The sequence below is a fragment of the uncultured Alteromonas sp. genome (assembly GCF_963976965.1).
Classification (GTDB): Bacteria; Pseudomonadota; Gammaproteobacteria; order Enterobacterales; family Alteromonadaceae; genus Alteromonas; species Alteromonas naphthalenivorans.
Genome location: NZ_CAXBMP010000019.1, coordinates 1 through 57,671, shown reverse-complemented (window position 1 = coordinate 57,671; position 57,671 = coordinate 1). Strand labels below are relative to the sequence as shown.

The 57,671-nt window shown below is 44.1% G+C and carries 51 protein-coding genes and 1 pseudogene (1 of these 52 running past the window's edge); 21 read left to right on the top strand and 31 right to left on the bottom strand.

Going from position 1 to position 57,671, the window contains the following annotated elements:
• On the bottom strand, positions 1–171 hold the 5' end (the start) of the coding sequence (fghA, locus tag AAC006_RS14485; RefSeq protein WP_288388677.1) for an S-formylglutathione hydrolase. The gene continues 672 nt to the left of window position 1, outside the view; 171 of the gene's 843 nt are visible here — the first part of the coding sequence; it begins with the start codon at positions 169–171; its stop codon lies beyond the left edge, outside the window.
• 124 nt (positions 172–295) lie between these two features.
• Here fghA and AAC006_RS14480 point away from each other — a divergent pair, with 124 nt between their 5' ends.
• The 3 genes from AAC006_RS14480 to AAC006_RS14470 are packed head-to-tail and all read left to right on the top strand — an operon-like array spanning position 296 to position 3,389.
• Positions 296–1,210: an acyltransferase gene (locus AAC006_RS14480; RefSeq protein ID WP_339891745.1), complete on the top strand. Its 915-nt coding sequence runs from the start codon at positions 296–298 to the stop codon at positions 1,208–1,210.
• Positions 1,207–2,100, top strand: a complete 894-nt coding sequence (locus tag AAC006_RS14475; RefSeq protein WP_339891744.1) for an acyltransferase — start codon at positions 1,207–1,209, stop codon at positions 2,098–2,100. The genes AAC006_RS14480 and AAC006_RS14475 overlap by 4 nt, the downstream gene beginning before the upstream one ends.
• Positions 2,101–2,102: 2 nt before the next feature.
• On the top strand, positions 2,103–3,389 hold the full coding sequence (locus tag AAC006_RS14470; protein WP_126872820.1) for a mechanosensitive ion channel domain-containing protein: 1,287 nt from the start codon (positions 2,103–2,105) through the stop codon (positions 3,387–3,389).
• 77 nt (positions 3,390–3,466) lie between these two features.
• Here the strand turns inward: AAC006_RS14470 and AAC006_RS14465 are convergent, their stop codons facing one another.
• A complete protein-coding gene (locus AAC006_RS14465) occupies positions 3,467–3,658 on the bottom strand; it encodes a hypothetical protein (protein ID WP_013782633.1) in 192 nt (63 codons plus the stop codon).
• 346 nt (positions 3,659–4,004) lie between these two features.
• Here AAC006_RS14465 and AAC006_RS14460 point away from each other — a divergent pair, with 346 nt between their 5' ends.
• Positions 4,005–4,805, top strand: a complete 801-nt coding sequence (locus AAC006_RS14460) for a DUF2884 family protein (protein ID WP_339891743.1) — start codon at positions 4,005–4,007, stop codon at positions 4,803–4,805.
• Positions 4,806–5,106: 301 nt separating this feature from the next.
• Positions 5,107–5,967, top strand: a complete 861-nt coding sequence (locus AAC006_RS14455) for an NAD-dependent epimerase/dehydratase family protein (RefSeq protein ID WP_126872822.1) — start codon at positions 5,107–5,109, stop codon at positions 5,965–5,967.
• A 133-nt stretch (positions 5,968–6,100) separates the two neighbouring features.
• Here AAC006_RS14455 and AAC006_RS14450 read toward each other — a convergent pair whose 3' ends face one another.
• From AAC006_RS14450 to AAC006_RS14440, 3 genes and pseudogenes are all read right to left on the bottom strand, one after another.
• Positions 6,101–7,522, bottom strand: a complete 1,422-nt coding sequence (locus tag AAC006_RS14450) for a sodium-dependent transporter (protein ID WP_013782630.1) — start codon at positions 7,520–7,522, stop codon at positions 6,101–6,103.
• A 207-nt stretch (positions 7,523–7,729) separates the two neighbouring features.
• Complete coding sequence (locus tag AAC006_RS14445) at positions 7,730–8,539, bottom strand: SDR family NAD(P)-dependent oxidoreductase (RefSeq protein WP_338456319.1); 810 nt, start codon at positions 8,537–8,539, stop codon at positions 7,730–7,732.
• A 94-nt stretch (positions 8,540–8,633) separates the two neighbouring features.
• Positions 8,634–9,026 (bottom strand): annotated as a pseudogene (locus tag AAC006_RS14440) (DUF393 domain-containing protein); the annotation flags it as partial.
• A 216-nt stretch (positions 9,027–9,242) separates the two neighbouring features.
• Between AAC006_RS14440 and msrA the strand changes: the two are divergent.
• A complete protein-coding gene (gene msrA / locus AAC006_RS14435) occupies positions 9,243–9,788 on the top strand; it encodes a peptide-methionine (S)-S-oxide reductase MsrA (RefSeq protein WP_339349923.1) in 546 nt (181 codons plus the stop codon).
• Between the two features lie 201 nt (positions 9,789–9,989).
• Here the strand turns inward: msrA and AAC006_RS14430 are convergent, their stop codons facing one another.
• On the bottom strand, positions 9,990–11,135 hold the full coding sequence (locus AAC006_RS14430; protein ID WP_339891742.1) for a hypothetical protein: 1,146 nt from the start codon (positions 11,133–11,135) through the stop codon (positions 9,990–9,992).
• Between the two features lie 273 nt (positions 11,136–11,408).
• On the opposite strand from AAC006_RS14430, the gene AAC006_RS14425 reads away from it, so the two are divergent.
• The 4 genes from AAC006_RS14425 to AAC006_RS14410 all read left to right on the top strand — a co-directional run bounded on the left by AAC006_RS14425 (position 11,409) and on the right by AAC006_RS14410 (position 15,161).
• Positions 11,409–13,265: an alkaline phosphatase family protein gene (locus AAC006_RS14425; protein ID WP_339891740.1), complete on the top strand. Its 1,857-nt coding sequence runs from the start codon at positions 11,409–11,411 to the stop codon at positions 13,263–13,265.
• A 20-nt stretch (positions 13,266–13,285) separates the two neighbouring features.
• Positions 13,286–13,825, top strand: coding sequence for a flavodoxin FldB (fldB, locus tag AAC006_RS14420; RefSeq protein WP_057789361.1), 540 nt, complete (start codon positions 13,286–13,288; stop codon positions 13,823–13,825).
• 2 nt (positions 13,826–13,827) lie between these two features.
• Entirely contained in the window at positions 13,828–14,613 is a 786-nt protein-coding gene (locus AAC006_RS14415; RefSeq protein WP_339891737.1) for a CLCA_X family protein, read from the top strand.
• A gap of 140 nt (positions 14,614–14,753) precedes the next feature.
• On the top strand, positions 14,754–15,161 hold the full coding sequence (locus tag AAC006_RS14410) for a biopolymer transporter ExbD (RefSeq protein WP_211071803.1): 408 nt from the start codon (positions 14,754–14,756) through the stop codon (positions 15,159–15,161).
• A 97-nt stretch (positions 15,162–15,258) separates the two neighbouring features.
• Here AAC006_RS14410 and AAC006_RS14405 read toward each other — a convergent pair whose 3' ends face one another.
• The 3 genes from AAC006_RS14405 to AAC006_RS14395 are packed head-to-tail and all read right to left on the bottom strand — an operon-like array spanning position 15,259 to position 17,183.
• A complete protein-coding gene (locus tag AAC006_RS14405; RefSeq protein WP_339891736.1) occupies positions 15,259–15,783 on the bottom strand; it encodes a YgjV family protein in 525 nt (174 codons plus the stop codon).
• Positions 15,784–15,798: 15 nt separating this feature from the next.
• Positions 15,799–16,515 carry a methyltransferase gene (locus AAC006_RS14400; protein ID WP_339891735.1) on the bottom strand — a complete coding sequence of 239 codons (717 nt, stop codon included), beginning with the start codon at positions 16,513–16,515 and terminating at the stop codon, positions 15,799–15,801.
• A gap of 47 nt (positions 16,516–16,562) precedes the next feature.
• The gene (locus AAC006_RS14395; protein ID WP_339891734.1) at positions 16,563–17,183 is read right to left on the bottom strand and encodes an NAD(P)H-binding protein; all 621 of its coding nucleotides are present in this window, start codon (positions 17,181–17,183) and stop codon (positions 16,563–16,565) included.
• 72 nt (positions 17,184–17,255) lie between these two features.
• Between AAC006_RS14395 and AAC006_RS14390 the strand changes: the two genes are divergently transcribed.
• Positions 17,256–19,463 carry a S9 family peptidase gene (locus AAC006_RS14390; protein ID WP_339891732.1) on the top strand — a complete coding sequence of 736 codons (2,208 nt, stop codon included), beginning with the start codon at positions 17,256–17,258 and terminating at the stop codon, positions 19,461–19,463.
• Between the two features lie 137 nt (positions 19,464–19,600).
• Here AAC006_RS14390 and AAC006_RS14385 read toward each other — a convergent pair whose 3' ends face one another.
• Entirely contained in the window at positions 19,601–19,975 is a 375-nt protein-coding gene (locus AAC006_RS14385) for a PH domain-containing protein (protein ID WP_013782610.1), read from the bottom strand.
• Between the two features lie 9 nt (positions 19,976–19,984).
• Positions 19,985–22,957 (bottom strand): bifunctional diguanylate cyclase/phosphodiesterase, encoded by a 2,973-nt coding sequence (locus AAC006_RS14380; RefSeq protein WP_126872838.1) that lies wholly within the window; start codon positions 22,955–22,957, stop codon positions 19,985–19,987.
• A 157-nt stretch (positions 22,958–23,114) separates the two neighbouring features.
• On the opposite strand from AAC006_RS14380, the gene AAC006_RS14375 reads away from it, so the two are divergent.
• Genes AAC006_RS14375 through AAC006_RS14365 form a run of 3 tightly spaced genes read left to right on the top strand, consistent with a single transcriptional unit; the run spans position 23,115 to position 26,530 of the window.
• Complete coding sequence (locus AAC006_RS14375) at positions 23,115–24,128, top strand: serine/threonine dehydratase (RefSeq protein WP_126872839.1); 1,014 nt, start codon at positions 23,115–23,117, stop codon at positions 24,126–24,128.
• A 2-nt stretch (positions 24,129–24,130) separates the two neighbouring features.
• Positions 24,131–25,867, top strand: coding sequence for an amidohydrolase (locus AAC006_RS14370; RefSeq protein ID WP_126872840.1), 1,737 nt, complete (start codon positions 24,131–24,133; stop codon positions 25,865–25,867).
• Positions 25,868–25,888: 21 nt separating this feature from the next.
• Positions 25,889–26,530, top strand: a complete 642-nt coding sequence (locus tag AAC006_RS14365) for an MBL fold metallo-hydrolase (RefSeq protein WP_126872841.1) — start codon at positions 25,889–25,891, stop codon at positions 26,528–26,530.
• A 171-nt stretch (positions 26,531–26,701) separates the two neighbouring features.
• Here the strand turns inward: AAC006_RS14365 and AAC006_RS14360 are convergent, their stop codons facing one another.
• Complete coding sequence (locus AAC006_RS14360) at positions 26,702–27,217, bottom strand: lactoylglutathione lyase family protein (protein ID WP_013782605.1); 516 nt, start codon at positions 27,215–27,217, stop codon at positions 26,702–26,704.
• A gap of 99 nt (positions 27,218–27,316) precedes the next feature.
• Between AAC006_RS14360 and AAC006_RS14355 the strand changes: the two genes are divergently transcribed.
• The gene (locus AAC006_RS14355; protein ID WP_126872842.1) at positions 27,317–28,255 is read left to right on the top strand and encodes a LysR family transcriptional regulator; all 939 of its coding nucleotides are present in this window, start codon (positions 27,317–27,319) and stop codon (positions 28,253–28,255) included.
• Positions 28,256–28,289: 34 nt separating this feature from the next.
• On the opposite strand, the gene AAC006_RS14350 is transcribed toward AAC006_RS14355, so the two are convergent.
• The 3 genes from AAC006_RS14350 to AAC006_RS14340 form a co-directional block, all read right to left on the bottom strand.
• The gene (locus AAC006_RS14350) at positions 28,290–29,123 is read right to left on the bottom strand and encodes a class II glutamine amidotransferase (RefSeq protein WP_126872843.1); all 834 of its coding nucleotides are present in this window, start codon (positions 29,121–29,123) and stop codon (positions 28,290–28,292) included.
• A 91-nt stretch (positions 29,124–29,214) separates the two neighbouring features.
• Complete coding sequence (locus tag AAC006_RS14345; RefSeq protein WP_126872844.1) at positions 29,215–30,342, bottom strand: DUF917 domain-containing protein; 1,128 nt, start codon at positions 30,340–30,342, stop codon at positions 29,215–29,217.
• Positions 30,339–31,694 carry a cytosine permease gene (locus AAC006_RS14340; protein WP_126872845.1) on the bottom strand — a complete coding sequence of 452 codons (1,356 nt, stop codon included), beginning with the start codon at positions 31,692–31,694 and terminating at the stop codon, positions 30,339–30,341. Before AAC006_RS14340 ends, AAC006_RS14345 begins: the two co-directional genes overlap by 4 nt.
• Before the next feature lie 387 nt (positions 31,695–32,081).
• On the opposite strand from AAC006_RS14340, the gene AAC006_RS14335 reads away from it, so the two are divergent.
• The gene (locus AAC006_RS14335) at positions 32,082–32,615 is read left to right on the top strand and encodes an Lrp/AsnC family transcriptional regulator (RefSeq protein WP_126872846.1); all 534 of its coding nucleotides are present in this window, start codon (positions 32,082–32,084) and stop codon (positions 32,613–32,615) included.
• On the opposite strand, the gene AAC006_RS14330 is transcribed toward AAC006_RS14335, so the two are convergent.
• Positions 32,604–33,275 (bottom strand): Crp/Fnr family transcriptional regulator, encoded by a 672-nt coding sequence (locus AAC006_RS14330; protein WP_126872847.1) that lies wholly within the window; start codon positions 33,273–33,275, stop codon positions 32,604–32,606. The two genes, AAC006_RS14335 and AAC006_RS14330, sit on opposite strands and share 12 nt — an antisense overlap.
• A 78-nt stretch (positions 33,276–33,353) precedes the next feature.
• Here AAC006_RS14330 and AAC006_RS14325 point away from each other — a divergent pair, with 78 nt between their 5' ends.
• Positions 33,354–34,280: a sterol desaturase family protein gene (locus tag AAC006_RS14325; protein WP_126872848.1), complete on the top strand. Its 927-nt coding sequence runs from the start codon at positions 33,354–33,356 to the stop codon at positions 34,278–34,280.
• Between the two features lie 97 nt (positions 34,281–34,377).
• On the opposite strand, the gene AAC006_RS14320 is transcribed toward AAC006_RS14325, so the two are convergent.
• The 13 genes from AAC006_RS14320 to AAC006_RS14260 all read right to left on the bottom strand — a co-directional run bounded on the left by AAC006_RS14320 (position 34,378) and on the right by AAC006_RS14260 (position 47,015).
• Positions 34,378–35,253 carry an MBL fold metallo-hydrolase gene (locus AAC006_RS14320; RefSeq protein ID WP_126872849.1) on the bottom strand — a complete coding sequence of 292 codons (876 nt, stop codon included), beginning with the start codon at positions 35,251–35,253 and terminating at the stop codon, positions 34,378–34,380.
• A gap of 65 nt (positions 35,254–35,318) precedes the next feature.
• Complete coding sequence (locus AAC006_RS14315; protein ID WP_126872850.1) at positions 35,319–35,582, bottom strand: DUF1653 domain-containing protein; 264 nt, start codon at positions 35,580–35,582, stop codon at positions 35,319–35,321.
• A gap of 176 nt (positions 35,583–35,758) precedes the next feature.
• The gene (gene dinB / locus AAC006_RS14310; protein WP_208806171.1) at positions 35,759–36,832 is read right to left on the bottom strand and encodes a DNA polymerase IV; all 1,074 of its coding nucleotides are present in this window, start codon (positions 36,830–36,832) and stop codon (positions 35,759–35,761) included.
• Positions 36,833–37,176: 344 nt separating this feature from the next.
• Complete coding sequence (gene nqrM / locus AAC006_RS14305; protein ID WP_126872852.1) at positions 37,177–37,410, bottom strand: (Na+)-NQR maturation NqrM; 234 nt, start codon at positions 37,408–37,410, stop codon at positions 37,177–37,179.
• A gap of 10 nt (positions 37,411–37,420) precedes the next feature.
• A complete protein-coding gene (locus AAC006_RS14300) occupies positions 37,421–38,452 on the bottom strand; it encodes an FAD:protein FMN transferase (RefSeq protein ID WP_126872853.1) in 1,032 nt (343 codons plus the stop codon).
• 66 nt (positions 38,453–38,518) lie between these two features.
• A complete protein-coding gene (nqrF, locus tag AAC006_RS14295) occupies positions 38,519–39,751 on the bottom strand; it encodes an NADH:ubiquinone reductase (Na(+)-transporting) subunit F (RefSeq protein WP_339891728.1) in 1,233 nt (410 codons plus the stop codon).
• A 20-nt stretch (positions 39,752–39,771) separates the two neighbouring features.
• The gene (gene nqrE, locus AAC006_RS14290; RefSeq protein ID WP_013782594.1) at positions 39,772–40,380 is read right to left on the bottom strand and encodes an NADH:ubiquinone reductase (Na(+)-transporting) subunit E; all 609 of its coding nucleotides are present in this window, start codon (positions 40,378–40,380) and stop codon (positions 39,772–39,774) included.
• A 3-nt stretch (positions 40,381–40,383) separates the two neighbouring features.
• Entirely contained in the window at positions 40,384–41,016 is a 633-nt protein-coding gene (locus tag AAC006_RS14285; protein WP_126872855.1) for an NADH:ubiquinone reductase (Na(+)-transporting) subunit D, read from the bottom strand.
• 10 nt (positions 41,017–41,026) lie between these two features.
• On the bottom strand, positions 41,027–41,791 hold the full coding sequence (locus AAC006_RS14280; RefSeq protein WP_126872856.1) for a Na(+)-translocating NADH-quinone reductase subunit C: 765 nt from the start codon (positions 41,789–41,791) through the stop codon (positions 41,027–41,029).
• The gene (locus tag AAC006_RS14275) at positions 41,781–42,983 is read right to left on the bottom strand and encodes an NADH:ubiquinone reductase (Na(+)-transporting) subunit B (RefSeq protein WP_126872857.1); all 1,203 of its coding nucleotides are present in this window, start codon (positions 42,981–42,983) and stop codon (positions 41,781–41,783) included. The genes AAC006_RS14280 and AAC006_RS14275 overlap by 11 nt, the downstream gene beginning before the upstream one ends.
• A gap of 2 nt (positions 42,984–42,985) precedes the next feature.
• A complete protein-coding gene (locus AAC006_RS14270) occupies positions 42,986–44,326 on the bottom strand; it encodes a Na(+)-translocating NADH-quinone reductase subunit A (protein ID WP_013782590.1) in 1,341 nt (446 codons plus the stop codon).
• A 475-nt stretch (positions 44,327–44,801) separates the two neighbouring features.
• The gene (gene fabV, locus AAC006_RS14265) at positions 44,802–45,980 is read right to left on the bottom strand and encodes an enoyl-ACP reductase FabV (RefSeq protein WP_013782589.1); all 1,179 of its coding nucleotides are present in this window, start codon (positions 45,978–45,980) and stop codon (positions 44,802–44,804) included.
• A 414-nt stretch (positions 45,981–46,394) separates the two neighbouring features.
• Positions 46,395–47,015: an FKBP-type peptidyl-prolyl cis-trans isomerase gene (locus AAC006_RS14260; RefSeq protein ID WP_339891725.1), complete on the bottom strand. Its 621-nt coding sequence runs from the start codon at positions 47,013–47,015 to the stop codon at positions 46,395–46,397.
• 233 nt (positions 47,016–47,248) lie between these two features.
• Between AAC006_RS14260 and ppc the strand changes: the two genes are divergently transcribed.
• On the top strand, positions 47,249–49,870 hold the full coding sequence (ppc, locus tag AAC006_RS14255; protein ID WP_338455921.1) for a phosphoenolpyruvate carboxylase: 2,622 nt from the start codon (positions 47,249–47,251) through the stop codon (positions 49,868–49,870).
• 105 nt (positions 49,871–49,975) lie between these two features.
• Here ppc and katG read toward each other — a convergent pair whose 3' ends face one another.
• Positions 49,976–52,165 (bottom strand): catalase/peroxidase HPI, encoded by a 2,190-nt coding sequence (gene katG / locus AAC006_RS14250; protein ID WP_339891724.1) that lies wholly within the window; start codon positions 52,163–52,165, stop codon positions 49,976–49,978.
• Between the two features lie 336 nt (positions 52,166–52,501).
• Between katG and AAC006_RS14245 the strand changes: the two genes are divergently transcribed.
• On the top strand, positions 52,502–53,302 hold the full coding sequence (locus tag AAC006_RS14245; protein WP_339891723.1) for a methionine sulfoxide reductase: 801 nt from the start codon (positions 52,502–52,504) through the stop codon (positions 53,300–53,302).
• Between the two features lie 767 nt (positions 53,303–54,069).
• Here the strand turns inward: AAC006_RS14245 and mdh are convergent.
• Positions 54,070–55,008 carry a malate dehydrogenase gene (mdh, locus tag AAC006_RS14240; RefSeq protein WP_129740136.1) on the bottom strand — a complete coding sequence of 313 codons (939 nt, stop codon included), beginning with the start codon at positions 55,006–55,008 and terminating at the stop codon, positions 54,070–54,072.
• A 239-nt stretch (positions 55,009–55,247) separates the two neighbouring features.
• Here mdh and argR point away from each other — a divergent pair, with 239 nt between their 5' ends.
• Both argR and AAC006_RS14230 read left to right on the top strand, forming a co-directional pair.
• Positions 55,248–55,712 (top strand): transcriptional regulator ArgR, encoded by a 465-nt coding sequence (argR, locus tag AAC006_RS14235; RefSeq protein WP_013782583.1) that lies wholly within the window; start codon positions 55,248–55,250, stop codon positions 55,710–55,712.
• Between the two features lie 764 nt (positions 55,713–56,476).
• Positions 56,477–57,649: a TonB-dependent receptor plug domain-containing protein gene (locus AAC006_RS14230; protein WP_339891721.1), complete on the top strand. Its 1,173-nt coding sequence runs from the start codon at positions 56,477–56,479 to the stop codon at positions 57,647–57,649.
• The last annotated feature ends 22 nt before the right edge of the window (positions 57,650–57,671 follow it).

Genomic DNA, 57,671 nt, shown 5'->3' with positions numbered 1-57,671 from the left:
GTCGTTACAGGTAAGCCCTGACAGCCAATATAAAACCGGTACTGGCTTTTCAGCGGAGGCAAACGGTGGTAGATAAATTGCAAATGTCATACTGCAATTGGTGCTCTTTGCATCGTGACTGTAGCGTAAATGCCTACCGCCAAACGCACGATTTTCACTAATAAGCTCCATAATGACTCCTGTACAATAATAAATTTAGAAAAATAACCACTTTGCTGTAGCAAACAGTAAAGGGTCTATCGGATTTTAAATCAAGTTCGTTTACACTAAGTGCCTAATTTTTGAGGTAAGCACGATGATAAGAGACCTAATGCATCACCTGGTTGGCACCATTTCAGTGATTTTTTATTTTTTAAATACGGTTTTATGGGCAACGCCCATCATTATTTTGTCTTTTTTCAAACTTATACCGCTTGCGCCTTGGAGACGATTCATATCGTATATCTTGGACGCTTGCGCAACCGCATGGATTACGATTAACAATCTTAATCAGCGAGTGAGTAGTAGAACAAAGTGGGATGTTACCGGCCTTGATCAACTTACCCGTAATGACTGGTACTTAGTGATTGCCAACCATCAATCTTGGGTCGATATCTTAGTTTTACAACGCGTATTCAATCGTAAAATCCCATTTTTAAAGTTTTTCCTTAAAAAAGAACTGATTTACGTCCCTATCTTAGGCCTAACCTGGTGGGCCCTTGATTTTCCTTTTATGCGTCGATACTCAAAATCCTTCTTGGCCAAAAACCCGCATTTAAAAGGCAAAGACATGGAGACTACCCGCAAAGCATGCGAAAAGTTTCAAACCAAGCCGGTAAGTATCATGAATTTTGTGGAAGGCACCCGCTTTACCCAAGAAAAACATGACCGACAGAACTCACCATTTAGCCACCTGCTTAAGCCTAAAGCGGGCGGCGTAGCGTTTGTTCTTTCTGCCATGGGGTCTCAGTTACACAAGCTAATTGACGTAACGATTGATTACCCTGGCGGCGTTCCCTCATTTTGGGATTTCGTCAGCGGCAAAGTACGTGATATTCGCGTGAGTATTAAAGTAACCCCCATCACGGATATTACCGAAAATGGCTACTTTAATGATAATTACTTTGAAGACCCGCAGGTAAGAAGCCAATTTCAGCGTTGGTTAAATAGCCGCTGGCAAGATAAAAACGACCAATTAGAATCAATTAACGCAACTCAGAAGCCACTATGATCCGTACCTTGTTTTCCCCTGTAACTTTCGTTGTTCACACTGCGCTTCAAATAGCTAACCTTGCGCTGTGGGGAGGGCTGATCATCTTGTTCGGCGTGGTTAAACTAATACTCCCATCAGGTAAAGTTACCGAGGCGTGGAATAGCGTCATGCACGCTTGCTTGTTTAGTTTTGGCCGCGTTAGTGTATTGCTTATTCGCCTCTTCAATAACGTAAACATTGAGTGTGCGGTTCATGGCGAATTGTCAAAAGACAGATGGTATTTAATTATCGCCAATCATCTTAGTTACCTTGATATTGTGTTACTAATTGAATTTGCCACTCATCGCATACCGGCTCCAAAATTCTTTCTTAAAAAAGAGTTAATTTGGCTTCCATTTGTAGGGCTAGGAGCTTGGGCCTTAGATATGCCTTTTATGCACAGATACACCAAGGCCTACTTAGAAAAGTACCCTGAGAAAAAGGGTAAAGATCTAGAGACAACACGAGCATCTTGTGAAAAGTTTCGTACGGTGCCCACCACTGTTATTAATTTTGTTGAAGGCACCCGCTTTACCACGCAAAAACATCATCAAAAGCGAAGCCCTTATGAAACCTTACTGCCGCCTAAAGCGGGAGGCGTCTCTTTCACATTGGCAGCAATGGGTGAATTATTTACTAATGTGCTCGATATTTCATTGTTGTATCCAGAGAATAAGCGCCACCCAATGATGGCTATGCTAAGTGGCACCATGACCAAAATCATAATCAATGTTAATGTGATGCCTGTGCCCGCGCTTCAGCAACACTCCACATTGAGTGAACCTGAGTTTCGCACCACTTTTCAAGATTGGCTTAATGCCATGTGGAAAAATAAAGATAGCCGTATCAAACGTCTTTTGGAGTCGTAATTGTGGAAGTAAGCTCAACTGTACGTGATAACTTCATGCATCTAGTGAAGGATTTTTTTCCATCACTGACCATGCACGACCCGCTATATAATGCGCTAGCATTGGGCACCATATTGACGATAGCGATTGTCATTTATGTCTTTGCAAGGTTGATTGTTCGCCCTGAAATAGCAAGATGGGTGTCAAAAACCACCAACATTTGGGATAACGCATTACAAGAGCATGGCTTCTTCCGCCGTCTTATGCATTTATTCCCCGCTCTTTTTATATTTCTTGCCACTCCTGTACTTATTGAAGAAGCCTCTGTGTTGTATGGCTTATTAATAAAAAGTGCGTTGTTGTATATGCTTTACAGTGGGCTGCTGGGTATTTACGCCATTTTGAGTACGGTGGAAGATGTTTACAACGCCTCTGCGCTGTCTAAACGTGCACCTATTACTGGCTTTATTCAAGTCACCAAACTCGGCTTTGCCATTCTTACCATTTTGTTCAGCATCTCGTTAATTGTTGATAAAAGCCCCTTACTCTTAGTGTCTGGCTTAACCGCTATTGCCGCAGTTCTATTACTCATTTTTCGCGATACGATATTAGGTTTTGTGGCGGGTATTCAAATTGCTGCTAACCGCATGTTTAACACTGGTGACTGGATCACCATGCAAAAATACGAAGTCGATGGTGAAATTAAAGAAATAGGTTTAACCAACGTAAAAGTGCAGAACTGGGATAAAACCATTTCAACGCTGCCTACCTATAATTTGACCACCGAAGCGGTTAAAAACTGGCGCGGCATGCAAGAATCTGGTGGACGCAGGATAAAGCGCTCTGTGTATATCGATGTTCATTCTATTAAATTATGTGACAACGAGATGCTAGAACGCTTCTCTAAAATTCGTTATATCAGCGAGTATATCGAGAAGAAAACAAATGAACTGCGTGCTTACCATAGAGACTATTCTATTGATGAGTCTGATTTATTGAATAGCCGAAAGTTAACCAATATTGGCACCTTCAGAGCGTATTTAGAGTCTTATTTGCGTAAACACCCAAGTGTGAACCAAGAAATGACATTAATGGTGCGTCAACTGCCCCCTAACGAAATTGGACTGCCACTAGAGCTATATTGTTTTAGCATTGAAAAAGATTGGGTGAAATATGAAAAGGTTCAAGCGGATATTTTTGACCATGTCATGGCCATGCTATCTTTGTTTGACCTAGTTGCTTACCAGCGTGACGGCCACTTGGGTTATTTATCCAGTACCATGGATATAAGCCAAAGCGAACAAGACTAGCGCTTGCTGTGACGACAAATTATAGATGCTAGACATAAAAAAACCGGCCTAAGCCGGTTTTTTATGGAAATCATTACTTAAGCCAACGCATAACCCATTAGCAAGCAAACCACTAACCCAGACACACCAAAGAAACCATACTCGATTTTTTCTTGCATGCCTTTTGCGCCAGTCTCAGCTGTCATGAAACCCATTACGATGCTGCTAAGCCCCAGAGTGAAGGCAATTAGCGCAACACCAAATACAATTGCGTTAATCCAATCAGTCATTCTCTAAACCCTTTAATTTTTCTGGCGTTATTATGCATGAAATCAATCTAGATGAACATGCCTCAAAAAGCATTAAATACGAGTAATGCGCTCTTTTTATTACCTATTTGATCTTAGTCAAAAATGCCAAATAGTTAAGCTAATTACTAACTTTTGGTAAATAGCGAATGTCACAGCTTACCCGTAGAACTGTAAATCATTGAAATAAATAAATTTATTAAAATGGCACTGAGGTTGCAGCTCTTAGGTTACAACTGAGTTTGTAATAGCAGGTTATAAAAACCGCGTGAGCTCATTGCGTTAAACGGTCTTCGCGACAGCATCATGGTTAATAGGATTTCAGAAAATGAAAATTAAACAATTACTTCCACTCGCCTTAGTAACTACATCTTTACTTAGCGTGCCAGCGTTTGCGTTTGAGACTAGCTGCGACATCGAATTGGATGGCCATCTTCAATACCACCAAGGCCTAATTACTGTCGACATGCAAAACGGTTCTACCATGTCGATTGATGACACTTACCATTTGGTGATTAACGGTGAGAGTGTGACGTTGAACAACGAACAACAACAATGGGTCAATACCTATTACGACCGTATCGATACTGCTATCCCCATGACCCTTAACATCGCAAGTGAAGGGTTAGAGATTGCGAGTGTTGCCGTTTCTGAAGTATTTGGTGAACTGCTTGGCGGCGACAATGAACTTACTGAAGATTTCGATACCATGTTTACATCGCTTAACGAAAAGTTGGCAACGTCTTTTTATGATGACAATGGCAATATCAAAGTGGATACAGCTAAGTTTGACGAGCCAGGCTTTTTCGACGAAAGCTGGGAAGACGAATTTGAAGCGCAATTCGAGTCGCTCATAACTGAATCAATGGGCCGTATTTTGATTGCTGTGGGCACCCAAATGCTATGGAACGGCGGCGATATGGAAGCCTTCGAGGAAAAAATGGAACGCTTTGGTGAGACTATTGAACACCGTGTTGAATCACAGGCCGCAGCACTTGAAGAAAAAGGCGATGCCCTATGTGAAGTGTTGCAAGAAGCTAATTATGCCGAAAACAAAATGCAAGCCAGCATTCCTGGGTTAGGTGGCTTAGACTTAATCGATATGCGCAGTGGCGAAATGAAAATGTAATTGTGGTTCTATTGGTGTAATGACTTCCCAAACTGCATTCAAACCACATTTAATTTACGTTTAATAACCTTACAACGCTAGCTTTCCCGCTAGCGTTTTTTTGTTTTTTGACTAATCCCATTGTAATCGATTTTCTCCCTTATCAATTAGCACATCGCGCTTTGCACCTTATTCCCATTACTGTTCACCTAACAACCAGCATTTGTGTACTCGCTTACCCCATAGACCAATCCGTTTTGCGCCTTACCGCGTATTTTTGATACTTTTACTCTCACGCCCCATCATCATCTAAGAAGACGTTATGAATAATAAGCTAGTTATATGTGGTTACGGTTGGCTTGGTCGCTACCTAGGCAAAGCCATGTCAGCTACCCATACTATTATTGCCACCACGCGAAGCAAAGAAAAAGCGTTGAAGATAAGCGACAAGCACATTAAAGGCTTGGTTTTTAATTTGGGTGACGACACTATCACGCTATGTGATGAAGTTAGCGATGCAACACTGGTGCTAAACATTCCACCTGGCCGTCGAAATACTCAGTTAGATGATTTTACAAATAGCATGCTTGCCCTTATTGATAACGCAGTGGCGGCCAATGTAGCCCGAATTATCTTTATAAGCACCACCTCGGTATACGGCGACGCTAGGGACGATGAGCTGAATGAACACGTCAGCACTCAACCTGAAACCGCGTCGGCGAAAGCCCATGTCGCGATAGAACAGCACCTATTAGATTTGAAAACGAATGCCAAGGTGGACGTTAAGATAGTTCGCCTTGCGGGGTTAACAGGACCAGATCGTCACCCAGTAAATTCGTTAAGTGGCAGAAGCCTGAATGCAGGCAATAAAAGAATTAACTTAGTGCATATTCGTGATGTGGTTGCCGCTTTAAAGACTCTTATTTTAGCCGCCAGTAGCAAGGCTGATAGTAGCAACAGTGAAACTAGCAAGACTGACAGCACAGACTTATATCACTTATGTAGCTTACAGCACCCGAAAAGAGGCGAATACTACACCCAAGCTGCAAACAAAAAAGGGATACCTGCACCCACGTTTAGTGAGTCAGACTTACCGCCTACGGGCAAAGTGATAGATGCAAAAGCAAGTTGGGATTTACTAGGAATAGTGCCTGACTATGCTAACCCTGATGACATGATTTAGTGAGATAGAATGTTGTGACATGATGACGTTACACGCATAGGGTTATAAATAAGGCGCTCACATTTGAGCGCCTTGTTATTGATATACGTTTTACATCAACTAGCCTAGTGCAAATACCAATCGAGAACAACGACTAGCCAAACAGGCTGAAGCCGAAATATTTAACCGCCACGGTATTGATGAAAATAACTAACAAGATGGCAGGGATAAACGTTTTAAGCGATACATCGACATACTTTTCAAACCATCCACCACGATAGCCCGAACTCCCCTCTTCAAGGGATGCATTGAAGTTTGCACTTTTCCAACGATAGATAACGAAGATACAAATCAAGAAGCCGTTCAATGGCAAAATAGTCTCGTAAAATACGTCAATAATAACGTCGAACAACGACTTATCGACACCTGCATAGCTGGCGAACTGCGTAAGTGCATCAACTTTACCAAATGACAAAGTACACAGTACCGCTAGCACAAGCATCACGCTACCAAGTGATGCTAACGCCCACTTTCTGCTTACCCCTTTCTCGTCCATTAGCGCCGCTACTGGCACTTCAAAAATAGACACTAAAGACGTGATGGCAGCAAAGAACACTAATAAGAAGAACAGGCTTGCCACGATAGACGCCCCCACATACCCAATAGAGCTTTGCAGCGCTAAAAATATATTAGGAAGATAGGTGAAAATCATACTCACCGATGATTCACTAAGTTCATCAGGATTAATATCAGGGTTGAATGAGAATATCGCAGGCAGAATCATTAAGCCTGCTGTGAAGGCCACTGCGGTATCTGTTATTGCCACTAGCTTTGCCGACGTAGGTACATCCGCTCTCTTGTCGATATAACTGCCGTAGGTAATCAAAATCCCCATACCTAGCGAGAGGGAGAAAAACGCTTGTGCGAGCGCACCATTCACCACACTTGCTGTCAGCTTTGAGAAGTCAGGAATAATATAAAACTTCACCCCTGCCATAGCATTCTCGCGGGTGAGTACGAACACCACTAAGCCAATTAACATAACAAAAAGGGCTGGCATCAGCAGCTTAGCTGCTTTTTCAATCCCCTCTTTAACACCGCCTTGCAGAATGAGATAAACCACACCAACAACCACGGCCATATAAGCGAAAATAGACGATGAATTAATAAATAACCCAAAGGTATCTGGGTTAGCTAAGGTGTCTAAATTACCGCTGACGGTTTCAAAAAGATAACCGAAAATCCACACCGTAATCACCATGTAGAACACGGCAATCATAAATGGCGTAGCAATGGCTAACCAACCGGCGATTTTCCACTTTGCTGAATTGCCACTGATTGCGCTGTATGCGCCTAGTGGATCCTTTTTGGCATGACGCCCCACTGACATTTCCGCTAACATCACAGGTAAGCAAATAGCGAATACAAAAATGGCGTACATTAATAAGAATGCACCACCGCCATTTTTTGCCGCGCCAACAGGAAAGCCCACTAGGTTACCAATACCTACTGCCGATCCTGCCGCTGCTAGAATAAAACCTATGCGCGATCCGAACTGTTCTCTGGCCCCGCTCATATCCCTTCCTCTTGTTGAGTTTATTTTTATGTTTTCTGGGATGGCGATAACTTATGATTATTTCATCGTGCTAATGGCGTCGACTACGTCGTATTGCTCGCCTTTTTTAAGCGAGTCAAAACACTGCACCATTCCCTAAAATGCATGGTAACAGCAGTGTAATAAAAAGTCTTGATATTGGGCTTACAGAAAGCGGCAATTGGCGTATCACCAAGTTACCACTTTACCGTCCCAGTCAATGAAGTGACAGCTTTCGTCATGGTTTGAATGACGAGAAGCCCTTAGCGTCGACAAGTGAGTAAGCAGTTGATTAGCCGTAAATTCAGGCGTAAACAGTTTTTTTGCTTTTACGTTTTTTTGAAACGGCGCTGATAAACCTGTATCGACGGTACCTGGGTGATAACACACTAAAAGTGGCTCTTTTAAACGCCGTGTGTACTCTACCGCGGCTGTTTTTACCAACATATTAAGCGCGGCTTTTGAAGCGCGATATCCATACCAGCCGCCCAGTTTGTTATCAGAAATACTGCCCACCCGCGCACTAATGCAGACAATAGACGGGTTTTCTTTCACCATTACAGTCACTAAGTACTTCATCCATAAAGCTGGCAGCGTACTGTTGACGGCAAAGTAAGTTGCTAGCGCTTCTTCACTAATATCTTCAAGCCGTTTTTCTGGCCGAAGCCCCTGCGATTCGTTGTGAAGTACGCCGGTCGCGACAATCGCTAACTTCACTCGTGTACCTTGAGCTTGAAGGTCTTTAACAAACGCCTCTATACTGCGTTCATTGTGTTCCGGCAAGCTAATCGCCGTCACATTATCAGTCCAAGTGGCATCTTTATAACCAGTGCGGCTAAGGGCTATTACCTTATTGGAATTATCACCTTCATCCGGCTCAGCGCTTGCCAATAGATGAACCAGTGCCTTACCGATCCCGCCTGACGCTCCTATCACGAGAGACACCGTATTATCGCTCTGCTCAGCAGTATTTTGCTCAGTTTTGGGGTTATCTGCCACTGTCGCCACCTTTGCCTTTTGTGCTTTCGGCATTTGTAATATGTTCGGCCCCAGTGGTGCTTTTAGTATGCGCAGTATTCGCCGTAATGGGTGATTCTTGCTGAATGTCACCAGGTACACACCGGTCACAAGTACGCTTTTTACCGGTCAATAAATACGAAATGGTATAACGGTGTTTAGCGAATTTGAGGTAACCCCAATCGGCAATAATACGAATACCAGGCCAGCGCAGGGGGGCGTATAGCCACCCGACACCCACAGCTTTCCACGCCTGATGGGTTACATCTAGTCCAGTAATAAGTGTGCCATCGGGTAATAACCCGTGAATTCTAGCATTGAGTGCGTGCCAATCTAGCTCAGGGTATTTAGCAGCAAACTCTGGTGTTTGAATATCAACAAGGGTTAATGCACCTTGCTTATCCCGTTTTTGTAAATGGCGCATTTCTGTTTTGCACAACGGGCAATAGCCATCGTAAAAAATTATCAATGTAGTCACCTCTGACTTAGCCGTAGCTTTCTGTGTGTTCTGTGCTTTCTGTGTTCTGCACTCTCTATGTTCTGGGCTTTCTATGTTCTGGTCTTTCTATGTTCTGGTCTTTTTATTTATTATGCTTTTATACGCTAAAAAAATGCACTTGGATGACTTGAGTTTAACCGCGCTCACACCCACACTGATGTCATACGTTTTTTCTGAGGTAACACAATGGCAAATTTACAAGTAGCCACCCTAGCTGGCGGGTGTTTTTGGTGTATAGAGTCAGCATTTAATACTGTTGAAGGTGTTGAAAAGGCAGTATCTGGGTATGCAGGCGGCGAAGATGCCTCACCAACCTATGAATCGGTTTGTGGTGGCGGTACTGGTCACGCTGAAGTGGTTCAGGTGACTTATGATGCAGATAACATCAGTTATCGAGAAATATTAGAGATATTCTTTGCACTGCACGATCCTACTCAATTGAACCGACAAGGCAATGATGTGGGTACCCAATACCGCAGTGCTATTTTCTATCATGACGACGCTCAAAAAGACGCTGCTGAAGCTATTATTGCAGAGATTACGTCTGAAGAGATTTGGCCTAATCCGGTCGTCACCGAAGTTGTGCCAATTGATAACTACCATCAGGCTGAAGACTACCACCAAAATTACTTTAAAAATAATCCGCAGAACCAATACTGTTCAATGGTGGTTGCGCCTAAACTAGCGAAGTTTAAAAAGACATTTGCTTCACGTTTACGCACAGAGGCCTAAGCTGTCACAATAGAGTTAGCTTGGCTTGCTCACCTTGAACGGCCAAAAAATGCGGTTACAGATTAAAATCTGCAACCGCATTTTTATTTCTATTGATAGCCCGTGCTTTGAAGCCCAGCTCTGTTGCAACTCAGCGTTTTTTGGAGTTCATGGCTACTGAAGCTTAGTGCTACTGAAGCTAAGTATTACTGACGCTTATCGCTACTGAAACCATGCGTCATTTAAAGGTACCGAGAACAACAAAGGTGCCATGGCTTCGTAACGTGGTGTCTCTGCTTCACATTTGATGTTCTTTAAGTAGTTTACTTTCCACGGATCGTTAATTAGCCACAAGGTATCTTCTACTACTACCAGTCCTTCAATTGAGGCGTTATCCATTACATATTCGCCACACTCATTATCCGCACTTACATTAAACTGCATAGAGATACGTTTTGTTTCAACCTCACCGGCTACATCAATGACCCAGACCTCATTGTCATTTCGGGCCGCGGCCAGTAAGAAGTTATTACCGCCCTCTGCACTATAAAGTGCTAAGCCATTAATAGGGTGGCTACCCGCATCAAAAATAGGAACAGATAAATCAGGTTCATCTACCACAGCGAAGTCCGCACTTTGCCAAAAGTCATCTGTTATGTTTAACGAGAAAATACGGGGCTGCCCCGCTTTGTCTTTCTCAAGACCTAAGTATAAGGTGCCATCTTTTGCCATGGCCATGCCCTCAATACCGTCGTTGGGAAAGTTACCCACTTCAAATTCGGTAGGAAACTGCAAAGGACGAACATGGGTCATGGTGACGCTATTGTTTTCATCTCGTTCTAATCGAACCAACAAGGTGGGATAATCGGTTGAGCCCGTGTTTTGATATTTCTTTTCGCAGCGGGTAGAGAGAGTCCCCGTGCGGGTGGCGTCTTCGGTTACGGTATAAATCACATTCGAGTTACTTGGGTCGCTTGCTAGCGCTTCTAAATCTGGTGCATTGGTTAAATAGTCACTAAAACAACTTCGGCGTACTCTTGTGGCAAGTTTAAACGCATTACTTGAGGCAGTCAGTGTTGCCGTATCTTTATCAAGAAAATGCAGTTTTCTTTGCTGCTCGAACGCGGCACTACCATCTGCAATGGTGACTAACTGTCCATTAATTTCGATTAGCCCTGAGGTTTGAGGGTCTTGCATTACATCGCTAGTATCGGTGGATATCCAACGCCCAACAGAGGTTAAGACCGAGCTAGTTGTGGCACTAGGTGCGTCTTCGCTAAATGCGGCATCTTTGCTCTCGCTACAGCCTGCAATAACACTACTTAACGCTACGACAACACACGCGGCAACCGGCCAATTTTTCAACATGATATTCACTTCCTTCAACATTAAGACGCCCATTTATCGCACGCCTAGCATAAGCCGTAAGCGCTAACTTATTGTCAACATACCGCCTGGAGTTTTAGCCGTTGGGCAAAGGCAAATTTATGGGCGCAAACCGTCACGAGTTAGGCCCATCAGGGTAAAAAATGTAAGCGAGTATATCTACCATACCGTTTAAAGCCAAAAAAGAGTAAGGTACATTTTTCTTCTTATTGCTTTTGGTAGGAGCATATTATTTCTAAGCAGTATATTCCTGCGATGATTGCAGGCCCAATTGTTAGGCGAGTCACACAAAGTGCGTGTCATATCTGGCTAGTAACCTCTGAGGCTACAGCGCCTACATTTACGCTTACCCAACATGAGTTGCAGCTCACCGCAGAGGTGACGAGCACTTGTGTGCAAGTAGGTGAGCATGCATTCATTCATTTATTGTCTGCCACTGTAGATGAAAGCTTTACTGCCAATATACCTATTTACTACCAACTCAACTTTGCAGCGACTGAGTACCAAGAAAAGTGGCAACAAGAGCAAGCAGACTTACTTTATACCAATCAAACTGCTTTAAGCTTTTGCTGGACCAACAAGCCAGAAACCATACTGCATGGCTCATGTCGAAAGCCTCATTTTGATGGTGATGACGCTCTCGCCCAAGTCGATAATTTGCTCGATAGCGCCATTGCTTCAAACAGCCCTCGCCCTGATGTGCTTATGATGACAGGAGATCAGGTTTACACCGATGATGTCGCCGGCCCTACTCTGCAAGCCATTCACCAAACTATTGCCTTACTTGGGCTTTTCGAAGAGCCTCTTGATGGCGCGGTACTAGATAACTCAGCAGAGTTGCCTACTCACCCCCATGGTTTTTATGAACGAGAGCAGTTACTGCCACAAACAGAAACAAACACCGCCCTTTCATCACTCTTCTTTGGTGCCAAAAGAAAACCCATATTCACTTCGGTTAATGCGCAAAATCACTTAATAAGCTGCGCAGAAGTGATGGCTATGTATTTCTTGGTGTGGTCCCCTGCCCTATGGCGAAACGTGACATTTCATGTCAATGATATAGCCGCGCAACACAAAGACACCTTTGAGAAAGAACAAAGTGCCATTGAAGGGTTTGTAAGTAAGTTGCCAAAAGTTCGAAGGGCATTGGCGCATATTCCCGTTTATATGATTTTTGACGATCATGATGTTACCGACGACTGGAATCTTACACGAGGTTGGGAACAAGAAGTTTATGGAAATCCTTTTTCTAAACGTATGATTGGTAACGCCCTTATCGGCTATTTACTTTGCCAAGGATGGGGTAATGCGCCGCAAAAGTGCGCGCCGTTAATAGCTAAAGCCGGTGAAGCCTTTACCGACAGTGGCATGGTGAAACAAGATGAACTCATCGACCACTTGTTAGACTTTGAACATTGGAATTACCGCTTAGACACTACGCCACCTATTGAGGTGCTAGATACCCGAACCCGTCGCTGGCGCTCTGAATCAAGTATGAAAAAGCCATCAGGCTTGATGGACTGGGAAGCTTTATGCGACTTTCAGCACAATATTATTGGAAAGGATGCCGTAATAGTGGTGTCGGCGGCCCCTATTTATGGGGTTAAATTTATTGAAGCTATTCAAAAGATTTTCACCTTTTTTGGCAAAGCACTTACTGTGGACGCCGAGAACTGGATGGCGCACAAAGGCACGGCGAATGTCATGTTGAACATTTTTCGACATTACAAAACGCCCCCTGAATTTATAATCTTGTCCGGTGATGTTCACTACTCGTTTGTATACGATGTACGATTGCGCTTTCGTCGCAATAGTCCTCACATTACCCAGTTTACTTGTAGCGGATTAAAGAACGCCTTTCCCGATGGCTTAATTCGCTGGTTAGATAGGCTCAACCGCGTTTTCTACGGGCCAAAATCTGTGCTTAACGTGTTCACACGCCGCAGAAATATGTCGGTCACCGCCAGAGAACCCTCATCAGGATACGGTGAGCTTTATAACGGCTGCGCCATCGGTATATTACAAATTTCACAAAATAGTACAGTTGTTGGCTGCAAAGCTTTGTTGAGCAACGGTAAAGAGGTAGAATTCCCGCCCTTAAAAGATGATTAGTTTGTACGAAAGAGGTTTTCATGAGTGATAATGCGCTGTCGATTGGCTTGTTCTACGGTTCAACAACCTGTTATACGGAAATGGCAGCGGAAAAAATTCAGGCACAATTGAACAGCTTATTCGACGAAGACATTGTAGATGTTCACAACATTAAAGATGTGAGTTTGGCTAGAACCGCTGACTACGACGTTATTATCTTTGGTATTTCTACCTGGGACTTTGGTGAACTGCAAGAAGACTGGGAATCTCACTGGGAAGAAGCCCACCAGCTTAATTTGGAAGGTAAAACCGTGGCTTTGTATGGCATGGGCGACCAACTTGGTTACGCTGATTGGTTTCAAGATGCCTTGGGTATGCTGCACGATGCTATCGCCCCTTCCAACTGCACTATCATTGGTTATTGGCCCAATGAGGGCTATGAGTTCACAGCATCCAAAGCATTGACTGAAGACAAGTCACAGTTTTTAGGGCTCTCGCTGGACGACGAAAACCAGTACGACAAATCAGATGAACGTATTGCTGCATGGTGTGAACAACTGCTTATATCGTTAGCGGGTTAGCTGTGACCCAAGGGCGCATACATCAAGACTTCTATCGTAATGGTCCTAGCCATAGAGATGGTGCCGATGTCACTTTCCAAGATATTCGCAAACTGTTTAATTTTTCGAGTATCACCATTGGAAAATGGGTAACTGCTGATGAACAGCAAATAGCGGCGAATCTATTCTTCGACGCCTTGTATGATCTGGCCACCATTTTAAACGTGAACGAACAAGTGCTGTCTTTAAACGGCACATTATCGCTAGCCTTTGGCAGTGGTGGTCAAAAAGGCGCCAGCGCACATTATAACAGCGCTCGAAGACAGCTCGCATTGGCTAAGAATGCCGGCGCAGGCGCATTAGCTCATGAGTGGTTTCATGCGTTTGATCATTATATTGCACCCAAAATGTTTGCCGATGTAGGTGTGGGTAGCTTTGCCTCGCAAGCGTGGTTAGATAATGCCCAACTCACCCCCCATCCACTCAATGAAAAACTGAGTAAATGCTTCTCTTCGTTGTTTTTAGACAACAATAATCGACCTAACAATTATTTTGTACGATCTGTAGAGGCGGATCGCGCATTAAAAATCTATTATTACGCAATGCCACAAGAAATGGCCGCCAGAGCCTTTGAAGCCTGCGTTCAAGACCATTTGATCAAAAATGCATTCTTGGTTCAAGGCACAAAAAGATCAACAGAGGCTAGACTTGGCATTTATCCTCATGGTAATTTGCGTATAGCGCTCAATGAGTCGTTGATGTTGTATTTTTACCAATTAGGCGTCGCCATTTCCCACAAACAATCTTAAGTTTGTTGTTTTACGATGGAAACTGAGCAATTTTTCAGCAACAAGTGTTAACGAGCACGCTGTTTTGTACAAAACCCTGTTTATTTTTGTTACAGGCAGTATACTAAAGCGCTCGAACGTAACAGAAAAAAGAAGACGAGATGAAAAGAAAAAAGCATACCTCGGCCGAAGACGAGGCTCAGATTGATATGACCCCCATGTTGGACATCGTGTTCATCATGTTGATTTTCTTCATCGTAACGACCTCGTTCGTGAAAGAAAAAGGGTTAGATACAAACCGCCCAGAAGACAATCAGGCTAAGAATGATCAGCCTTCTAAAGCGCTTTCTATTCGTATAGATGCCGATGGCACTATCATGATGGGTGGCCGTGAAGTTGATATCCGCCGTGTTGTTGCAAACACACAAACTTTTTTAGCGGAAAACAACACTGATTCAGCAGCTATACAAGCTGATGAAGATACTGAACACGGTACAGTGGTAGAAGTAATGAACCAGGTTAAAGTAGCTGGTATCGCTAAAGTGTCGGTACTGGTCAAGAAAGGCTAGTTCTTTCGAAAGTTTTAAAAAGCCGCCTCTAGGGCGGCTTTTTCGTTTTTACTCGTCCACCGATTTATAGACTCCCCATCAATGTATTTGGAAAACTTCACTTCGACCTCCAACATTTATGATTGCTCTTTTTTCCATCACTAATCATCTTTGTCACAATACTAAATAAGTTACTGATATTAAAAACGGTACCAAAAATACTGCCTACCGAGAGGGCGTACATAAGCCCAAGTGTTTCTGCGAGCAAAAAATATCGTCTTATTTTGTCTGTTTCCTTTAAGACAATTGAGCCTATCGTAAAAATGAGGGATGACGCATAGGCGATAAAAATGTTCCAGTCATGGTGCAGAATAAACCACTCATACAGCATGAATAGGATATTGGCGGCCACGAAAATAAACAGAACCCATCGACTGCGATTTTTAATAGCAATGAAATTACGTAACCCCGCTAAGCATGTACCCACGCCGGCAGCCATGGCATCAAGCATAAAGAAGTGCACGCTTAAGCTCAGCAAAGCAAAGGCAGAGATAAACAAATAGCGCTCAACTCTATTTTGTCTATAACCTATAAAATTGAGTACGACGGCAATAGCACCGAACGCTTCAGCTACAATCAACATGCCAAACTACCTGTGTTAAAAACGTAAATAAAAATCGCGGCAAAGCGCTTTGAAAGGGCTTGAGTAATCTCCGGTTTCATCTCTAACTACCAGATTCTCAATGACCCTCTTTTTGTGTTGTTTACTCATACAAAATACCGTCACATAAGGGGGGCGTTCGTCATTGTGCTGCACTCTTAATATACGATTTGTGACTAAACCTATTCCAGCAGCTAAGTCTGTAACTTCGCTCTCCCGAGTAAAAGGATAAAGGCAATAGAACTCACCCGTACTGGTAAGGTGCTCAATGACAAATGAAAATAGATGCGCTGGAGTAAGTGAAACAGTTTGCCTAGCCTGTTCTCTAGTGTCACTTTGCGAATTGTAGGCATGACTATGGCCTTTTACCTGCTCGAAATAGGGCGGATTAGACACGATAAAATCGAAAGTGTTATCCGCTGCTAAGTCGGACAACTTGGTGTGCTGCACCGTTATTTTTGTTGGCCAGGGCGAAGCCCCTACGTTTGCGCTTGCTTGCAGTGCTGCGCCTTCGTCGATATCGATAGCGGTGATTTTGGCTGATGGCGCAGACGTTTGCGCCATCATTAGCGCGAGAATACCGGTGCCCGTGCCTATATCAAGAATATGGCTACTTTGATTGGGCTTGGCCCAACTGCCTAATATCATACTGTCGGTATTTACTTTCATAGCACAATTGGTTTGATTAACCACAAACTGCTTACAGCGAAACATGGTAGCTCTCTTTATATTTTTGTTTTCTAGGGCGTTGTGCTCTGGCACTACCACTTCTGCCTTGTCATCATGTTTCTTGCTACATCGACAGCATGTACTGGACGATATTTCTTTAACGGTCCTTGCATCAACATTTTCCAAACTGGTGCAGTTTTTTGTGCCACATCTTCAAGAGTGCGAGATTCGGTTCGCGTGCCTAACAGAAGTGAAGGACGAACTGCCGCCGCATGAGGAAGCTGAGGCATACGCATTATCGCGTTTTCTAACTCACCTTTCACCCGCAAATAAAAATTACTGCTTTTTGCATCTGCCCCTACCGATGAGATCCACACAAAGCTGCCGGTTCGCTGGGCACGGGTTAGTTGCGCGGCAATATGCACGTATTCGAAATCAACGCGCCTAAACGCCGATTTAGAGCCAGCTTGTTTAAGTGTGGTACCTAAACAGCAATACACGTGATCAACACTAAAATACCCTTGGTAGTCCTGCAGGTTATTAAAATCGATAACCACGGGTTTTAACCTATTATATGGGTCGGAAAATTGACTAGACTGCAGCGGTTTTCTAACCAAACAGGTCACTTCGCTGTAGCGACGGTCCTGTAAAAGTATATTTACCAACGTTCGTCCCACTAATCCGGTCGCTCCTAGCACCATTGCGGTTTTCATACTTAGTACCTTGTATCCTAAGACAGTTTCTCTACAATCAACTATTCGACAGTTAAAAATATGCAGATAAAAATGAAAAAAGCCCTTTTAATAGGAGCCGCTATGCTCTCTACCGCTGTACAGGCCGAACCGCTCGATATTGAGCGTATTTTCGCTTCTCCTTCCCTTGATGGCAATGCGCCTCGTGCACTTAAAGTTTCTCCTGATGGAGAAAGAGTTACGTTTCTAAAAGGAAAACAGACCGATTATGAACGTCTCGATTTATGGGAATACCATATAGACAGTGGCGAAACCCGCCTTCTATTTGACTCTAATGACCTTCAAAGTGGCGAAGAAGTGTTAAGCGACGAAGAGAAAGCCCGTCGCGAACGTATGCGCTTATCTGGCTCGGGCATTGTAAGCTATCAGTGGTCTGCAGACGGAAAAGCGCTTCTTTTCCCGCTAGGTGGCGACGTGTATTACCACAAGCTCGGCGAAAAAGGGGCAAAGCAACTTCTTGATACCGACGTATTCGAGACTGATATTAAGCTTTCTCCTAAAGGAAATTACATTTCTTTCATTCGCGACCAAAACTTGTTTGTAAAACATATTGAGTCGGGCAAAGAAACCGCCATCACAAAAGAAGGCGGCGGTAACATTAAATTTGGTATGGCCGAATTCGTTGCTCAAGAAGAAATGGGCAGAATGACTGGTTACTGGTGGTCACCTGATGAAAGCTTTATTGCATTTACCAAAGTAGATGAAAGCCCTGTAGATGTCATTTCTCGTTCAGAAATTTATGCCGACGACATTAAAACCATTGAACAGAAATACCCGAAAGCAGGCACCAACAATGTACTTGTTGAACTGGCTATTCAAAACATCAATAACGGTGCACGTAGATGGGTAGATTTAGGCGAAGACAAAGACATTTACCTTGCCCGCGGTAAGTGGATGCCTAACAGTGAAACCTTCACGTATCAGTGGCAGACTCGCGATCAACAAACGCTTGAGCTTAGAGCGTATAACGTTCCAACAGAAAAGCAGGACGTGTTATTAAGCGAAACCAGTAATACGTGGGTTAACTTGCATAACGATTTGTACTTTTTATCTGACTCAGACCAGTTTATCTGGGCTTCTGAGCGAGATGGCTTCAAGCACCTTTACCTTTACGAGAACAGCGGTAAGTTAGTGCGTCAGCTAACTCAAGGCGACTGGGTGGTTGATAACATTGAGGCGGTTGATGCTAAGAGCAACCGAATTTACTTCGCAGGTCGTAAAGACACACCGCTTGAAAGTCACGCCTATTCAGTGTCATTAGACGGTGGTGATATTTCACGTATTACCAATGAAGGCGCTTATCACAGTGTATCGTTCAGTAAAGATGCTTCTATCTTTATCGACCGCTTCTCTACCATTAATTCACCTGCCCAAGTGAGTTTAAATGATGCTTCTGGCAAGCGTATTACATGGCTTGAAGAAAACAAAGTTGAAGAAGGCCACCCGCTACATCCCTATATGGACACGTGGACTAAACCTGAATTTGGTGACATTACCACCAAAGATGGCGCAACCTTAAAGTACCGTATTTACAAACCTGAAAACCTTGAAAAGAAACACCCTGTTATTGTGTATCTTTACGGTGGTCCACACGCGCAAGTTGTGACGAATAGCTGGGCAGGTAACCGCGGGTTACTGATGCAGCATTGGGTAGATAAAGGCTATGTAGTGTTTACCCTTGATAACAGAGGCTCTAACTACCGTGGAAAGGCATTTGAAGATCCTATCTATAAGAAAATGGGCTTTGTAGAAGTTGACGACCAAGTCGCTGGTGTTGAGTTCTTGCGAACCCTACCGTATGTAGATGCTAAGCGTATTGGTGTTCATGGCCACAGTTATGGCGGTTACATGACGCTAATGACCATGTTTAAAGCGGGCGACTACTTCCAAGCAGGTGTGTCTGGTGCTCCCGTTACCGACTGGCGCTTGTACGATACGCATTACACTGAACGCTATATGGGCAACCCTAAAACTGATGACGATGCATACACAGCCTCTTCCGTATTCCCTTACGCGAAAGACTTAAAAGGTGACTTGCTTATTTATCACGGAATGGCTGACGATAACGTACTGTTCACCCACTCTACGATGCTATACAAGCATCTTCAAGATTTGGCAATTCCATTTGAAACCATGGATTACCCAGGTAAGAAGCACAGCATTCGTGGTAAGCAAACGGGTATTCACTTGTACAAAACCATTACTAACTTCTTCGACAGAAATTTAACGCCTGAGCAATAAGGTGTTTAATTTTAGGCGTTGAGAAAAACGGTAAATAAAAAAACGGCGGGGCTTTTAAAAGCACCGCCGTTTTTATTTATACTTCACTTTCACTATTTCAAACCGCTGTGAAACACCAGCCGTTCATAAATATAGAATTAAGCAAACATCTGATTGGCAAGATTCTTTTGTACATCTTGCGCAGATGCTTTACTTAACTCAATTTCAATAGCGTCACTTTTACCTGATAACCATATTTTTAGTTCTGCATCGGTATCGAAGTGACCTGCCGTTTCTACCACAAACTGGGTAATCGACTTATAAGGAATAGAATGGTAATTAACCTTTCTGCCCGTTAGTCCTTGCTTATCAATAAGAATTAAACGCTTATTAGTAAATACGCTTAAATCTCTTACTAGTTTAAATGCTGCGGTGACGGTTTCATTTTCTGCCAATATGGGGGAAAGTTCTTCATTTACCGCTTCAGCACTGGTTTCACTAGCGTTACCTAGCAAGGTGTCAAATAAGCCCATTTTATTCTCCTAAACAGACACGAGTTTTGTAAGCCACTGTACACGATGAGCAAGGGGCTTAGGCTTGTCTAAGGCAAAACCTTGACCATAGTCTACCTGTAATGCCTTTAGTACATTTGCCGTTGCGGTATCTACCACAAACTCCGCCACCGTTTGCTTACCCATACTGTGAGCAATGTTATTTATCGCGGTAACTGTAGCATGATCAATCGGATCGTGAACAATATTTCGAACGAAGGACCCGTCAATCTTGACGTAATCAACATCCAAGTTTTTAAGGTAAGTGAACGACGACATACCCGCACCAAAATCGTCAAGCGCAAAGCTACATCCTATTTCCCGAAGAGTAGAAATAAAGTGTTTAGCCGCACTTAAGTTAGTCACTGCTGTGGTTTCTGTGATTTCAAAGCAAATTTTTTCTAACGGTACTGAGGTGCCTTGAAGCCGCTGGGTAATTTTCATTAAGGTGATTTCATCACCAAGGGTAATTCCTGACAAATTTATCGCCACTTTAGCCACATTGTCTACATGCAGCGGATTAGCCTCTAATGTCTTTAATGTATTGTCTACTACCCAGTAGTCTACTTTGTTCATCAAGCCATGACGCTCGGCAAGGGGAATAAATAAACCTGGACTAATAAGTGTGCCATCACTTCCGGTTAACCGTAGCAAAATTTCATAGTGTTCAAGGCCGCGGTTATCGTCTTCAGTTATGCCATTAAGCGGCATAATGGCTTGGCTATATAATTCAAATCCATCGAACTGCAGCGCTTTGTGCAGGGTATGTAATACGTCATTTTCGCTGCTATCCATGCCTAGCTGAGCATCTTGAGCGTGATAAACAAAGTATCTATTTCTTCCTAAATGCTTGGCCTTATAGCACGCATTATCAGCAGCCTTAATAAGTTCTGCCGCATTATGCTCTTGAGGATTTATTTCAATGACACCAATGCTCGCCCCAACGAAAAATAACTTATCTTCATACATAAACCGGTATGTAGAGATAGCCTTTAACAGCTTATCGAGCTTAATCTTTACCTTATCGAGAGGCTGTTCGTGATAAATAATACAAAACTCATCGCCCCCTATTCGGGCAAGTAAATCTTTGTCGCTAATGTGCTGCCGAAATATAGTAGACACTTCTTGAAGTAACTTATCGCCAGCGGGGTGACCACAGCTGTCGTTCACTAACTTAAACCTGTCCATGTCAATAAAGCACATTACGCCAGGATTAGTAGTATCAGCCGAGATGAGTGAGGGGTATATGGCAGTGACGTTATCTCGGTCTATTTCTGCGTTAATAGCAGGTATATTAGCCGCATTGGCCTCTAAAATTTCACGTAGTTGCTTATCGAAAGCATAGCGGTTGAGTAGACCCGTTAATTGGTCGTGGTTAGCTTGATACGCCACTTCAGCTTGTAACTCTTGCTCTTTTGTCACATCTCTAGCTATACCTTCTACCGCAATAAGCGCTCCAGATTCATCTAATATAGGGGTATCTGAAAACTCTAGCACCAACTCTGTACTATCAGAACTGCAGTAGTGAACCAGATAAGGCGCAGGTTTTACCCCCTGCCCCGATTTCATTCGTATATCGAAAGTCTCATCAGGTATTTTCCTTACCAGTCGAGACTCTTTTTCGATGAAATAATCTGGGGTAAACCCTAAAATAGTGCTAATTCCAGCACTCACATAGATAAACTTATGGTCAGCGGTTTTGGTATAAACGAAGTGCCTGTGCATGCCATCTACCAGCCTACGATAACGCTCTTCACTCTGCTTGAGCGCTTGCTGAGCTTTGAATCTTTCTGTGACATCTCTTGCGGTTAAAGCAATGTTATCCCCTGCTTTAACCACTTGTACCTTCAGCCATTCAGGCGCAACCTTGCCTCCCTCGATAGAGATATACTCTTCAAAGGGCGTGTTGTTTGTTGCCACCTTCTTGATACAGTTGAACAGTTCGGCTTTACCTAGAAACGCTAACTGGTCTTTCAGTGTTTTAGCGCCTAACTCTGAGCATGCTCCACGAAATAGAAAGCGACTATAGCGATTCGCTTCAACTAACTCATAATCACTGCCGGTAGGCCGATAAATAACTAACGCATCTAATGAGGCCTCACTTGCCGTAAGGTAGCGCTTTTGACTAATCGATAGGCGCACCGCACCTTTCATTTGCTTATGAAAAATCCAGCTGGCCAATGCCGACATGAAAAGCCCTATTACCGCAACTAATACACCAGCACTATAACGCCCCACTTCGGTCTGCATAGACAGCGAAAACTGACGACCTATAAATGAGAAAGGCTCAGTAGTAATAACGGTTCCATCATTAACCAACTCCCCATTGCTAAACAGGGTGTGCCCCGAGTCTCGAAGCGCAAAATTAAACTGAGGACCTTCTAGCTCGCCTAGCATAACGCCCAAAATAGTTTGCGCATCAAAGCCCGCCAATAAGTACCCGTGATTAAGTTCTTGAGGGCTAATAGAGCGTCCAACAACAATATGGTAGTGACCCGTTGCTGACGAATGTACCAATGTGCTCGCCAACGATTCAGCCAGAGCGGGAATAGTTAGCCCTACCGACGCGAGTGGCTGACCGATAAGTTCGTTCGATAAGCGGGTTTTCATTCCATGGGAGGGCGTAGCAACCCATTGAATAACGCCGTTTTGATCAGCAAATGTTAGCGAACTATAGCCGCGCTGCATCCCCATCAACGACATTGCTTGCGCATTAAACCAATCTACCTGGTTGGGCGCAAAGGTTGGCCAGTTACGCATTAAATTGTGAACGGCTTGGATGCGTTCGGTAGAGAATACTTCCAAGCTAATTTTTACCTGTTCCGCAACTGACTGGGCTTTTGAAATCCGCACCCGTTTGTCTTCTTTGTCGAGATAGACACCCGCTGAGACAAAAAGTATGGAAAGAAACACGAACAGCACTAAGGGGAGTCCGTAAATTCGGTGGGTAACTCTTGATTGCATTACAATTACCTCTCATTCGAGAGGCTGGGACTATAAACCGCGAATATGAATATTTTATGAATTAGCCTTTTTGTATTTAAATGGTAGGGTATACCTTTACTTATTGATGACTACGTTTAAATAAACGTGTTTCTAATGCAGATACAAGGCGTTACTCATGCACCCTAGTGAAACGGAACTGTCCTACTCGGCCATAACTCAAGCGTATGACAGAATTAAAAATCACGTAAAGCGCACACCCATTATGGAGTCGAGCCTGTTAAATAAGTGGATGGGACATCGCATTCTGTTTAAAGCCGAATGCTTGCAAACTATAGGGGCGTTTAAGCTGCGTGGTGCAATGAATTTCTTATCGCACTTAGATGAACGTGGTGAACTGCCTAAAAAAGTGGTGGCAAATAGTTCAGGCAATCACGCCCAAGCCGTGTCTTATGCGGCCGCAAAATATGGCATTCCTGCGACTATTTTTGCTAGTGAAACCATTTCTCCTATTAAAGCAGCGGCCACTGAAAGTTATGGGGCAACACTTAAGTTGTTCCCCACCCGCCAAGAAGCAGATATCGCCGTGGCCAATGCAGCCGAAGAAGAAGGGACTGTGTGGATCCCACCTTTCAACCATCCAGACATAGTAGCAGGTCAAGGCACCGCGGCCATGGAAGCCCTCGAAGATACAGGAAAGGTAGATGCTATCTTTGCCCCTTGTGGCGGTGGCGGCTTGTTATCAGGCACATTGCTTGCGGCCCGTGCGTTACAACCCGATGCGTTAGTGATTGGGGCTGAACCACTGGCTGCCAACGATGCATCTCAGTCATTGCAGCAAGGCGAAATAGTTGCGCTTGATGCTCCGCCGGTAACCCTTGCCGACGGCGCAGCAACGCCCTCAGTTGGCAATGTGACCTTTCCGCTATTACAAGCGCTTGATGATTTTTACGAGGTAGACGAATTACAAATAGCTTATTGGACGCAATGGCTACAGCACCTATTAAAACTTCATATAGAGCCCACCTGTGCCATGAGTATGGCAGCAGTTGCGGCATGGGCTGCTAACACGCCACCAGGGCAGACCGCTTTGGTTATGCTATCTGGCGGCAATATAAGCCAAGCCTCTATGGCCGAAATTTGGCAGCGCGACTTTTTACTACAACCCCCTATTATTAACATGGAAGAATAAGCATGCCAAAAATGCACGTTAATACGACAGAAAGAGTAAGTGGAGTTACCCCTAATCAAAGTAACAACCGCACCATAAAACGTTTCATTCTTAAATTCAGTGGCGCACTTGCTATAGCCACACTATCGGGTGTCGCGTGTGCAGCAACACTTTTTACCAACGTAAAAGGTTACACGCTGAATGATGATACTAAGTTAGTATCGTTCACATCGATTCTTATCGACGAAGGCAAAGTGCTTTCTCTCGATATAAAACCAGATGAGAGCACTGCTCAAACGTTAAATATTACCAACACCATTGATGGTAAGGGCCGCGTAATGTTGCCGGGGCTTATAGATGCGCACGGGCATTTATTGGGCTTAGGTGCCAACCTACTTGAAGTTGATTTACGTGAAAGTACCAGTGCTGCCAATGCCGCTGATAACGTAGCAAAATATGCACTAGCAAATAGCACGCAACCATGGATTACTGGCCGAGGGTGGAACCAAGAATTATGGTCTGATAGAGCCTTTCCCACCAGTGCTGATTTAGATAAAAAAGTGTCCGACCGGCCGGTATGGCTAACTCGTGTAGATGGCCATGCGGGTTGGGCTAATACCAAAACCCTCACCTTGGCGGGTATTACCAAAGACACCCCCACGCCAGTTGGCGGTGAAATTGTAAAAGATGCCAACGGCGAGCCGACTGGGGTATTGATTGACAATGCCATGGCATTAGTCGAACCCTATTTACCAACACAGAGCAATGCGGTTTACAAACGCCAACTCGATGCTGCAGGTAAGCACTTACTATCAAATGGTATTACGTCGATGCATGATGCGGGCGTCGGCCGTGGTGTGTACGACTTCTATATTAAACAAGCAGTTCAAGCTGAATTACCCATTCGAATATACGCCATGATAAGCGCCACTGACCCTGACTTAAGTAAACTACTTGGAAAAGGGCCAATACGGGACGCTAACGATTATTTGTACATTCGTTCAGTCAAAGCTTACGGTGACGGTGCCCTTGGCAGTAGAGGCGCAGCCTTATTAGCTCCCTACTCTGACGCTCCCCACCAGCATGGTTTATTACTCACTCAGCCTGAGGACATGACGCCGTTATTTACATCGGTCATCGGTGCCGGGTTTCAATTGAATTACCACGCTATTGGCGACAAAGCGAATCATGTTGCGCTTAATGAATTTGAAAAAACATTTGCTGCTATTGGCGGTAGTGAATTACGTAACCGAATAGAACATGCGCAAGTTATCGCGCCTGAAGATCTCGCTCGTTTTGCCGAGTTAGATGTATTGCCATCCATGCAACCAACACATGCCACCAGCGATAAAAATATGGCTGAAGATCGTATCGGAAAAGACAGAATGGAAGGTGCTTATGCGTGGCAAACTTTACTTGAATCAGGCATTCCTTTGCCATTAGGCTCAGATTTTCCTGTCGAATTGGCAAACCCATTTTATGGTTTGCACGCTGCGGTAACCCGTCAAGACAGAGACAATCAACCGGTGAAAGGCTGGTATGCACACGAAGCGCTTACTATTGAGCAAGCCTTTAAAGGCTTTACATTAGATGCCGCTTACGCGGGACATATGGAAGATACACTTGGCACCCTTACACCGGGCAAATGGGCTGATTTTATTCTGGTTGATCAAGATATCTTCACCATTGATAAAAAAGATATTTGGAAAACCCAAGTGCATGCTACCTACATAGCAGGCAAAAAAGTGTTTTCGAAATAGCCGTTGTTGGGAGGCAGCACATTGGAAATTGTTATTATACCGGTTACGCCATTTGCTCAAAACTGTTCGCTTATTTGGGACGCAGGTAGTAAACAGGGGGCATTTGTTGACCCTGGCGGAGATATACAGAAACTTATCGGCGCGGCGTCGGATAATCAGGTCACTATTGAAAAAATCATTCTTACCCACGGTCATTTAGACCATGTAGGTGGCACCGTCGAACTGGCTAAGCATTACGATGTGCCGATAATAGGGCCACATCTGGGGGACAAGTTTTGGCTAGATGCCCTTATGCAGCAAAGCCAAATGTTTGGCTTTCCACCTGCCACGCCCTTTGTGCCTAACCAATGGTTAAATGACAAAGATACCATTTCAGTTGGCGAGCTAACGCTTGAGGTATTGCACTGTCCGGGACATACCCCTGGCCATGTGGTTCTGGTGGAGCGAACGAGTAACAAGGTTATTGTAGGTGATGTGATTTTTGCAGGTTCGATTGGGCGCACTGATTTCCCTCAGGGAAATCATCAACAGCTACTCGATTCAATAAACGCGAATATTTTAACGCTGCCTGACGATATGGTGATTTACCCTGGTCATGGCCCTACTACCACGGTAGCAAAAGAAAAAGCCAGCAACCCTTATGTTGCGGGGCAATGGGGTTAAGTGCTTATAGAAGTGCCAATAGGGTAGCTTTCCCGTCCATTAAAAAAGGCGAGTAATCCACTCGCCTCTTACTATTATCAATGTCTAACGTTATAGACATTGATGCCTGCTTCCTTTCCTATTGCCTTTACCTATTGCCTTTACCTATTGCCCTTTCCTATTACTCTTTACCTATTGGTAGGCACCGCTGGCGTAATGAAGTTCATAGCTGTGGCTATAGATTTCTAGAATGTTGCCAAACGGGTCTTCCATGTAAATCATGCGGTAAGGCTTTTCGCCTGGGTAGTAGTAACGCGGGGCTTTCATGCGTTTCTTACCACCAGCTTCTACAATTTTCTCTGCCAAGCCTTCAACATCAGGATCTTGAACACAGAAATGGAACACGCCAGTTTTCCAGTATTCGAAGTTATTTTCAGGGTTTTCCTGATTTTTAAATTCGAAGATTTCTACACCCACACGGTCGCCCGTTGAAAGGTGCGCAATACGGAACTTATCCCAACCTGCACCAAATACGTCGGTACACATCTCGCCAATTGCTGAATCATCTTCAACAATCTCAGTGGGCTTCATAATTAAGTACCAGCCTAGTACTTCAGTATAAAATTTAACTGCGGCATCAAGGTCTGGAACCGAAATACCAATGTGTGAAAACGTACGTGGATAAGGGGTGTTAACTGCTTCAGTCATCTTTATCTCCTCGATGTAAAGTATGCACGTATATTAACTAGACAAAGCAAACACTAGAAATTATGATTAATTCTTAAATCCATAATTTAAATTTATACCATGCTAAATCCACAGTGGCTTGATACGTTCAAAGTGCTAGTAGAAACGGGGAATTTTACCCGTACCGCAGAACAACGATTTATGACGCAGCCCGGTGTGAGCCAACACATAAAAAAGTTGGAAGAAGCCTGTGGCTGTGAGTTAGTCATTCGCCTAGGTAAAGGTGTAGAGCTAACTGAACAAGGTCAACGAGTTTACGACTATGCGCAAAGCTTGAGTAAGCATGAACAGGCACTCATAGAAAGCTTAAAGTTTGATGCGCCCTACGAAGGAAAGTGTGTAATTGGTTGCTCGGGTGCGTTGGCTCAGCGTTTGTACCCTGTACTTGTTGAGCTACAGGTTGCCCATCCGAGTTTGAGTATACATTTAGAAGTTGCGCCCAACCGAACCATCCTCAATAGCATTCACGCGTCTACTCTAGAATTAGGCATCGTCACGCAACAACCTGATGAAGAGATGTTTTCGTCTGAAAAAATCGGTAGCGAATCTTTGGGGCTTATATTGCCCAAAGGTGCTCTTGGTAATTTAAGTACGAATAGTGCTGATAATACTGCAAGTAGCCAAGAAAAAGACATTGCCGATATCTTGCTATCGCTTGGGTTAATTAACCACCCCGACGCCATGCACTATCTAAAACTTTACTTTAGCCACTCGGGCGAGCAGGCCCTAATGCAATTAGATCCTAGTCGGTTGCCAAAGCGTGGTTACATTAATCAGCTGTCTCAAATTTTATTACCCGTAAGCAAAGGGCTGGGCTTTACCGTACTGCCCATTAAAGTACTTGATAGCTTTACCAACGCCACTGAAAGTTTAACGATATACCCCGCCACAAACGATGTTGCCGAACCTCTTTACTTTGTGAAAACGCCCCACCGTTCGTTGCCACTACGCTATCAAAAAATTCAGTCGTTGATTGTACAAGCGCTTGAAAGCAGTTAAGTCAGCAAAAAGCGATGTTAGCTCAACTTGCTTGTTACGCGCTCAATTCAGGGCTCGGGCTTGTCATGGCCACTTCAGATTTGTGTACAGGAACATCCACTTTACCGCTGGCAATCACCTCGCCCTGCTGCCATAGCTTCCATTCACCACGCTCGTAAATATCCCATTGTTCGTCATGAGTTAGTGGCGCAGTGGCAATGATACTCACCACATCGTTGGGTGTGGTTTCTGCAGCAAAATCAATCTCTACCTCCACGTCGCTGAGGCAAGCTGGGCCAAACGGGGCACGGCGGGTAATGCTCGCCATTTTGGTGCTACAAAATGAAAACAACCAGTCGCCATTGCTTAATAAACAATTGAATACGCCCTGCTCTGCGTAGCCTTTTGCGATATCCACCAGTGTATCGGCCAATTGTTGCGGCATCGCATCACGAGGCAAGTTCTCGCGCACCTGATTCATTAAGTCGCAGAACATGGCTTCGCTGTCGGTATCCCCAACGGCTTCATACATGCCTTCACGAGGTACAAAGTTAGGCAGCTGCCCATTGTGGGCAAACACCCAATACTTACCCCACATTTCACGGGTGAAAGGGTGGGTGTTAGCAAGGTTTATATTGCCTACATTAGCTTGGCGAATATGACAAATAGCCGTTTCGCTTTTAATCGGCAGGTGAGATACAAACTCTGCAATTTGAGACGTAGCACAGGGCTCTGGATCGTGAAAAAGGCGAATGCCCTTGCCTTCATAAAATGCCATGCCCCAGCCATCTTTGTGCGGGCCTGTCTCGCCACCACGTCGGGTGAGGCCAGTAAAGCTAAAACACAAATCAGTTGGCGTATTGGCACTCATGCCAAGCAGTTCACACACGATGTACCCTTTTTTAGAACGTTAATAATAACAGGCTTGAGCATAAACAAGCTTGGCGCGCTAAGCAACGCGCAATACGTCTAATTTACACCTATTTATTGTGTCTGTTTTGCAAGCTAGCTGGGCGATAAGGCGCATCTACACCAACATACGCTGGACCAAAGGTAGCTAAGCCCTTTGGGGTTAAAAATGCATCAGGCGCAGGCAAAATAATAACCGCTAACGATTGGCCAATTTCATAATGCGGATTGGTCACTGGCTCACCAGTATTCTCATCAATTACACAAATGAGATCTGGAATAGTCACATCCACTTCACCATCGTAGTAGCTGATTAGGTTTTCGTTCTTAACTCCTAACTTGTAGGTATGTCCTGCGTCATTCCCTTCATCATCGTCTGCGCCAGCTAAATCAACGGTTCCGACAGAAAAGCCACCTATGGTATCAAATTCAAAGGCTGTCACTTTGCCTCTAAAGGCAACAAAGCCATTGCCAACATCTGCAATCACTTTGGCAATATCCGCACCTTCCTCTTTGGCTGCCGATACCGCTTTACCTAGCGCCCACGCTTTTGAAATAGTTCCACCAATAAGGGCATGCCGAATGTCTTTTACTGGCATAGCGTGGTCGATAGCCGCTATGTCGTTGGCGCTAACTTGGCAAAGTGCACGCATAACATGCTCGGCTCTTTGGTCATCATGCAACCCTTCACACACGAAGGTTTCGCAAAAGCTGTTGGCGGCAATAACAGGCGCGGCATCCAGTCCGTTTAGATAATAGGTTGAGTGGGTTATTTCAGGTACAGCCCGCCCAGCGGGATCACCGTCAATCACCACGCCACCATTTAACGCTGCGGTATAAAATGCCACAGCTGTATTAGAACCGCCCATTTCACAGCATACCGTGCCATAAAACTTTCTATCAAAATAAGACTCTATGCGGCTATACGCGGCGCATATAGCTGGCTCAGCATTTCTGGGTAAGGCTTTGTATTCGTCGGCCTCTTTGGCCGTTAAATCGAGGGCGCCGAGCAAATAAGGCGTGCAAATCCATTCATCGTCGGGGGCTTCATCTAGTCCTACAAGCCGAAGTGGTAATCCCTTCTCTATCACTTCGTTAATTAATGCTAGGCCTTCACTCATTTCACCACCGCCCCCGGTGCCTAGCACAGTACAGCCTAGCAAAATGTCTTTCATATCTTGAAAGCTTAGTTCTTTCATAGGTTTTCTCTTTCGGTGGTGTCTTTGGTTGCGGTTGCGGGTGCAGTGCTATCGGTACTGTTCTTTACGGCGCTCTTATTAGTAAGAACTCGCATTGCGCGGGTTAAAATAAGGTAGCTGGCTAACGAAATAATTAAGGCGTCTATGGCTTCAATAGGGGTGATAAAAAGCCCTGTTTCAGCGCTGGTAAAGCTAAACAGGATACCGGTTATCCACGCGGCTATGGCGCAAATGTTAAACGCAGGAATAAAGTCACCCGCCCGGTACACAGCTTGTCGTCGAAGAATAAAAAAATCAGCGCAGTAGATAGCCGCAACAGGGGTAAACATGATAGACAAAGAGAAAAGGAATTCAGAAAAACTATCAAGCAAATTAAGTGATGACGCCACGGCTCCCATCACACCCATCGCAATAATCAGTAATTTTTGTTTGCCACCATTAATGACTGCCGCAGCCCCCAATGAGGCACTGTATAAATTCAGTACATTGGTGAGCCAGCTGGAACAAATAAGCAATACAAAGGCGGCTAGCCCCAGCCCAACCTTTACCATCAGGGCAAGAATATCGTCACTACCGAATACATTTGCGGCTAACGAAGCAGCAATGTAGACAAACGTGCTTAATAGAAAAAAGGGAATGAAAGACGCCGACCATGCATCTCGTTTTGTTCGACAAAAGCGGGCTAAGTCGGGCAGCAACACGATAGACACAATAAAGCTTCCTACCACCGCCGACACCGCCGTACCAAACCCCATCGTGGGCTCGACGGACGCCAAGCCACCTGAGGTCTCTATCGCCATCGCGCTTTTTATTAATAGGAATAGCGTAACCATTCCCATAATAGGTACCAGCCAAGTGGATAATTTTTCCATGCGCTGAAAGCCGTACAAGGTAGTAACAACAATGACAGCACTAACGCCCCACTCGATAGCACTGGTGTTAAAAGTAATACCCAAGTAATCGACCAGTAAACCGTTGGTGGCTAGCGCGAATAAGTCAAGATTAACGCCGTACCAGCCTAATAATGATAGTACGAAACAAAAAGACACAAGCTTTGCGCCCCATACCCCAAACACATGGCGTATGGTTAAAAACGATGTTAGCCGGTTAGCATGCCCTACCAGCGCGGTAACCGCCCCAAAGAAAGCTAAAATTAAGCCACCTACCAGAAAAGCAGCAAGACTTTCCCAAAAGCCCAACGCTTCGCCTATTTCTATCCCTGTGATCAGCCCAGGAACCGCAAAGGCCAATGCCCCGTTTATCATACCTACCGCGACGCCACTTGTTTGCGCACTTTCAGGCACAGGCTCCAGGGCGTAGTCATTAGTATCTGTTGTATTTTCAGACGTCATATTTTTGTTATCCCTGTTAAGGTCGACAAATTGCGAAATGACTAACGCATTCCAGCAATTATCGTTTGAATTTATTCACTGACGTAAAAATAACGCATACATTTAGCGCGATAAAAGTCGCTATACACGCCCAATTTTAATTCCCAATACTATTGTGCAAACTTTCCACAAAATAATATTTTGTTAATTAATAAATTTTGATAGTCTGACTAGCGAATTTAACGCTTATTACGAACTTATTGCCATTTTAAAAAATATTATTTCACGCTAGCAAGATACTTTATCTTCTATCTGACTCCTATGAAGACCCCAGCAGAAAAGCTTTTCAGCGCGAAAGACAGTCCTATATGTAGCGATACATGAATTTAAGCTAACAGAAACTACCTTATGAAAAAGATTATTCATTTAGACAGCTACAACCAAAAGATATTGGCCATATTGCATTTGCAAGCAGACCTTACCAACGTGGAATTGGCAGGCCGAGTTAACCTTTCCCCTAGCGCCTGCTTTCAGCGGGTAAAAGCATTAAAAGAAGCTGGCTACTTTCGCACCTTTCACGCTGACGTGAATATTGAAGCCATGTGCGAACATGTTTTCGCCTATGTTGAATTTACCTTACATGACAATAGTGCCCCTTTTAAACGGCGCTTCATTGCTGCTATTCAAGAAATACCAGAGTTCATGGATTGCATGCAAATTACAGGAAAAGTGGATTATGTGTCGTTCAGTTGTTTTGCGAATATCGCCAAACTTAACGAAGCTTGTACATCGTTAAGTGACAGAGAAGACCTTGGTATTAAGCGCATTGAAAATCGGATTATTTTATCAAGAGAAAAATTCTTTTTGGGCTATCCGCTGGCGCAATTAAAATGGTTGGATAAAGCGAAAATTTCTATGGGTGAATCTGCATCAGACAGGTAGCAAAGACGTATTATCGTTAAGCCACTCAGACATTGCTGCCTCATTAACGATCTCTACTTTTCCATACTGCTTACGAATTAGTGAAAGCGATACTAATTTATTCAGGGCCTTATGCGCGGTTAGCACAGTTACGCCTAATCGCTCAGCATAATCGCTTTGCCTAAGCCTTACAGCAGTAGTGTGCTGAGCCGCACTGGTTTGATAAATTAATTTCGCCAACTGTACATGAGTAGGTAAGCGTAAAATGTCATCTAACCGCTCTAGGGTAGCGTGAAGCTTTATGGCAAGATTCCGCGTTAAAAATACGCCAACTTCAGGATGCGCAACCTCAAGTTTCCGAAAGCGGCTTTCATTAATTTGCAGCACATTGCAGTCGGACATTGCTTGCGCATGATGGGTTCTGGCCAACGAAGCATATAGGGTGAATTCGCCAAAGGTGTCGCCCCGCTCCATTACTGTGGTGAGTTGATAGTTACCGTCCACGCCATAATTGCCCACCTTCACTTGCCCAGCCAATACGATGGACAGCCCAGGTTTTAAATCCCCGCGATTGTGGATCATAGCGCCATTTTCGTATTCAGTTGGCGTACCAAATTGATTGCATAACGAAAGTAGTGACTCTTCCATTACAACCTGATTGAGTGCTTTTACATACGACAATTTTTCACCAAATCTATAGTTCTATATATTTACCATGTTAATGGGGTGTTAATTTAACTGCAATAAGTGGAGTTAATTATGAACTATCAAATTGCGATCATCGGAATTTTTCTATTATTTGCGTTACTGGAAGCAAAGCAAGGTAAGCTTTTTAAGAAAAGCGCAGAAGTAAGCGATGATGGAAAAGTCGAACTCATTGGCACTCTAGTACTATTTGTCATTACGCAGCCATTAGTGCTGTTTAGCGCAGGTGCATTGATGCTGTTAGTTGTACCTCAGTATCAAGGAGCATTAAGCAACTCATCTATTTTTCTTCATATTGCACTGCTACTAATATTTGATGACATGATGCAGTATTGGTGGCACCGCCTGTCTCACTCCACACGTTTCCTGTACAACTTGCACCGTGCACATCACAACGGAAAGTACATGAGCGTGCGCATTATCTATCGCAATAATGTGTTCTATTACCTGTTGATGCCATCGCTGTGGTTTTCAGGCGCGCTCATCTATTTAGGGTTAGGCTGGACCTATGCGTTCTATCTTGTGGTTAAGCTAGGTGTGATTACCGGTGCGCATGCCGAATGGAAATGGGACAGATTTTTGTACCAAACGCCGTTTTTTAACAAGCTTGCTTGGGTTCTTGAAAGGACAATATCCACGCCATCTACTCACAGTGCCCATCATGGCTTAAAAGCGGATGATGGCGTAACTAACTATAAAGGTAATTACGGAAATCTATTATTTTTCTGGGACGTGTTGTTTGGAACTGCCAAAATTACGCGAAAATACCCAGCTCAATATGGTATTGAAGGGATGTTTTACGCTAATTGGGTAGAGCAACTTGTATGGCCGCTATACAAAACCCCGCGAAAACCTAAATTGGCTAACAACTCAGCTGAGGAAACGACTATCAAACCGTCATCTAGCCCTAGTGGCAAAGCAGATTCCGAGGGAGAATTGATATCAGAACCTACGGTGAATAAACCTGACCCAGCCATATGAAAAGGGGCTGATGTAGGAGCAGTATTACAACTGCTCCTTACGGTTTTTATTTGTGCTTCCTCGGGAGCTTTGGGTAGATGCTCACTTACAGGCTTACTTAAGCTTCTTCGTAAAGTGTTGCAATCCATTTCTCTTCAGAAATGAAGCTCCATGCCCACTTGTCCCATTTACTATCGAGCCCTGTTTCAGTAATTGCTTCAAGGCTCATGCCTTTTGCTTTCTGCGCTTTTACAAAGGCAAAAGTTTCTTCAATCATGGCAAGAAAGGTCGTGTACTCAGCTTTGTTGCTAAGTTCACCATGACCAGGAATGAGCACAGTATCGTCATCTATTTTCGCCAACACTTGCTTTACTGAATCAATGTAACCTTCAACACTACCGCCAGAATTTAAGTCGATGAATGGGAATAACCCATTAAAAAATAAATCCCCCGTGTGCATGATATCCGGCTGTTCAAACCATACTATGCTATCGCCATCGGTGTGCCCTGATTCAAGATGCATAATGTGAATGGTTTCACCGTTAAAATGTAACTTAATGCCGTTTTCATAAGTGATAGCGGGCAGCGCATCTGGCGATACTTTTTCATCGTTGGCTAATCGAACGCGCACGTTATCGTGGGCGAGAATAGTCGCGCCTTTGTGGCTGTGGAAGAACGCGTTCGAGCCTGTATGGTCGCCGTGGTAATGAGTGTTAATTACATACTTTGGTTTATCGCTACCAAGCTCGCCGAGTGCCGTCGCAATTTTTTCAGCTAAAGGGGCGAATTGATCGTCAATAATTAGAATGCCATCGTCACCGGCAGAAACGCCGATATTACCGCCCATCCCCGTTAACATATGCACCGAGCCTTTAAGTGCTGTTGCCTCTATTTCAACCTTTTCGAAGCGGTCTTGCGAAAAAGCGGCTGGAATGAAGGTAGTCGAGACTAAACTTGCAGCAAGTAGAAAAGTTCGGGTAAATTTGTGCGTCATCAGGGTTCCCTAAAAGAGTGCTTATTATTGAATAGATTTAAATACACTATGACCTAGTTTGCGGTTCAGATCATTTTTTCGCCGTTTGGGATCTCACCAATATAAGCAAATCGAGGGACAGACTTACCTTCTACCAGCACCTCTTCTTCAAACATACTCAATGGGCGCACCCACAGGGCTTTTTCGCCATAACATGGGCGATATACCACTAAGGAAGACTCGTCTTCTGAATGTGTCGCTACTTCATAAACGTCGTAATCACTGCCTTTATAATGGCGGTAGCGACCTGGGGTTTTGAGCTCTTGGTTTTTAGGTTTTGGGGTAGTCATGATGGCTCCTGCTTTTTACTTTTTGTTAATTTGAATACGGTAGAAGTCGGACTCTGTTCATAAAGCGTCTGATAAGGTTGCTCAATTTTGAAGTTATTCACTAATCTACTCGGCTATCTACTCATCTAGGTACTCACCTATCTCGCACTTTACTACTCACCTTTCTAATCACCTATCTACTCACCCTCTAGGGGTAAAGGGAGTTGATGTATGGTTTGTGCCTCACCAAGACCAATGTGCAGACCAACTAAGCGTATACCACGGCCTTTAGCACGCTCGTAAGCTTCTTGTAGTAGGGTATCAAAGTAATGCGCATTTAACGAAGGGCATCGATGCTCAACCGTGGTTAGCTGGAAGTCTTGAAATTTAAGTTTCACCCCTTGAGTGCGAATACGAACAGGTTTGCCTGTACGCTTTTCATGGGCCTGTATGCGTTCCTGAAGCTTTTCTAGTAAATGAGGCATAAAGTCGCGACATTCTTCTAATGAGTGAATATCGTTGCTTAGCGTGCGCTCTACGCCTATAGACTTACGCTCTCTTGATACTGACAGTTCTCGATCATCAATACCATGCGCACGCTCCCATAATACCGCGCCAAATTTACCTAATTCTTTTTGTATGCGCTCAAACGGGTAACTGCGCACATCGTTACAGGTGGCTAAGCCTAATCGTTGTAGCTTTTGCATTGTCACCTTACCTACCCCTGGAATTTTTTTAAGAGGCATGGCCCTTACAAAACTATCTAATTTATCGGGGGTAATAACACAAATACCATTCGGCTTATTTTCATCGCTGGCCACTTTTGCTACGAACTTACAGGGCGCTACACCCGCCGATGCGGTTAACCCCAGCTCTGACTCTATTCGACTTCTAATTTCTTCTGCTATTAACGTGGCACTGCCACCGCAATATTGGCTATTGGTGACATCGAGGTAAGCTTCATCTAACGAAAGAGGTTCGATTAAATCGGTATAGTCGGCAAATATTTCGCGAATTCGTTGGGACTCTTTTACGTAAGCCTCCATGCGTCCTTTCACTAAGGTAAGATTCGGGCAAAGCTTAAATGCGTAAGCGGTAGCCATGGCGGAACGAACACCATATTTACGGGCAGGATAATTACAGGTAGAGATAACCCCTCGATGCTGTGAGCTTCCACCAATGGCAATAGGGATATTACGTAACGCAGGGTTGTCACGCATTTCAACCGCAGCATAAAAGCAGTCCATATCTACATGGATGATTTTTCGCATGGTGTATGCTCCCAAACTGCCCCTAAGCCGCCCCTAAGTAGCTAGCTCTAGTATACAAGCCTTTAAAAAAAGCTGTATGTAAAAACAGTATTCTAGAACATATCAGTAACGCTTACCACTATATACGATGATAGTAAGTAACTACTTAGCGCTAACTATGAATGAACGGGCAAAATGGGCGTATCGTTTTAGATAAAAAAGCGCGGTAAGCTTACCGCCTATCGCGCTTTTATCTATGAACGGTTATTGCAGTGTAGTGGATTTCAATATCTTGCAAGTCCGTGGTATGAAAGGCTCTATTTATTAGCGCCTACTGACATCACCAGGTTAACTACACCATCAGATTAAAGGATCTGATTCTGTTTCCATTCATTCAATTTCTTTTCTCTCGCTTCTTCTTTTTCCATACGAGACTTTTTGCGGTCGCAAGGCTCTGGGCAATCACATGCTTTCGCGATACCTAATGCGCCTAATCCACCGCAACTACCTGAGATAGTTTTGCGCTGCACCACGTAGCCAACAGCCATGGCGAGTACCATAGTGAGGAAGAAACCGAATGCTAAAATAAACGTAGACATAGCCTACTCCTTAATTATTTACTTCTACCAGTTTATCAAATTCTGGCGTGGCATACTCTTCAAATCCGTCTGCCGTGCGACGAATGAGGAATACAGCAAGTTGTTCTTGCTCTGCAAGGTCGATTGCTCGTTGCCACCCCATTACATTGAACGCTGTGGCTAAGCCATCAGCAATCATTGAAGATGGGTTTACCACCGTAACCGATACCAAATCATGGGTTATCGGCGAGCCGGTATTCGGATCAATCAAATGAGAGTAGCGTTTACCGTCTTCTTCGTAATAGTTACGGTAATCGCCCGAAGTCGCTATAGCATTAGTACCAATAGACACCACTTTTTGGACCGCGCGTTCTGTCGTGACCGGCTTTTCAATCGCAATTAGCCATTCACTGCCATCGCCGCGTTCGCCTTTAACCCGCATTTCACCGCCAATCTCTACAAGGTAATGTTGTAAGTGATGAGCATCTAAAATCGCTGCCACTTCATCAACACCATAACCTTTAGCAATCGTTGATAAATCAACGTAAAGCATAGGATTTGCCTTCATAAGACCGGTTGGCGTTGTAGATAATTTCTCATAGCCTACATAATCTCGTACTGCATCGATATCGGCTTGGGTTGGCACTTTTTCAGGGCGTTTATTCGGACCGAACCCCCACAAATTGACCAAGGGGCCTACCGTAACATCTAGCACGCCGTCACTCAAACGAGCCAACCGGAGTGCTTCGTTAACTACCGTTAGTGTCTCTTTAGACACCTCGAAGTTATCAGAATAACGATATTGGTTAAATCGAGATAACTCAGATGTTGTGTCGTAGGTAGACATCAATTTATTAATATTAACTAGCTTTGCATCAATCTCTTCCTGCAAGCCTTCAACTTCTTTTTCACCTTCCGCAAGCACATACTTAACATTATAAGTCGTGCCCATGGTTTGGCCTTGCAGATGCGCTACTGCAAGCGGTTTGTCGCTGCAACTTGCTATCATTAGAATACTGATAGCGATAATAGCTAACGCTATACGTGCAAAAAATCGAATCACGTTTATGGTCCTTTAACTAAACAAAAAGGGGGCTCTCGCCCCCTTTCTTACCTAATGGATTTCGGATTAACCACCGAAGTCATCAAGCATTATATTTTCGTCTTCAACACCTAGTTCTTTCAACATGTTGATAACGGCTGCGTTCATCATAGGTGGTCCACACATGTAGAACTCACAATCTTCTGGCGCAGGGTGGTCTTTCAAATAGTTCTCAAGAAGAACTTGGTGAATGAACCCAGTATAACCTTCCCAGTTGTCCTCAGGCTGAGGATCTGAAAGGGCTACATGCCATTTGAAGTTATCGTTTTCTGCAGCTAACTCATCGAAGTCTTCTGTATAGAACATTTCACGAAGTGAACGTGCACCGTACCAGAAGCTCATCTTACGATCTGTTTTTAAGCGACGAAGTTGGTCGAAGATATGAGAACGCATTGGCGCCATACCAGCTCCACCACCGACGAATACCATTTCGTTTTCAGTTTCTTTTGCAAAGAATTCACCGAATGGACCAGAAATAGTGGCTTTGTCGCCTTCTTTAAGGCTCCAGATGTACGATGACATTTTACCAGCAGGTAGACTTAGGTTATTAGGTGGCGGCGTAGCAATACGCACGTTCAACATAATAATGCCTTCTTCTTCTGGGTAGTTAGCCATTGAGTAAGCACGAATAGTTTCTTCATCTACCTTAGATTCGATATCGAAGAAACCAAAGCGTTCCCAATCACCACGATACTCATCAGGGATTTCAAACTCTTTGTACTTAACATGATGCGCAGGGGCTTCAATTTGAATGTAACCACCAGCACGGAAAGGTACGCTTTCACCGTTAGGAATTTGAAGCTTAAGTTCTTTGATGAAGGTGGCTCTGTTGTCGTTAGAAATAACTTCACAATCCCACTTTTTAACACCAAATACTGACTCTTCAAGTTCGATTTCCATGTCTTGCTTAATCGCAACCTGACATGACAAACGACAGCCTTCACGGGCTTCACCTTTAGTGATGTGATCAAGTTCAGTTGGAAGAATTTCACCACCACCTGAATGCACGTCTACACGGCACTGACCACATGAACCACCGCCACCACATGCTGAAGATACGAAGTATCCTGCATCTGCTAGTGCGCCAAGAAGCTTGCCGCCTGGCTCAGTTTTAATTGCTTTGTCTGGGTCGCCATTAATGGTGATAGTTACATCACCGCTAGGTACCAGCTTCGACTTAGCAAACATGATGATAAATACTAGCGCCAATACAATGGCAATAAACATGCCGACGCCTAGGAAAATTTCTACTTGATTCATTTATATGCTCCCGAGCTCGATTACAGCTGAATACCAGTGAATGACTGGAAGCCAAGTGCCATAAGACCCGCAATCATGAACACAGAGCCCAGACCACGAATACCATCAGGCATATCGGCATATTTAAGCTTTTCACGTACAGCGGCCAAAAGCACAATTGCGATTGCCCAACCCATACCACTTCCTACGCCGTAAACGACACTTTCGGTCAAGTTGTATTCACGTTGTACCGCGAATGCCACACCACCGAAGATAGCGCAGTTAACCGTAATTAGCGGAAGGAAAATACCAAGCGCGTTATAAAGCGCAGGGAAAAACTTATCTAAGCTCATTTCCAAAATTTGAACCAATGCCGCGATAACGCCGATAAAGGTTAAGAAATTCAGGAAGCTTAAATCTGCATCAGGGAAACCAGCCCAAGCTAGTGCACCTGGTGCAAGGATGTTCACATAAATGATTTGGTTAACCGGTACAGAAATACCCAGTACTACGATTACCGCAACACCAAGACCCATAGCAGTTTTAACTTTCTTCGATACCGCCAAGAAGGTACACATACCTAAGAAAAGTGATAACGCCATGTTCTCAACAAAAATTGAGCGAACAAATAACGACAAATAATGTTCCATGACTTACTCCTTAGGCTCTACTTGCTCGGGACGAAGGGTACGGATAACCCAAATCATACCGCCGATTAAGAAGAATGAGCTAAATGGTAGGATTAACAAACCATTACCCTGATACCAACCACCGTTTTGAACTAGTGGAAGAATTTCGAAGTTCAGAATAGTACCGAAACCGAATAGCTCTTTAATTGTACCAATAACAATAAGTACAAATGAGTAACCTAAACCGTTACCAATACCATCTAAAAAGCTCATCAGAGGTGGGCTCTTCATTGCATAGGCTTCAGCACGACCCATTACGATACAGTTAGTAATAATCAAACCAACGAATACCGACAGCTGCTTCGAAATTTCGTACGAATAAGCCTTCAATATTTGGTCAACTACGATTACCAACGACGCGATGATAGTCATTTGGATGATAATACGAACGCTTGATGGTATCTGGTTACGAATCATTGAAATAAACAAGTTCGAAAACGCTACAACCGTGGTTAGCGCTAAAGACATTACCAAGGCTGTTTCTAGCTTAGTGGTAATAGCCAGTGCTGAACAAATACCCAGAACCTGTAAGGCGATAGGGTTGTTGTCCATAATTGGCCCAAAGAGGGCCTTTTTCATTTCTTTAGTATCTGCCATGAGACTCCCCTTATGAACGCCATGCCTGAGTCTTCAGGAACTGGCCGAAGCCTTGCTCGCCTACCCAGTATTGAATCGTGTTTTCAACACCTTTACTGGTTAGGGTAGCACCTGAAAGCGCATCAATAGTGTGTGGATTGCTTGGGTTTGCATTTTTAACTACGCGGATAGCCACTTCGCCATCTTCAAATAGTTTCTTTCCATCCCATTTGTCCTGCCACGCTGGGTTTTGCACTTCGCCACCAAGTCCTGGTGTTTCTTTTTGTTGATAGTAAATCAACTCACGAACTGTTTCGCCATCGGCGTCAAGGGCAAGAAAACCGTACATAAGATCCCACAAACCACTACCGTGAACGGGTAAGATAATGCGAGATACATCGCCAGCTTCGTCACGTACCAAATAAACACTGGCAACATTAGGGCGACGTTGGAAGCCAACGTTGCTGCTAGTCACTTTTGTGCTGTACTCAGTTTGCTTAGCGGCTTTATACATATCGTAATCTGGTTCTGGTGCTTCTACAAACTCACCGCTTTCCAAATCAACATAGCGAGATTCAATCTTTTCGCTATATGTACTTTCGATTGTTTTACCTGTCATGCCTGCTTCGTAAAGCCCTGCTGCGTTCAAAATGTTGCTCTTTTTATCAAGCGACGCATTAGTTTGTTGTAATGAGCGCAAGCCTACAGCTGCGCCAGATACAACAATTGAACACACAAGACAAACGGCAACTACAACGCCAATCGTTTTTCCTAAAGATTCTTTTTTAGCCGACACGAGCTACCCTCCGCTTGATATTACTTTGTGCGACGAAATAGTCGAACAGTGGCGCCCAAAGGTTGGCAAAAAGAATGGCCAACATTACACCTTCTGGGAAGGCTGGGTTTAGCACACGTACAAGTACTGTCATAAAGCCGATGAAAATACCGTATGCCCACTTACCTTGGTTGGTAAACGATGCAGACACAGGGTCTGTGGCCATAAAGAACATACCAAAGGCAAGACCACCAATAACAAAGTGCCAATGTGCAGGCATAGCAAACATGTAGTTGGTATCACTACCAATCATATTCAGCAAGGTGGCAAACACGGCTACCCCAATTGCTACACCAGCAACAATTCGCCAGCTTGCAATACGCATGTACATAATGAACAAGCCACCAATTAAGATAGCTAATGCAGAAACTTCACCCGCAGAACCTGCGATAGTTCCGAAGAAGCTGTCAAACCAAAGGTCCATATTAGCGTAATCAAGTGCGCCTGAAGCCGCTTGGCTTAATGATGTTGCACCTGAGTACCCATCAGCAGCAACCCAAACTTGGTCACCAGAGATTTGTGCAGGATAGGCGAAGTATAAGAACGCACGACCAGACAATGCAGGGTTAAGGAAGTTACGGCCAGTTCCGCCGAAGACTTCTTTAGCGATAACCACACCAAAGGTAATACCTAATGCAACCTGCCAAAGCGGGATAGTTGCTGGTAACGTTAATGCGAAAAGTACCGAGGTTACGAAGAAACCTTCGTTAACTTCGTGCTTACGTACAGAAGCAAATAGTACTTCCCAGAAGCCACCAACAATAAAGGTAACTGCATAGATAGGTAACCAGAAGCAGGCACCATAGAAGAATAGCCCTAACAAACCTGAGTTTGCTAAGTCTCCACCTAAGGCAGTGAATAACCCTGCTTGCCATGTGTCAGGCAGTGTACCGGCACCAGCGGCAATAGCTTCTTGCGCTTGGAAACCAATGTTATACATACCGAAGAACATTGCTGGGAATGTTGCTAACCACACCAAAATCATGATGCGTTTAAGGTCGATGCTGTCACGCACGTGCGTGTTAGCTTTATTTACTTTACCAGGAGTGTAGAAAATTGTTGCCGCTGCTTCATACAGTGCATACCATTTTTCGTGCTTTCCACCTGGCTCAAAATTTGGTTCAATCTTTTCTAAATACGCTTTTAAACCCATGACTAACCCTCTTTCTCAATCGTGGTCAAACAGTCGCGTAAAATCGGGCCGTAGTTGTATTTGCCAGGGCATACATAGGTACACAATGCCAAATCTTCTTCGTCCAACTCTAAACAACCCAATGTCTGAGCACTGTCACAATCACCAGAAATCAGATCTCTAAGCAAAAGCGTAGGGATGATATCTAGGGGCATAACGCGTTCGTAATTACCAATTGGCACCATAGAGCGCTCAGAGCCATTGGTTGTTGTTGTCATATCAAACTTCTTGCTGCCACCTAAGTGACCAAGATAAGCGCGCGTGACGGAATGCTTGTCTGAACCAGGCGTGATCCAACCAAGGAATTTCTTCTCGCGACCTTCTTTAAGCAGTGATACTTGGGTGTGGAAACGACCTAGGAAGCCGTGAACACCTTGTGCGGTTACGCCGTTTAATACAGAACCTGAAACCACACGTACGTCACCGTCTTGTTGTTCGTTTGCTAGCAACTCTTCTAAATCAGCACCGATAGTGGTACGAACTAGACGAGGATTTTTAGCAGATGGACCACCAATAGCAATAACACGACGGGCATCTAGCTCACCCGTAGTAAGCAACGCGCCAAAGGCCATTACATCTTGGTAGCTAATGTGCCAAACCGTTTTATTCAAACCAGCAGAATCCAAATAATGGATATGTGTACCTGCTAAGCCGGCTGGGTGTGGTCCTCCGAATTCTTCTACGTCTACTGCGGCATCGCCAGTGGCTACTGATGAGCCTGGAGCTTTACAAACGTAAACTTTGCCGCCACTTAACTGCGTTAACGCTTTTAAGCCGTTTACGAAGTCATCGTTGCGCTCAGCAATAATCACCGCTGGGTCCGCGGCTAGCGGATTGGTGTCCATTGCTGTAACAAAGATTGAATTTGGTACCGAGTCAAGGGCTGGAGATTTGCTAAATGGACGCGTACGTAACGCTGTCCACATACCTGACTCAACTAGGATTGATTGGAGTTGCTCCCGCTCAGTACTCGCGATTTTGTCTGCAGCAATTTTATCAAAGCTAACAGCATCACTGCCATTAACCTTAACCACTACTGATTGCAATACACGCCTTGCACCACGGTTTACCTCTACCACTTCACCCGCAGCTGGAGCAGTGAACTTAACGCCAGGATTCTTTTTGTCTTCAAAAAGCATCTGGCCTTTTTTCACTACATCGCCAACTTGGACGTGCATGGTAGGACGCATACCCACATATTCTTCTCCCAGAATGGCAACGCGTGAAACAGCAGACCCTTCAGCGATCTCCTGCTTCGGCGCTCCCTCTATTGGGAGGTCGAGACCTTTCTTGATTTTTATCATATGTAATCGCACTACTCTAATAGAAATACTCTTTTGCATGACCGCAGACAATCCTGCTTATCAGCATGCAAAAGCGTACTATTGTTAAGGTGTAGAACACCTTTAATATTTAGATTGACGGAATTTACTTACTGTTACGGTCAGCCTGTTATGAAGCCGTAACTTACATTCCAAATGTATAAGCGACGTTATACGCCTTTTCTTTTATAGACCAACAGTGAAAATTTACACTTATTTTTGTTGTTGTATTACTGCAATTAACGCTGTTGTTGAGTAGAAGTAGAATAGACCCCTACTTAATTTCGGGATTTTAGCATTAACCGAGCGGTTTGTGCCACGCAAATCATAGATAAAGAGCAACTTTTCTATAATTTAATGTAAACCCCATTTACGTTTAAGTGGTAAGTAAACAACGAAAAAGCCGTCTATTCGACGGCTCTACTCAATATTAGGCTTATTTAAGTATAGTAAACCTCTACCATTTCACGAGCGGGTCAATATCCTGTTCGTAATCAACACCTTCAACATCAAAACCAAACAGTTTTAAGAATTCGTGGTGATAACCAGCGTAATCGCTTAGTTCATGAAAGTTCTCTTGGGTCACTTTGTCCCACAAGGCTTGAATTTTAGCTTGCGTAACGTCATTGGTTTCAATGCCGTCCATGCGATAGCGGTTTGCCTCATCTAATGTGGGTGTATCACCAAATAGGCAAGTTGAGAACAACCCATGTATTTGTTCAATACAGCCCTCATGGGTCCCGTCGCGCTTCATCACTTCCTGCATTAACGAGATATAAAGCGGCATAACCGGAATGGCAGAACTGGCTTGTGTGACCAAGGCTTTCAACGAACTTACATTCGCTTCAACGAGTAATTCGGTATTTTTGCCAATGATAGCCGCGGCAGCTCTGTCTAAGTCTTCTTTTGCTTTTCCGATGGTCGCTTGACCATAGATGGGCCACGTTAGTGCTTTGCCGATATAGGTGTACGCCGTGGTCTTGCAACCTTCAGCAAGTACGCCAGCCTCTGCTAGATGATCCATCCAGCGCTCCCAATCTTCTCCGCCCATGACTTTAATGGTGTTTAAGATTTCGTCGTCATTTGCCGCCTCTAGCGTAACATCATGCACTTTATCTTTGTCGGTATCGTACGTTTTGGTGGTGTACTCACGCCCCACAGGTTTAAGCGTAGATTTATAGACCACGCCCGTATCTGGATCGGTTCTGCGCGGTGATGCCAAGCTATAAATCACAAGGTCGACCTTGCCCATATTGGCTTTAATCTTATCGATTGTTTGCGCTTTAATTTCATCTGAAAACGCATCACCGTTAATAGTTTCAGCATAAAGCCCTTTTTTAGCTGCCTGCTGATGGAAGGCTGCAGTATTGTACCAACCTGCTGTGCCAGTTTTACGTTCTGAAGGCGCTTTTTCGAAGCAAACGCCAAGGGTTTTTGCACCATAACCAAATGCAGAAGTAATACGCGATGCCAATCCGTAACCGGTTGAGCTACCAATCACTAGCACGTTTTTAGGGCCATCACCTAAGTTGCCTTTCTCTTCAATATAGGCAATTTGTTGTTCTACTGACTTTGCACAACCCACAGGATGTGCGTTTGTGCAGATAAAGCCTCTCACTTTAGGCTTGATAACCATAATCATTTTCCTTTTTTATGCGTGCGCCTATTGTAAACGTGCAAGGGCTTATAACAACTCGGAGCAGATGACACTAACTAAGCACCGAACACCCTATTCATCAAAAAGATACACATGTACAAACGGGTAGCGAAGTTCGAAAGCGGTTTTTAAAGTCTATATCGAAAGAATATCTTGGAACGCTATGTAATGTATACGAAAACAAAAATGATGAGCGACTATTGCGCTAGAAGCAAATGAAAAAGCGAGAGTTCAAACTATATTACGAACTGAAAATAAGTAAGGCAGAGACAGGAAAAGGCAGAGACAGGAAAGTGAAGTATGAAATGTGGCGTTAAATATAAAGTGGAACGAATCATGACTACACATGAATAAAAAGGTGAGCCCCCACAAGAGCTCACCTTTTTGAGTGAATTAACTTAAGATATCAAGCAATTCAACATCAAAAATTAACGTGCTGTATGGTGCGATTGCTGCACCAGCACCTTGCTCACCGTACGCAAGGTCGTGTGGTACGTATAGACGCAGCTTAGCACCAACTTTCATAAGCTGTAATGCTTCAGTCCAGCCTCTGATCACGCCGCCAACTGGGAATTCAGCCGGTTGACCACGATCGTAAGAACTGTCAAAAACGTCACCTGAAGTAAGTGTACCGTGGTAATGAACGCGAACCGTGCTATCTGCAGTTGGCGTTTCGCCATCGCCTTCAGCCAATACTTCGTATTGTAGGCCAGATTCAGTCACTTGAACTTCTTCACGCTTTGCGTTTTCTTCAAGGAACTTAACGCCTTCTTCGATAACCGCTTTGCTTGCTTCTTCTTTCTCAGCTTGCATACGCTTATGGATTTCGCCGAATGCATCACGTAGTGCGTCGTTATCAACCTGCGGAGCTTGACCCGCGAAAGCATCTTTTAACCCTGTCACTACTGCATCAATCGCTAAACCTTCGAAAGGGTTAGATTGCAATTGTTGACCCATTTGAAAACCAATGCCGTAACTTGCTTGGGTTTCTACTGTGTTGAATGTATCAGTCACAAGAACTCCTGAAATTAAATTACAAATGCAGTACAAATTTCAAACAAACCGCGTTTCACGAATATGTTTCTGCATTTTCCGGTGCAAGAGTGTAGCACACCAGAATTTATCTTGCTTTGAGCATTAAATAGATGGGTGCAAATGGAACAAAATATTGTAAATTATAACGCAAAGTGGTTTTACAACTTGTTAAGTACTTAGTATGGTGAAGGCCATATAATTGGGAGGATAGCATGCACACTCATTACGATGCTGAACTAAAAGATACAGTTAGATACCTTGGCAAAACGCTAGGTGAAACCATCAAAAACCAATTAGGCCAAGAGTGGCTTGATCGCATTGAGAAGATTCGAAAAGACGGCCGAGCGTCTTATCAGGGAGACACGAGTTGCAGTGACGAACTGAAAGAAACTTTCAAAACGATGACCGACAGCGACTTGCTGACGGTAGGTCGTGCTTTCGCACAGTTTCTAAATCTTGGAAATATTGCAGAGCAAGAATATAACAGCGCAATGAACGTTGACGCGTCTATTGATGCACTGTTTAAGCATCTAGATAAAGCCGAACTCACGGCTGATAAAGTGCAAGAAGCTGTGGGCAAGCTAAACATCGATTTAGTGTTAACGGCCCACCCGACTGAAGTAACCCGTCGTACTCTTATCCATAAACACAAAGAACTAGCTGACTGCTTACAAGAGGTTCATCAAGAATCGCTAACTGGCGCAGACAGAAGTAAAGTTGAAACCCGCGTTGCTGATTTAATTAGTCAGGCTTGGCATACAGAAGAAATTCGCTCTGTACGCCCTACCCCGGTAGATGAAGCTCGCTGGGGATTTTCAGTTATTGAAAACTCACTGTGGGAAGCCGTTCCTGATTTCTTGCGCGAGCTAGATGGCCGCTTACAGGAAGATTACAGTGTGTCGCTTCCTCTAGATGCTTCACCGGTACAATTTAGTTCTTGGATGGGCGGTGACCGCGACGGTAACCCGTTCGTAACCTCAAAAGTTACCGAGCAAGTACTATTGTTAGCGCGCAAACGTGCCGCGAAACTTTTCGCATTAGATTTAGACCGCTTGCAAGTTGAGTTGTCTATGTACGACTGCAATGACGCATTGCGCGAAAAAGTAGGGGATGCGAACGAACCTTACCGCGCTCTACTTCGCCCTTTGCTTGACCGTTTTATCGCTACCCGAGATGGCATTGCTAATTATTTAGCAGGTAAAAAACCAGATACGTCTAATTGGATTGAAAGCAACGATGAACTGTTAGAAGCACTACTGCTTTGCCACCAGTCACTTATCGATTGCGGCATGGACGTAGTCGCTAAAGGCTTACTGCTAGATACCATTCGCCGTGCCCGCGTTTTTGGAATTCACCTACTTCGTTTAGATGTGCGCCAAGATTCAGAACGCCACGCCGATGTATTTAGCGAACTGACCCGCTACCTTGGCTTGGGTGATTACTCACAGTGGAGCGAAGAAGACAAGCAAGCCTTCTTGCTTCGTGAACTTGGCTCAAAGCGCCCTCTCTTCCCTGCACAATGGGGCGCATCTGACGATGTGAAGGAAGTACTTGAGACATGCAAAGTCATTGCTAAACATAGTAAACACGGCTTTGGTATTTACATTATCTCGATGGCAAGTGAGCCATCAGACGTACTTGCGGTTCAATTGCTGCTTAAAGAAAGCGGTGTTGATTGGCCGATGCCTGTAGCACCTTTGTTTGAAACGCTAGACGATTTAAACAACTCGCCAAGTGTTATGCGCAAATTGCTTTCTATCGACTGGTATCGTGGCTATGTGAAAGGCCGTCAGTTCGTGATGATTGGTTATTCAGATTCAGCCAAAGATGCCGGCGCATTAGCGGCAGGTTGGGCTCAGTATCAATCTCAAGAAGCATTGGTGGCTATTGCTGAAGAATTTAATTGTTCGCTAACTTTATTCCACGGTCGTGGCGGTACTATTGGCCGAGGCGGTTTACCTGCACACGCAGCGATTTACTCGCAGCCTCCTGGTTCATTGGAAGGTGGATTCCGCGTTACTGAACAAGGCGAAACTATTCGTTATAAGTTTGGAATGCCTAAACTGGCCAAACGTAGCTTAGGTATTTATGCCAGCGCGATAATTGAAGCTATGTTGTTCCCACCCCCAGCACCAAAGGAAGAGTGGCGTGAACTTATTACCACGATGGCTGGGCAAGGTCGTGACAACTACCGTGCTACTGTGCGTCATGACGAAGATTTTGTACCCTACTTCCGCGTGGCGACACCTGAACAAGAGCTTGGTAAGTTACCGCTAGGCAGCCGACCTTCTAAGCGTAAACCACAAGGTGGTATTGAAAGTCTTCGTGCAATCCCTTGGATATTTGCATGGGCGCAAACGCGTCTAGTCTTGCCGTCATGGTTGGGTGTAATGCGCGCTATCGATAGCGTGAAGAATGCCGAAAATGAAAAAGTCGTGAACGAAATGTTCGCTGAATGGCCTTTCTATCGTTCACGCCTATCTATGCTGGACATGGTATTTCACAAAGCGGACCCCCGTATCAGTGAAGCCTACGATGAGCGCTTGGTACCAGAAGAGCTTAAGCATTTTGGTGCAGCTCTTCGAGAGGAACTAAAAGAGAGTATTGCTTCATTGCTTGAACTCACTGGCGAAAACGACATCATGAAAGCTGATCCGTTAGGGAAAGAATCGATGGAAATTCGTGCTGCGTATTTGCAGCCGCTTCATTATTTGCAAATCGAGTTGCTAGATCGAATTCGTAAAGCGGGCGATGATGTACATAATCATGATTTGGAGCGTGCCATGATGGTGACTATTACTGGTATCGCAACCGGCATGCGTAATACAGGTTAATACCTATCTTGATAGGTACATAATCATGCTATTCAAACAAATAGCAAAAATAAAAAAGCCCGCTTAAAGCGGGCTTTTTAGTGAGTTTACATTACAAACTGATTATTAAGCCTGCAACTCAAAGCGATCGGCATTCATCACTTTAGTCCATGCTTTCACAAAGTCTTTAACGAACTTCTCTTTGTTATCATCTTGCGCATAAACCTCAGCGTAAGAACGTAATATAGAGTTCGAACCGAAGACCAAGTCGACACGAGTTGCCGAAAACGCTTGTTCGCCAGAAGCTCTGTCTACGATACCGTAAGTACTTCTACTCGTCGGTTTCCATGTGTACTTCATATCGGTGATATTCACAAAGAAATCGTTTGTAAGTGAGCCTATACTATCGGTGAAAACACCGTGACTTGTACCTTCGTAGTTAGTGCCTATGACACGCATACCACCTATCAGCACTGTCATTTCTGCCGCCGTCAACCCTAAAAGCTGGGCCTTATCTAACAGCAACTCTTCAGGCTTAACCACATAATCTTTAGGCAAGTAGTTTCTAAAACCATCTGCCTTAGGCTCTAGTGGTTCAAATGAATCAGCATCGGTCATTTCGTCGGTAGCGTCTCCGCGTCCAGCAGTGAACGGAACATCTACACTGAAACCAACTGCTTCAATCGCTTTTTCTACACCTACATTACCGGCCAATACGATGGTATCAGCTAGACTAGCACCGGCAGACTCTGCAAGGGGTTTTAATACCGACAACGCCTTAGCTAGTTTTTCCGGTTCGTTCGCTTCCCAGTCTTTCTGAGGCGCTAACTGAATGCGAGCACCATTTGCACCACCACGTAAATCTGAACCACGGAAGGTTCTAGCACTGTCCCATGCAGTCGATACCATTTCGCTTACGGTAAGGTCCGACGCAGCGATACTGGCTTTCAATGCATCCACATCGTAGGACGTACTACCTGCAGGTACAGGATCTTGCCAAATTAACGTTTCTTCAGGTACTTCCGGCCCGATGTAACGAACTTTAGGCCCTAAATCTCTGTGGGTTAACTTAAACCACGCTTTAGCAAATACTTCACTGAAGTAGTCTGGGTTGTTGTAAAACTTCTCAGAAATCTCACGGTAGATTGGGTCCATTTTCATGGCCATATCTGCATCAGTCATAATAGGGTTATAACGTTTTGATGGGTCTTCAACATCAACAGGCTTGTCTTCCTCTTTAATGTCGATAGGTTCCCATTGCTCTGCGCCCGCTGGTGATTTTTTCAATTCCCAGTCGTAGTTAAGTAGCAATTCGAAGTAACCGTTATCCCATTGTGTTGGATGAGTTGTCCACGCTCCTTCAATGCCGCTTGAAACTGTATCACGGCCGATACTACGAGTTTCGTGGTTCATCCAGCCTAGACCTTGCTCAACAATATCAGCACCTTCAGGATCTGGCCCTAAACGCTCTGCGCTGCCGTTACCATGGCACTTTCCGACAGTGTGTCCACCAGCAGCTAGCGCAACGGTTTCTTCGTCGTTCATGGCCATACGGGCAAAAGTTTCTCTTACATGAAGCGCTGTTTTAAGCGGATCAGGTTTACCATTCACCCCTTCAGGGTTAACGTATATAAGCCCCATTTGCACTGCCGCTAATGGATTTTCCATTGTGTCTGGGGTTTCAACGTCGTCGTAACGCTCATCGCTAGGAGCTAGCCATTCTTTCTCAGCGCCCCAGTAAGTGTCCTTTTCAGGATGCCAAATGTCTTCCCGACCAAACGCAAAGCCGTAAGTCTTAAGCCCCATGCTTTCATAAGCAACGGTACCAGCAAATACTAGAAGATCAGCCCAGCTAAGCTTGTTGCCATATTTCTTCTTGATTGGCCACAATAAGCGGCGCGCTTTATCAAGGTTAACGTTATCCGGCCATGAATTTAGCGGCGCAAAACGTTGGTTACCCGTAGATGCTCCACCACGACCATCTGCAATACGATAAGAACCTGCGGCGTGCCACGACATTCTGATCATTAGGCCACCATAGTGTCCCCAATCGGCCGGCCACCAAGACTGAGAGTCAGTCATCAGCGCTATCATGTCTTTTTTCAATTCATCGAAATCAAGTGACTTTACGGCTTCGCGATAATCAAAGTCGTCGCCCATCGGATTTGTTTTGGTATCGTGCTGATGCAAAATATCTAGATTTAGTGCTTCAGGCCACCAATCCATATTAGTGCTGCCGGTCGCTGTAAGGCCACCGTGCATAACGGGACACTTTCTTTCTGAATCATTTACATCGCCTAGCTTTGCATTACTCATTTACTGTACCTCTTCGGTGTTCGACAAAGGATTTCATCAATTAAAACTATTAATTGGTATAGCTTTATTCTAATTATTCGGTTGTAGTTAAGACAGTCAGTTTTTTAGATGTGGACGAATAGGTTTAACGATTAGAAAAAATTAAACCTTACGTCGAGAAAACAAGGCCTTATAAATCTATCCGTCAACTCGCTCATGCAGAATTAACTAAAGAAAGCGTAGACAATGATTATGAATTTTCTAGGACTTTTGTCTCTTTTTTTTGTAAAACTTTCCTGACATATCGTAGGATAAACAATCGAATTTAGAGTTAATCCCTAAGAAAGGAAGTCTCACTTGTACAGACTATTTATAAGCTTGCTCCTTGCCTTTTACTTTGCGCTAATGCCCGTAACAGCGCAATCAGAGCCGCTTACTTTGCCCCCAGGGCTGTGGGAAGGCGTGAGTGAGTCTAACTATAATTATAAATTACTCCAGATAAATGAAAACGGGGAACACTTCCTGTTTGAAGCAGGTATAGGCAATGCGTTTCGCCATATCCGACGCCTACCCTTTGATAATGACCATATTGAATGCAATACGCTAAATTGCGAAATAACACTTCCTTCTTATGAAGATGGATATGTTAAACATTTAATTTTATCTCCCTACATAGACACCGGTTACCAAGTATTAGAATCGACTACCAATAAAAACAATAAGCCTATCTTAAGTAGTACCTATCAGTTGGATAAGCAGAAGAACCAATCTTCCGTGCGCAACTTTATCGATATGTACCGAGGTTCAATAGAAGCATTAGCTAACTCAGCTACTGACGATATATTTGGCTTGTGGGTAGGCATTATGCGTATTAGTGGTAAAAATGAACTCATAAGTATTGAGATTTACCCGAACAAAGAAGGCCGCTTAGTGCGATTTATAAATGGTAGCAGCTATACCAATCAGACTAGCTTTAACCCTGAAGATATTCTCAAAGAAGGAAGCGTTTATACCGTTAAAACATCACATCCCACTTTTGCCAACTCACTGTTATTTACCATTCGGTCGTCGAATGTATTAAACGGCTATGCTTATTCAGTTTATAAAAACAGACCACTAGAAAGTATGACGTTTACCCTCTATAGAATTCACAACTAAGCGCCATACTGCGCCCCAAGTAGAATAGCGGCGTACACATGGGTATGAAATCAGTGTCGATTTCGTTTTGAAATTAGATTGTAGCCCATCCCTTGCCAAGGATGCAGTAGCGGAGCCTACAGGGAAGTATTTACGGCTGGTTGTTATCCGGCATGGCTATTATAGGAAGTAGCTATTTATTAGGCCGAGCTGTTCTGCAGAGGCCACAAACAAAACGGCAGGATTAGTAAGGTCGTGAAAAACTGTCAGCAGCGTGGATGCGGTCTTACAAAAAGGATTTTTTATTGCGTGCGATGCGTAGGTGTTGGTAGGTATACGGTTTGAAATTAAATAGTAGCCCCTCCCGTGCCAAGGATGCAGTAGCGGAGCCTACAAACAAAAAGGCAGGATTAGTAAGGTCGTAACAAACTGTCAGCAGCATGGATGCTGTCTTACAAAAAGAATTTATTACTGAGTGCGATGAGTAGGTGTTGGTAGGTATACGGTTTGGAATTAAATAGTAGCCCCTCCCGTGCCAAGGATGCAGTAGCGGAGCCTACAAACAAAAAGGCAGGATTAGTAAGGTCGTAACAAACTGTCAGCAGCATGGATGCTGTCTTACAAAAAGAATTTTTTACTGAGTGCGATGAGTAGGTGTTGGTAGGTATACGGTTTGAAATTAAATAGTAGCCCCTCCACCGCAAGGATGCGGTGGCGGAGCCTACATGGATGTATTTACGGCGTGGCTACGATTTGATTTCAAATCGGATGCCGAGCCTAATACATCCTTAGCCAGTTACGAAATCTACGCCTAGCTTGATGTCGCCACGAAGGCCTTCAAGCATGTCGTTTTTCGCTTTTTCTTCAAATGCGCTTAGCTCGCCGTATGGCAAGATTTCTTCAACACCGTTTGCGCCAAGGCGAACAGGGTGAGCGAAGAATGCAGCATCGTCGCTGTCGTCAGTTTGAACGTAAGTGTATTCAACCACGTTCTCACCTTGCATTGCTGCAACCAATGATAAGCAGAAACGTGCAGCTGCTTGACCCATAGATAGGGTTGCAGAACCGCCGCCAGCTTTAGCTTCAACAACTTCAGTACCTGCATTTTGGATACGAGTCGTTAGGCTTGAAACTTCATCATCAGAGAACTCAACACCTTCAACTTGCGAAAGCAAAGGAAGGATAGTTGTGCCTGAGTGACCACCGATTACCGGTACGTGTACAGAAGCAACGTCTACGTCTTTAAGCTCAGCAACGAAAGTCTCAGCGCGAATTACGTCAAGGGTAGTAACACCGAACAATTTGTTCTTGTTATAAACACCTTTCGCTTTAAGCGTTTCAGCAGCAATTGCCACTGTTGTGTTAACTGGGTTAGTAATAATACCAACACAAGCATCTGGACAATTGTCAGCAACACCTTCAATAAGGTTCTTAACAATACCAGCATTAATGTTGAACAAGTCTGAACGATCCATGCCCGGCTTACGCGGAACACCAGCAGGAATAAGAACAACGTCTGTACCTGTTAATGCACCAGCTAGGTCATCTTTACCGTGACCGGTTACTTTTACTGCAGTTGGGATGTGGCTCAAATCAACAGCTACACCAGGAACAACTGGCGCTACATCGTAAAGCGCTAGCTCAGAACCAGCTGGCAATTGTGTTTTTAACAACAAAGACAGCGCTTGGCCAATACCACCGGCAGCACCTAACACGGCTACTTTCATACCATTTCTCCTATGGGATTACTCACGTATTTAAACGGAACGTCACACTAATGCAACGCGGGGGAAAACTCAATCATCTGATGGTCTTAATACGGCCATTTAAGGCATTTTTACGTTGATATTCACTATCATGCATGATTATGCAATTAAATTGCGCAAAGGTCACCTGTAAGGCACAATATATGATAAATCGTTAATGACCATTTAACTTATTACCGCTAACTACTGTGCAGGACGCTATGGCCAACGCAAAACAAGAGCAACTGATTAAAGCCTTTAAAGAAATTTTAAAAGCGGAAAGCTATGGATCCCAGGGTGAAATAGTGGATGCCCTTAAAACTCAAGGTCATGACAATATTAGTCAATCTAAAATTTCCCGCATGCTAAGTAAGTTTGGCGCGGTACGTACCCGCAATGCCCGTGGCGATATGGTGTACTGCCTGCCGCCTGAACTGGGTATGCCTACCGCTAAAAGCCCGTTAAAGCAACTTGTTCTCGACATTGTGCATAATAATGTGATGGTGATTATTCGCACCAGCCCAGGTGCAGCGCAACTCATTGCACGCTTGCTTGACTCATTAAGCAAAAAAGATGGTGTACTTGGCACCATAGCCGGCGACGACACTATTTTTATCGCCCCTGCCGACGTGACACTTATTGAAGAGTTACGACAACGTGTGGAAGACCTATTCGAGAATGTCTAAGGCACAGCCTTAATTTTTGAGCAAAAAAAACCGCCATCACAAGATGGCGGTAAAGAATTTGTACCAGGGAGATACAAAACAACTTGGTAGCTGTGTATTTAAATTATCACAGACTCAGAAAAGAGTAAGAAAAGAAAAGTAAAGAATTTGAAAACTAGAAATTAATTATAAAATCCATCCTTAGATAAAAACAGCAACATTTAAACTCAACCTTTAAAATTAAATAATATCACCACCACTAAAAACATCCTATTATTCACCAACGTATAAATTCTAAAACCCACAAAAATACCATTGTCATTAATTGTAATTACAGTAACTTTCTTCCACTTTTCAATCTGTACTGAAACGCCCTCACCCACTTTTACTTCAAGCCAGATTTAACTATACTGAATTTGCGCAAAACCTGCGCCTTTTCTGCGCTAAACCCACAAAATTCATACACAATATCTACACACTATTTACCCCCTCACATTACTTCTTCATTTCTATTTTAATTAATATACAGCGTTACCTTTAAATAAATATTAAGAGAGAAAAAAGTAATATTTATTTTACCAATGTATAGAACCGTAAAGGTTTCATCGCTCTGCGTATAAATAAAGTAAATTAGGTCTAAATAGAACAAATTATACACTTTGTAAATTGCCAAATAGCACGACGAAGTGCTTAATTCTCCCGACAGAAAACATCTGCTCAAAATAAAAACTAATAAACGTCTATGTAATTACAAATTGTAATCACCTTCGACAAGGGGAATTAAAATGTTTGACACAAATAAACTCAGCACTGCGGTGAAGCGCGGACTATTACTGGCGGGTTCCGCTAGCCTGTTTGCCGCACCAATGGCCCTCGCACAATCAGATGACGAAAATTCAGCTGAACCTGTAGAAAAAATCCAAGTTACTGGCTCTCGTATTAAACGAGTGGATTTAGAGTCAGTATCTCCCGTTACGGTTATTACTGCTGAATCTATCGCGTTATCTGGTGATACATCGGTTGCCCTAGTATTACGTAACTCTTCGATTAACACTTTCGGTTCATTTCGCGGACAATCTGGCTACGGCAGCGGCGCATCTGCGTCAAGTGAAGTAAATTTACGTGGTCTGGGGGCTGGCGCTACTTTGGTACTAATGGACGGTCGTCGTCTACCAGGTTTAGGATACGATGGTGGTTCATCTTCTGATATGTCGATGATCCCGATGTCGATTGTTGAGCGCATTGAAATTCTTCGCGATGGCGCATCGGCCATTTACGGGTCAGATGCCGTTGCAGGCGTAATTAATATTATTACCAAGAAACAGTTCGATGGCGTTAATGTAGGCTACAGCTTTGAAGATCCAGGAGCAGATGGCGGGAACTCAAGCAAATATAACTTTTCAGCCGGCGTAACCAATGACAAAGGTAGTATCGTTTTCATTGCGGAGCATGAAAACACTCAAGAAGTCAGCGATGTAGCGGTTTCAGGCGAAAATGCACTAGATAGCTATTCAACCTACAGCCCTGTTGCCAATTTCTATGATACAGATACTAGTTCGTATCTTTATAACGAAGATTTGTGTGGCGATGTGGCTGACACATCGATTGAATCTGATCGTTGTGGTTATTACTACGGTAATACCACTTGGCTTTATGGCGCGTCTGAGAAAAACTCTTTAATGACTAAAATCGAGTACGAGTTAGCAGAGAACTTGCAACTTATTACTCGTTTCTCTGCACTACAGACATCTACAGACACTCGTTATGCTGCTACCCCAGTATCTACATCTTCGCTGACCATCGATGCGGATAACGCAATGAACCCTTATGGTCAAGATGGCTCTGTTTACTTCCGAACGTCTAGTTTGGGAACACGAGACACCACCACAGAAAAAACCACCTTTGAAATGGTGACAGGCCTTGAAGTAACCGTTCACCAGGGCCCTATTGACAGTTAGTAATATTTATTTTCAATGATCG

Bases quoted from the DNA above. Each gene is read 5' to 3' on its own strand.
- AAC006_RS14480 (WP_339891745.1), top strand. From the start codon at position 296: ATGATAAGAGACCTAATGCATCACCTGGTTGGCACCATTTCAGTGATT.
- AAC006_RS14475 (WP_339891744.1), top strand. From the start codon at position 1,207: ATGATCCGTACCTTGTTTTCCCCTGTAACTTTCGTTGTTCACACTGCG.
- AAC006_RS14465 (WP_013782633.1), bottom strand. From the start codon at position 3,658: ATGACTGATTGGATTAACGCAATTGTATTTGGTGTTGCGCTAATTGCC.
- AAC006_RS14460 (WP_339891743.1), top strand. From the start codon at position 4,005: ATGAAAATTAAACAATTACTTCCACTCGCCTTAGTAACTACATCTTTA.
- AAC006_RS14455 (WP_126872822.1), top strand. From the start codon at position 5,107: ATGAATAATAAGCTAGTTATATGTGGTTACGGTTGGCTTGGTCGCTAC.
- AAC006_RS14450 (WP_013782630.1), bottom strand. From the start codon at position 7,522: ATGAGCGGGGCCAGAGAACAGTTCGGATCGCGCATAGGTTTTATTCTA.
- msrA (WP_339349923.1), top strand. From the start codon at position 9,243: ATGGCAAATTTACAAGTAGCCACCCTAGCTGGCGGGTGTTTTTGGTGT.
- AAC006_RS14430 (WP_339891742.1), bottom strand. From the start codon at position 11,135: ATGTTGAAAAATTGGCCGGTTGCCGCGTGTGTTGTCGTAGCGTTAAGT.
- AAC006_RS14425 (WP_339891740.1), top strand. From the start codon at position 11,409: ATGATTGCAGGCCCAATTGTTAGGCGAGTCACACAAAGTGCGTGTCAT.
- fldB (WP_057789361.1), top strand. From the start codon at position 13,286: ATGAGTGATAATGCGCTGTCGATTGGCTTGTTCTACGGTTCAACAACC.
- AAC006_RS14410 (WP_211071803.1), top strand. From the start codon at position 14,754: ATGAAAAGAAAAAAGCATACCTCGGCCGAAGACGAGGCTCAGATTGAT.
- AAC006_RS14405 (WP_339891736.1), bottom strand. From the start codon at position 15,783: ATGTTGATTGTAGCTGAAGCGTTCGGTGCTATTGCCGTCGTACTCAAT.
- AAC006_RS14400 (WP_339891735.1), bottom strand. From the start codon at position 16,515: ATGTTTCGCTGTAAGCAGTTTGTGGTTAATCAAACCAATTGTGCTATG.
- AAC006_RS14395 (WP_339891734.1), bottom strand. From the start codon at position 17,183: ATGAAAACCGCAATGGTGCTAGGAGCGACCGGATTAGTGGGACGAACG.
- AAC006_RS14390 (WP_339891732.1), top strand. From the start codon at position 17,256: ATGAAAAAAGCCCTTTTAATAGGAGCCGCTATGCTCTCTACCGCTGTA.
- AAC006_RS14385 (WP_013782610.1), bottom strand. From the start codon at position 19,975: ATGGGCTTATTTGACACCTTGCTAGGTAACGCTAGTGAAACCAGTGCT.
- AAC006_RS14380 (WP_126872838.1), bottom strand. From the start codon at position 22,957: ATGCAATCAAGAGTTACCCACCGAATTTACGGACTCCCCTTAGTGCTG.
- AAC006_RS14375 (WP_126872839.1), top strand. From the start codon at position 23,115: ATGCACCCTAGTGAAACGGAACTGTCCTACTCGGCCATAACTCAAGCG.
- AAC006_RS14370 (WP_126872840.1), top strand. From the start codon at position 24,131: ATGCCAAAAATGCACGTTAATACGACAGAAAGAGTAAGTGGAGTTACC.
- AAC006_RS14360 (WP_013782605.1), bottom strand. From the start codon at position 27,217: ATGACTGAAGCAGTTAACACCCCTTATCCACGTACGTTTTCACACATT.
- AAC006_RS14355 (WP_126872842.1), top strand. From the start codon at position 27,317: ATGCTAAATCCACAGTGGCTTGATACGTTCAAAGTGCTAGTAGAAACG.
- AAC006_RS14345 (WP_126872844.1), bottom strand. From the start codon at position 30,342: ATGAAAGAACTAAGCTTTCAAGATATGAAAGACATTTTGCTAGGCTGT.
- AAC006_RS14340 (WP_126872845.1), bottom strand. From the start codon at position 31,694: ATGACGTCTGAAAATACAACAGATACTAATGACTACGCCCTGGAGCCT.
- AAC006_RS14335 (WP_126872846.1), top strand. From the start codon at position 32,082: ATGAAAAAGATTATTCATTTAGACAGCTACAACCAAAAGATATTGGCC.
- AAC006_RS14325 (WP_126872848.1), top strand. From the start codon at position 33,354: ATGAACTATCAAATTGCGATCATCGGAATTTTTCTATTATTTGCGTTA.
- AAC006_RS14320 (WP_126872849.1), bottom strand. From the start codon at position 35,253: ATGACGCACAAATTTACCCGAACTTTTCTACTTGCTGCAAGTTTAGTC.
- AAC006_RS14315 (WP_126872850.1), bottom strand. From the start codon at position 35,582: ATGACTACCCCAAAACCTAAAAACCAAGAGCTCAAAACCCCAGGTCGC.
- dinB (WP_208806171.1), bottom strand. From the start codon at position 36,832: ATGCGAAAAATCATCCATGTAGATATGGACTGCTTTTATGCTGCGGTT.
- nqrM (WP_126872852.1), bottom strand. From the start codon at position 37,410: ATGTCTACGTTTATTTTAGCATTCGGTTTCTTCCTCACTATGGTACTC.
- nqrF (WP_339891728.1), bottom strand. From the start codon at position 39,751: ATGAATCAAGTAGAAATTTTCCTAGGCGTCGGCATGTTTATTGCCATT.
- nqrE (WP_013782594.1), bottom strand. From the start codon at position 40,380: ATGGAACATTATTTGTCGTTATTTGTTCGCTCAATTTTTGTTGAGAAC.
- AAC006_RS14285 (WP_126872855.1), bottom strand. From the start codon at position 41,016: ATGGCAGATACTAAAGAAATGAAAAAGGCCCTCTTTGGGCCAATTATG.
- AAC006_RS14275 (WP_126872857.1), bottom strand. From the start codon at position 42,983: ATGGGTTTAAAAGCGTATTTAGAAAAGATTGAACCAAATTTTGAGCCA.
- AAC006_RS14270 (WP_013782590.1), bottom strand. From the start codon at position 44,326: ATGATAAAAATCAAGAAAGGTCTCGACCTCCCAATAGAGGGAGCGCCG.
- fabV (WP_013782589.1), bottom strand. From the start codon at position 45,980: ATGGTTATCAAGCCTAAAGTGAGAGGCTTTATCTGCACAAACGCACAT.
- ppc (WP_338455921.1), top strand. From the start codon at position 47,249: ATGCACACTCATTACGATGCTGAACTAAAAGATACAGTTAGATACCTT.
- katG (WP_339891724.1), bottom strand. From the start codon at position 52,165: ATGAGTAATGCAAAGCTAGGCGATGTAAATGATTCAGAAAGAAAGTGT.
- mdh (WP_129740136.1), bottom strand. From the start codon at position 55,008: ATGAAAGTAGCCGTGTTAGGTGCTGCCGGTGGTATTGGCCAAGCGCTG.
- argR (WP_013782583.1), top strand. From the start codon at position 55,248: ATGGCCAACGCAAAACAAGAGCAACTGATTAAAGCCTTTAAAGAAATT.
- AAC006_RS14230 (WP_339891721.1), top strand. From the start codon at position 56,477: ATGTTTGACACAAATAAACTCAGCACTGCGGTGAAGCGCGGACTATTA.